The organism is Microbulbifer maximicatervae (SeqCode) (genome assembly GCF_052467815.1).
In genome coordinates, this window is record NZ_CP174326.1 from 411,200 (window position 1) to 468,870 (window position 57,671).

Genomic DNA, 57,671 nt, shown 5'->3' on the forward strand with positions numbered 1-57,671 from the left:
GGATTCCATAAATACTTAAAAGATAATGGCGAAGTTGTTTCTGTAGTAGGATTTCAGGCAGGACATGAAAATTTTTGGGATACCGTTGATGACTTCCAGAACAGCAATGAATGGAAGCCTTACTTCACTGATTTCCATGACCCATACAATCATTTTTCACTGCAGGAAATGCGCAACTTCATTGAAAATGCGGGCTTCTACCTTTCAAGGATAGATGAAATATACAAGGTAGAATATTTCGAAACCAAAAAGAACTTGACTGATTTTTTTCTTTCCTGGGTCCCCCAATTTCGACACATCCCCAGCCCACACAGAGAAAAGTTTGCAAACCAAGTAATAGAGGAATACCTTCGCAAGATCCACATCAAAATGAAAAACAGGGCCGGAATCCGAATTAAACGGTATATTATCGAGGTTGAAAAATAACGATATTGATTTCCAGTATTAAAACAAAATACCCCCCCTACCCTTTCGACACTTGGGTTTGGGCATCTGCAACAAAGATCAAACCCACACTTAAAAAGGATAAACAATTTATTACCACGACAAAAAGCAGGTCGATAGTACCAGATCAATTAACCCAGATCTTATGCCGACACCCCACCACCTTTACTATCTACTACAGAAATATCCGGTATGTTTTTATAAATAATAGTCGCACCAATTATTAACATTATCAATTCAAGTAAGTAATGAGCACTACTTAAAGCTAAATACGCAATAGAGTCTTCAGGGAATACTGCATAGATAGACACACACAAATAAGATACAACCAAGCCGACACACAACCAGCGCTTTAAGCCCACCACTATCAACCGAGTCAACAAAAAGAATGCATAGGCAAAAGCAATAGATACCAATGTGAAGTAGGGGTAGATAACATCTATAAAGTTAGGTGCAAACCCTCCGGAAGATTCATCATAACTCAACGCCATCAAGAAAGGCTTTAAAAAGCTCAAAACATTGCTTAATACAGGCCAAGCAAGCAAACCCAAAATAAACACCCTTAGGGATTCCCTAATTACAAACATACTCTTCTTCTAAAAATTTATAATCCATAATCAAAAACCACATTAACAAATAACTTACATCGAAATTGACTACTCAATAGCAAGCAATGAAAGCCTAAAATCTAGGCATCTCATCCAAGTTAACCTGTAAGCATGAAGCAATCAAATTTCTCTTGCAGAAGTTATAACCAGTCAAAGCGCTGAACAGTCCTTCTTTGCCCAATAAACGCAAAGTAGTCTCTTCTAAGGTCAGTCCCTGTTGTTTCAACTTCTGCGCCTCTCCAGATAAATTAAGCAGATACTCATATTTTTTATTCAACTGCTGCCAGCCATCCTCTACCACACCTCTATGAGGGCAGAGGATAACGTCAAATGAATGATCCAGGGCCCCCTTTATACTTTTCATTAATGTAGGAACATCTTCATCAATACGCAGGAATTTTAAGTAGTTGGCAATAAATAAATCAGCACTAAACAGCCAACCGCGCTCAGGCAGTAAATAACAGGTCATATCCTTTGCATGCCCGGGACTAAATACTGGAACCACTTTTTCTTCACCAATGTAGACTTCCTCTGGAAGAGGTGCCACCTCCGCTTTTCCCGCAGTTCCCCAGAAAAACTTCTGCATCGGGGGAATTCGGAAGCCTTTTTTTAATATACCAATAGTCAGATCCGGGGCCACCGCCTGCACACCGGTAAGTTTCTGGATAGCGCCGGCATTGCCACTATGGTCTTCATGGTGATGAGTCAGCAATAACTGCTTTAGCGGTGCGCTTTGTATAAACGGCTTGACATACTTCCACTGATTGCTGGGACCCGTATCAATTACGGTTCCATTAAGGCGATAAACAACAAAGGTTGTATTAACACCCATATTGACTCGGCCGACGCGAATAGCATCTAAGCCTTGATAATTAAAGGTTTCACGTACTGGCATAGCTGTGCCCTTGGATAGCTAGGCGTTATTTTTAGGCGAATGCCGTATCTTGGGGAATTGTATTTCCCATGAAAATGAATGACATATCCGTTCCGAACCCTAGACAGTTACGGAGGAGACACATCCTGACTTACTGCAGAATACCGAAATTAGCTGATCGAGGGTTATTCCAGTGCCACCACTTCTATTCCGGCATCGGTATAACGCCAACGCAAATTGAATTCACACAATTGCATGCCATAAATGCGCTGTGGATCGATCTTTTGGTATGCCGGTCTTGGATCCTGGGATAACACCTGTTCAATTAAACGGGGGAGATCTGTACCCCAGTCATCGCGGTAGGCTTTGGCTTTATTCAGAACTGGCTCGGGGATAGCAACGGGAATTTGCACTGGAGCTGCGTCGGCAAATTCACTTTGCGCATGCGTTAATGCATCCGCATAGGGAACATAGGGTTTAATATCCAATACTGGCGTACCATCGACTAAATCTGCCCCAGCAACTATCAACTCTACTTTAGGAGAGGTGCGCACCTCCAAAAGACGAACTACTGACAGCCCGATATTATTGGGACGAAAAGGCGAGCGAGTGGCGAGGACACCCAGTTTCTTATTGCCGCCCAAACGGGGCGGGCGCACTTTAGCTGACCACTGCCCAGCGGCTTGGTGAAATTGGAACACTACCCAGATATGGCTATTTTGCTCCAGACCAGCAACTGCATCTGGCGTATCCAGGGGAGGTAACAACGCAATACTGGCGCGACTGGCATCCGCCAATAGTGGCTGGCGGGGCACTCCAAACTTTTCACCAAAGCAGGAATACACCCGCGCAATAGGCTCTACAACCATTTAAAATCCAAACACTTTATAAGGAAGCCTCTGAATAACTCCGTAATACCTCTGCGGGTCTTGAAGGCCCGCCCTTCGGGGCTTGCAGAGCGATTCACACTCCGCGTTGCGACTTCTTGAAAGGTCTAGACATTCCTGCGAAGCCGCGCCTTGATTGTGAGCCGCTCTGTAAGCCAGAGACATCACTGAGTTATTCCGAGGCTCCTAAACTACTTATCAATACCACCGACACACAAGTATTTTATTTCCAGGTAATCCTCAATACCGTACTTTGAGCCCTCGCGTCCCTGTCCGGATTCTTTTACACCGCCAAAGGGTGCCATTTCATTGGAAATAATACCCTCATTGATACCGACCATACCGTATTCAAGTCCCTCTGCAACACGCCAAATACGACCGATATCCCTGGAGTAAAAATAAGAAGCCAGACCAAATTCCGTATCGTTGGCCATTTTAATGACTTCCTCTTCAGAGGAGAATTTATATAGCGGAGCTACCGGACCGAAGATCTCTTCTTTGAACAAGTTCATTTGATCGGTGGCCCCACCCAATACTACGGGAGAATAAAAGCATTCCCCCATAGTACTGGGACCACCAGCAACTAGGGTTTGCGCGCCTTTTTGCAGCGCATCTTCCACCAGAGATTCCGTTTTCTTCACTGCTTTGGTGGTAATCATAGGGCCCATGTCGACACCGCTATCAAAACCACTGCCCATGGAAAGCTGGTTTACCGCAGCGGAAAATTTCTGTGCAAACTCTTCGTAAACACCTTCTTGCACGAAAATGCGATTGGCGCATACACAGGTTTGACCGGCATTGCGATATTTACAAACAATTGCGCCCTTTACGGCTTCGCCAATGTCAGCATCATCAAAAACAATAAATGGGGCATTACCCCCCAATTCCATAGAGGTTTTTTTCATGGTTGCTGCACACTGGGCTTGCAGCAATTTTCCGACAGCAGTAGAACCGGTAAAAGTAAATTTCCGCACTAAGGGATTGGCCGTCATTTCTGCGCCAATCTCCGGTGCCTTATCCCCTGCGACAATATTAAAAACACCAGGGGGAATTCCCGCTTCTTCAGCGAGAACTGCGAGTGCCAGTGCGGATAGAGGTGTTTCGGAGGCGGGCTTGGCAATAAAAGGACAGCCTGCGGCAATAGCGGGAGCCATTTTGCGTGCGATCATAGCGCTGGGGAAATTCCATGGCGTTACAGAACAGGTCACACCAATCGACTGCTTGATAACCAAGAGCCGTTTATCACTGGAAGGCGGGCTAATAACATCCCCGTAGACGCGCTTGGCTTCTTCCGCAAACCATTCGACATAATTAGCACCATACACAATTTCAGTACGGGCCTCCGTCATCGGCTTGCCTTGCTCTGCGGTCAAAATAATGGCTAGATCATCGGCGTTAGCAATTATCAGCTCATACCAGCGCCTGAGTATTTTCGCTCTTTCTTTTACCGGAGTATCGCGCCAGGCAGGCCAGGCTTTATCAGCAGCTTCTATAGCACGGCGAGTCTCATCTGCCCCCAAATTGGCGATACTGGCAACCGCCTTGCCAGTTGCCGGGTCCAACACATCGAAGGTATCGCCAGAATCAGCGTCAATCCACTGGCCATTGATATAGGACTGGTTGCGCAGCAATGCAGGATTCTTCAGCTTCAACATCGTATTCTCCTTGTGGTTTCTTCCCTGGCCCCGTCAAAAACGGGATCACTGGTACGATAGAAATCCCACAATGCCATTCCACTGTGGGTTAAGGCTGTAGAAGCTGGAGTGGTGCGCAAACCGGCAGTATCCCTTGCCGGCTTACAGGTAACCTAAGTTACCGCCTCTTATTTTTTCTTCTTTTTAACAAACTTCATCAGGCGGCGTTTCTTGGCCTTCTGGCGGTCACTCAGCTTGTTCTTTTTGTCCGCGTAGGGGTTGGCGCTGGTGCGGAACTCAATTTTTACCGGAGTACCGTGCAAATCCAGAGCCTTGCGGAAAGTCTTCTCCAGGTAGCGCACATAATGTGCCGGTACCTGCTCAGTCTGGTTACCGTGGATCACAATAACCGGCGGATTTTGTCCACCGGCGTGAGCGTAGCGCAATTTGATACGATGTCCGTGCACCAAAGGTGGTTGGTGCTCACTTACCGCCCACTCCAGAATACGAGTGAGGTGATTAGTGGACAGTTTGTCTGTAGCGCTCTGGTAAGCACCCTCAATGGACTCGTACAGATGCCCAACACCGGTGCCATGCAGTGCAGAAATAAAGTGCACATCAGCAAAGTCCACAAAGCGCAGGCGGCGCTCCAACTCGGCTTTCACATAGTCGCGATGATCCGCTTCCAGCCCATCCCATTTGTTCAGGGCAACTACCAGCGCGCGTCCCGCCTGTACTACGCTGCCCATCAGGTGCATATCCTGGTCCACCAGGCCTTCGCGGGCATCGATCACCAGAACCACTACGTTGGCATCTTCCACCGCCTGCAAGGTTTTGACGATAGAGAACTTCTCCACCGACTCCTTGATATTTTTCCGGCGGCGAATGCCCGCAGTATCGATCAGGGTGTAAGGCTTTTCGTCGCGTTCATAATTGATATAGACGCTATCGCGGGTTGTGCCGGGCTGATCGTAGACAACAACCCGGTCCTCACCCAAGAGGCGGTTAACCAGGGTGGATTTACCCACATTGGGGCGGCCCACAATGGCAATCTTGATTCCGGTCGCTTCCTCGGCTTCCTCTTCAATCTCCTGCTCGGGCAGGTCCTCGATTACCCGCTGCATCAGGGAGCGAACACCGCGTCCGTGGGTAGCAGTCGTCGGGAAAAGCTCACCAATACCCAACTCATAGAAAGGTGCCAGGGCAATATCCGGGTTTACCCCATCAACTTTGTTGGCCACCAGGAAAGTGGGCTTGGAGCGGGTGCGCAAGCGCTCGGCAATCATCTCGTCGGCTGGGGTCAGGCCGGCGCGGCTGTCCACCAAAAAGAGTACGAAGTCTGCTTCTTCAATGGCCTGCATAGATTGTTCGGCCATAGCCGCATCGATGCCTTCTTCGCCACCGGAAATACCACCGGTATCAACCAGTAACAGCTTGCGCCCGTCGATCTCCGCCTCACCGTACTTGCGATCGCGGGTAAGCCCGGCGTAGTTGGCCACCAAAGCGTCGCGAGACTTGGTCAACCGGTTAAAAAGTGTGGATTTGCCCACATTGGGGCGCCCGACCAGGGCAATTACTGGCAGCATACAAATTCTGGTTTTAGCCGAATAAAAAAATACAAAAGCCCGCGCGAGGCGGGCGATTTCAACTTGCCTGCGCAGCAGGCTCCATTTGCGGGCTCTAAGCCCTAAGGCGGACAGCCTGTCCGCCTCTCGTCAGTTGGCTGCGATTATCAGGAATCAGCGAGGCGTAGAGCTGATAACTTGCCATCATCCGACAGCACAAATATCAGATCGCCATCAACCAGAATGGGGATGCGAATCGCATCACCGTCCACCTGCTCGCGGCCAATAAATTGTCCGGAATTAGGGTCCAGCACATGCAGGTAGCCTTCCAGATCTCCCACAACGACCACGTCCTGGAAGAAAGCCGGTCCGCTCAATTCGCGGCGCAATAGTTCGTTATTACTCCACTCGATCTGGCCGCTGCCCACATTGTAGGCATAGACGCTACCGGAGGCATCACTGAGGTAGACATGGCCACCACCTACTGCCACTTCGTGGTGGGTAGAGGCATCGCGAGCCCAGAGGCCGCGGCCATTATCTTTGGACAGGGCGACAACACGGCCCTGGTAGCTGGCGGCAAACACCAAATCACCGCGCACTACTGGAGCACCGTCGATATCAACTACCCGCTCCAGCTCCGCAGAGCCCTGGGGAATAGCGACTCGCTGTTCCCAGCGCTGAATGCCATCGCGGGCGTCCAGGGCCAGCAGTTTGCCGTTATCCAGGCCGGCAATCACCATACCACCGCTAATAACAGGTGCTGCAGTACCGCGCAGGGTCAGTACTGGCAAATTGGTATTGTGGCTCCACAACTCTTCACCGCTGGTAGCGTCGAGGCCAACCAGCTTGCCATCTACGGTCTGCAGGACAACCACGCCAGCACCGATCGCTGGAGCGGCAACTACTTCGCCGGAGACCTGGTAATTCCATAGCTCAGCGCCGTTTTCGAGATCCAGAGCCACAGCGCGGCCGCGGTAGTCGGAGACTACCGCCATGCCCAGGCCAGTACCCACACCACCGCTCAGATCTACATCCAGATCTGTCTCCCAGAGCTTGCGCCCGGAGCTGCGATCAAAAGCACTGATTTCACCATCGCTGCTGGCAGCTATCAGGCGACCATCGATAAGGCTCGGCTGCAGCATCGCGTAACGCTTTTGGTCAATACCGCCAATATCGGCAGACCACACCTCTTGCAGGGCAACAGTGGAGTTAATATCCACCAGTTCGACGGGGTCGACATCTTCCTTCTCGTCATTAGAGGCACAGGCGGCCAGGGCCACCGCTAGCGCCACCGCTGCAGTGCGACCCGCAGCGCGATTCAGAAATCCCATTACTCGTCTCCCTCAGATACAGGCTCGGTTTGGTTCTGAGCGTCACTGCTCTCGGTTACCGCCAGGCTTTCAGCCTTCAGGCGCAGAAGTTGGGTGTTGCCCGCTTGCTCTGGCAGAAGCTCTGTCAGTGCTTGCTCGTACGCGGCACGCGCACCGGCGATGTCACCCTTTTGCTTCAGGATATCACCACGAGTCTCAGAATAAAGGGCCGCGAATGCCGGGGGTATGGTGCCCTCGAGCAATTTCAGGCCTTCATCGGACTCACCACGGGCCGCCAAAACAGCGGCCAGGCGGCGTTTAGCGAGCAACTCCAGGCTTGCTTCACTGGTGTTGTCGAGTACCCACTGCAGCTGCTGCTCGGCAGCTTCCAGGTCATTGCTCTCCGCTGAAATAGCCGCGAGACGCAGTGCAGCCTGGCTGGCGTAGATACGCTTGGCAAAATCATCTTTCAGCTGCTCGGCCACATTCTTGGCAGTGGTAAGCTGCTTGTTGTCCGGTTGATTGTTGTTGGCGGAGACCGCTTCAACGAAAGTCTGGTACAAGTCAGAGGCCGCTTCAGCCTTGGTGCGCTGATCTCCCTGCCACCACTGATAACCGAAGTAACCGGCCAGGGCCAGCACAATGCCAGTCACAATTCCCTTGCCATTTTCCGCCCACCAGCGCTTCAGCGTTTCTATTTGTTCTTGTTCGGTAAGATGCTCAGCCATTGGGTAATTTGCCTTTCCTGTAGATTACTAACTTTCCCGGCGGGGGCCTCCGCCTCCCTCAGTGTTTCTTTCAGCCTTGCAGCAGTGCTGCCAGCTCTTTCGGTGCCAGCGTTTGCTGCGGTTGGTCAGCGCGAAGGTACTTCACAGTTATCTGACCACTTGCAGCCTCATCTTCGCCGATAATCAGCGCATAATCGGCGCCGCTCTTATCAGCTTTCTTCATCTGGCTTTTAAAGCTTCCTCCACCACAGTGCAACTGCAGTCGCAACCAGGGCAGCTCGTCGCGCAATTGCTCGGCGGCTGTCATGGCAGCTGATTGTACATCACCAACGGCAACCAGGTAGGCATCTACCTGTTGCGAAAGGGACTCAGGCAACACTTCTAGGGTTTCCAGCATCAATACAAGACGCTCAACACCCAGGCCAAAACCCACTCCCGGAGTGGCTTTGCCACCCATCTGTTCTACCAGGCCGTCATAGCGGCCACCGGCACACACAGTGCCCTGGGCACCGAGGCTGTCGGTCACCCACTCAAATACGGTTTTTCCGTAGTAGTCGAGACCGCGCACCAACTTGGGATTGATCTCATACTTAACGCCAGCCCCGTCCAAAAGCGCCTTTAGCTGACTAAAGTGGGCGGCGGATTCCTCATCGAGGAAGTCCAGTAGACAGGGCGCATCCGCCAGCAGTTCCTGAGTTTGCGCATTTTTACTGTCGAGAATTCGCAGCGGATTGCGCTCCAGACGGCGCTGGCTGTCCTCATCCAGCTGGTCACGACGCTCACTTAAATAAGTGACCAGCGCATCCCGATAAGCAGCGCGGCTCTCAGCGTTACCCAGGGAATTGAGCTGCAGGGTCACATGCTCGCTGATACCCAGCTGACGCCACAGTCGCGCAGTCATGATCAGGATTTCTGCATCGATATCCGGCCCTTGAATGCCAAACACCTCGACACCAAACTGGTGGAACTGACGCAGGCGCCCCTTCTGTGGGCGCTCATAGCGGAACATAGGGCCGAAATACCACAGGCGCTGTGGCTGGTTCAGCAAGTTGCTCTGGATTGCTGCACGCACAGTGCCCGCTGTGCCCTCAGGGCGCAGGGTAACGCTGTCACCGCTCTTGTCATCAAAGGTGTACATTTCCTTCTCGACAATATCGGTAGCCTCGCCCACCGCACGGCAAAATAACTGGGTCGACTCCAGGTAGGGAGTGCGAATTTCGGTGTAGCCGTAGCGACTAGTAAGTTCACTCAGTGTGGCTTCCACGTACTGCCATACCGGGGACTGTTCCGGTAGCAGATCGTTCATGCCGCGAATTGCGCGAAGCTGTTTCAACGCTGTTCCTTAATTTTTCACTCAATTAATTGGGGCTTGCGCAGGGAGCTGTTGCCCTCTACGCCTTGGCGATGATATCCGCTTCGCGCTCGGCCTTGGCGGCCGCCTTCTCGCGAATCAAACGCTCTAAATCATCCACCAGATTTTCATTCTTAAACTTGCGGTCTGGCTGCCCATCCACATAGATGGCATGGCTCGGGGTACCACCTGTCAGGCCTACATCGGCTTCTTTCGCTTCGCCGGGGCCGTTGACGATACAGCCAATTACTGCCACATCCAGCGGTGTGGTCACATCTTCCAGGCGCGTCTCCAGCTCATTCATGGTTTTCACCACATCGAAGTTCTGGCGCGAGCAACTGGGACAGGCAATAAAGTTAATACCTTTACTGCGCAGACGCAGGCTTTTGAGCAGATCCCAGCCCACTTTGACCTCTTCCACCGGGTCTGCAGCCAGGGAAACCCGCAGGGTGTCACCAATACCGTCGAGCAGGAGGGCACCGAGACCAATCGCCGACTTCACTGTGCCGGCACGCAAGCCACCAGCTTCGGTAATACCCAAGTGCAGCGGTTGCTCAATCTGCTGGGCCAGCTTGCGATAGGCAGCCGTGGCCATAAAGATATCGGATGCTTTTACACTGACTTTGAAGTCCTGGAAGTCCAGGCTGTCGAGGATCGCTACATGGCGCAGCGCCGACTCTACCAGAGCATCCGGCGTGGGCTCGCCATACTTTTTCTGCAGGTCTTTTTCCAGGGAGCCCGCATTGACACCGATACGAATCGGGATATTCAGATCGCGCGCTTTATCCACTACGGCCCGAATACGCTTCTCTCGGCCAATATTACCGGGGTTAATACGCAGGCAATCCACCCCCAGGTCTGCGACCCGCAAGGCGATACGGTAATCGAAGTGAATGTCTGCGACCAACGGGACATTCACCTGTTTTTTAATTTCTCCAAACGCCTCTGCGGCATCCATGCTGGGCACAGAAACCCGCACTATATCGGCTCCAGCCTGTTCCAGGCGCTGGATCTGGCCAACAGTAGCTGCTACGTCGCAGGTTTCGGTGTTGGTCATACTTTGCACCGAGATCGGGGCATCCCCTCCGACCGGTACATCACCCACCATAATCTGGCGCGACTTGCGGCGGACAATGGGAGATTCAAATTGCATAGGCTGACCTGGTGGTATTACTGATAAAAATCGAGGGGAGATTATAGAGAGATTGGGCGCAAACCTACAGGGTTCGCGCCCAAACGGGGAAGATCATCTTAATCGCCGACAATCAGACGACGAGTGCGGCGGTCGCCAATAGGCTGGCTGTCGATAGTTTCATCGCGGTAAACCACATGGGTTGCACGGGCATTTCCCAACATCAGCTCAAATGGAGCATCTCCATCTATAGATTTGGCACTGCCAGCAGCTTGGACCCCGGCCAGTAAAATCACACCTTGTGCGTCTTTCACCTCAACCCAGGCATCTTCATCAAAGCGAAGCCGCAATGCGCCTTTCAGGGCCTGGTCCAACTGGGCTACTTGGGTGGGTACAGGCTCAGTCACTGTTGCTACAGAAGAAGTGGGTTGAACTTCCACCAAATCAACGCTGGCAACCTCAGGTCGGATATTCACAGAATCATTGGCTGCGGACTCTGAGCCAAGGTTTCCAGCTGCTACCGTCATCTCTTGCTGCTGGATTTCAACTTGCTCACCATTAGCGACTGAATTATCTATAACTGCATTGGCAACCGGGGACTCAGCTACTTGCTCAGCACCATCTTCGCCAAGGGGCATACCGGGAATATTGACCGGGGTACCGTATTTCCACCAAAAGACACCAGCGGCAAGCAGCAGAGGTATTAGAGCCAAAGCCCCATGCCCTCTTCTGCGTTCGGGCCTGAATGCTTCAGCCTTGGTGATTCGCCGGGATTCGCTACGCTGTTCCGGCTGTGGCCGGTCTCTATCATAGGCTTCCAAAACAGGTTCAACGGGAATACTCAATTCACGGCAAATATTGCGAATATAGCCTCGTGCATAGACAGCTTCCGGCTGCCGCACGTAATTGTCACTTTCCAGCCACTCAACAGTGTTGTCGATAATACAGAGGCGCTGCGACAGCTCCGCACGGGAGAGCCCCGCCGCTTCTCTAGCCGCCAGCAAGAGACGGCCGGCAGAGTCTTTAGAAGTTTGCGTACTGGATACGAGTTCACCACCATCGCAGTGCTCGGGACTACTATCCGTCATTACCACTCAACTCCTGATATTTCAGTGTCTCCGCAGAGTACGGGTACAAATTTTTCAAAGCAAGGGCGTAACTGCGCTCCTTGTCACGATTGCCAAATACTTTTTCTATTCGAATTCCAAGCCATAGTGACTGTGGAGTCTGGCGGTTTTTTTCACTAAACTGATCCAGGTAAACTTTGGATTTAGCATAATCACCGGCATCGAATTTCAGTTCGGCCATTTCAATCAGAGCCAATGGCAAATCGGGGTTCAACGCCAACGCCCTGGCATAAGCCCCTTCCGCCTTGTCTTCAAGTCCAAGACGTGCAGCCGTGCGACCATAGTTGACCAAGGCAAAAGAGCGGCGGTTGTAAGTGAGATCGGTGGAGGCATGCTCAAACTGCTTGAGGGCTTCTTTATAGCGCTCTTGCTTATAGAGAAAAACGCCATAGTTGGTATGAGCCATGGAAAACCCATCGCTATAGCGTAGAGCTTTCTTGAAATGAGACTCGGCAATATCCAACTCACCATCCACTTGATAGAGCAACGCCAGGCCATGATGTGCCAATGGATTCTTTTTACCCAATTCCAAAGCACGGTTTAAATGGCGACGGGACTGCTCTCTGTTATCAGGATCTCTCAAGTAGCGAAGCCCCAACTGGACATGGGTTTCCAAAGCTTTATCCAGATTAACTGCCTTGCGCTCCGCCCCTCCAGAGGTTACACAGCCTCCCAAAAGGGTACCGAGTAGCACTAGGAGCGGCAGACTCTTAAATTTCGCGGACACTACACCACCTGTATCTTTATTTTTCACTTATAGGCCCAGCGAGATTATGCGGATGACAGTGCTACACCAGTCAATGCCGCCGCCAATCCCTGGACAAAGCAAGCCCGCAAAACAAAGAAAAACCGTCTACAGCCACCAGCATCCTTTGATAGTGATTCGGTTTTTCTGTTAGAAAACTGTTTCCGCCTCAACTGGCGCTTCCCAAGCCCCTATACTGCCGGAAAGCCTTACCAGTTGCAGCCCTAAAACCCAATCAATTCCATTTAGTGACGACTTTGTCCAACATTGCCATCACACCAGCCACAGGGGTCTATCAGTGTTTAGAGTTGGTTACCCTCCTGGTCTTCTGCATCCAACTGCATCCCATCTGGACCACTGTCTCTAGGTGGAATCAGCGATTGAACTGCATTAGAGCCAATATTTGCCGCATCTGGGTCAGTTAGAGCTTCAAGGAATGCCACAAGTAAATCAACCTCATCATCGTCCAAATTAACAGCGCCATCACCATTTTCAGCCAGCAATGCTTCAGTGAGAGCTTGGCCATTAGGCGCAACTTTTGCCGCGCACTCGTCCACTCCTACAAATTGATCCAAATCACACATTTCACTATTGGTGAAGTACTGGGAAACAGAATCGGCACGACCTGTATAATGCTCCACATTTCTCTTCAAACTGCCGAACTGGCCGGCATGTCCCCAGGGGCCAGTAAGCGCTACGTTAAGCAGGGTTGGAGTTCGGAAACTACCACTTCCATTCCCGCCGAGGTCAGCTCCGTTGCCACTCTCGTCCTTGCCAACACCAATTTGCGGATAGCTGACTGCTCTCAACCCCTGATTAGAGAAAAAGGCACCTGAGTGGCAATTAGTACACCCTGAATTGCGTGTCATAAAGGTGATAGCCCCACGCTTTTCATCGTTATCAAGGGCTGCTAGATCACCGTCGACATAGTCGAAAAAGGGGTTGTCGATAAAAATTTGTACCGCCTCGTAGGAGGCAATAGCCTGCGCAATCCTGCTAAAATTAATTGCCGAGTCACCGAAAGCTGCGGTAAACATCGCGCCCCAAGAGTCCTGGGTTAATTTTTCAGCAAGAATATCCTCACGGTAATCCGTAAACCCGTCATCGCTGGTATCATCGTAACCAAACTGGGTTATATCTCCCATCTCCGCAGCTTCAGTGACCGGAAAATGAGCCTGGGCCATCATAAGTGCCAGAGTGCCGGTGCCCACCGCGTCTTCAGTATTATTCGTAACATCCCGGGAGTCTGTTCTAAGTCCTCCATTACCATTTATTGCGACCCGATTATCCCAGAATAAGCCGCTATCCCAGAGCGCCACATTACAGATAGGTTGGGCATTGCGCGGCACAAGTGGAACCTCATTCTGACCGTCAGAGCGACCCGGACCTAACAAATTAGCATCAATGGGGTCGACACCAACCGGCATCGACAAATTATCACCACCACAGCCCATTGCCGGGTGATGACAAGAGGAACATGAAACGTCGTTATCAGCGCTCAGGCTTTTGTTGTGAAATAAACGCATCCCCAACTCCACCATAGCTGGGTCCTGCTCGCTCCTAACCCGAGCTGCAAAGGCACGCATATCCTCCAACTGCTCAGCCATGCCAACGTCATCCAGCACCGCCTGTAAACAGCTGTCCAGACTGCCAGCAGCAATATCTACCGCTGAGCGTGCATTTTGACATTCATCAAAATCAGATACCCGGTTATCTGCACCATCGGCATCGGAGCCATTATTTAGGCCCGCATTCGAGTTATTAACTAATGTTCTAGCAGTAACACTGGAAGTTTCATCGCCGTTATCAATATCACCAGTAGTGACCCAGTATGTGTACTCAGTATCTACCGAAAGGCCTTCATCGACATAGTATCCTTCGGTGGTCTCCGCAATTCTCACACTGCCACGATAAATCACATAGGTATCACCAGTACTCTCCCAGGATAGGCCGATACTGGTGCCTGAAAATGCATTGCCAATCAATTCTGCAGGGATGATTCCCTGCCCTGAGCCTGTACCAGAATCATCACCTGTACCAGAATCATCACCGCTCCCCGTGTCGCCAGTCTCCGTTGATGAATCACTATCGCTGCTGGAGGAACCACCGCCTCCACAGCCAGTCATCACAAGAATTAAAGATAGAAATAACGACTTTATCAGCGCCGTTTGCTGTTGAGTTAATTTATTATTAACAGAGTTCATAGTTCTTGACCTGCCCGTCAATGACCTTTTCTTGTTCCGAGTTCTTGACAGCAAATACAGATCTAAGTGCCAGTACTGACACCAAAGGGTAAGGAAACACTTGCTGTAAAACTAAAAATAAAACGGTGAATTAAAACTCACTCAAATTGAAGCGAAGGAAATTTCGGCCTTACTATAGATAAGGGCCAAATACCCAGGAAGCCCCTGAACAGCTCCGTAATATCTCTGCAGATCCTGGGAACTACAGATTTTGAGCGCAGCTCGCCACGAATGGCCTTATTGCAAGTGCTGCAACACAGCCAAGGCCCGCCCTACTGGCTTTCAGGGGCTCCTTGGATCTACTCTAACCATCAAACGCAGGAATAACTGCTAAGAAAGTCGCAGTAATCTATTACACCTGTTCTCATTGCGTGGAAATTAAAGAAACTAGCCACCAAAGTGGAATTTAATGAAATCGAAAAATTTAATTCCTTGGTATTAACGGGTGGTGGTCCTGCTTGAATATTTTGATTGGCTTTAACCTAAAGATGAAAAAGCAAAAAGAATTTGAAGCAACCCAGTTCTTATTCAAACTATTACATATAAACAAAAAATGGCCTGCAAGGACTGACAGCTTGAACAAGAAAAGCAAGGAAGAAATGTATAAGAACCAGAACAGAGTAGAGTAGAGAAGTAATTAATAGGGCTTTATGAGTACAAACCAAAAACTTGGGAAGGGGGATAGATAGAAAATCGATCCCCGAATAAAAGGTTCGAATATAAAAACATTTCTTCGGAGAACGGCGCCTCGGTGATAGTCGGCTATAAAATGAGGCGCCAAAATTTATTACAGGGAGTGCTTAGAGTTCATTGCCGTCCTCATCCCAAGCATCCAACTGCATCCCATCAGGACCACCATCACGAGGTGGGATTAGGGACTGGGTTGCGCTTGAATTCACATTCTCTGCATCCGGATCGGTAAGTGCTTCAAGAAATGCTGCAATAAACCCCACTTCATCGTCATCTATGGGGAGCGCTGCATCACCATCTATCTCCAGAATAGCCTCCGTCAGTTCCAGGCCGTCTGGCGCAACTTTCTCCGCACAATCTTCAAGCTCGGCAAACTGATCCAGATCGCACATTTCGCTATCGGCGAAATACCGGGATACCGAATCCGCTTGACCAGCGTAGTGCTCGATATTTCTCTCTAAAGTACCGAACTGCCCCGCATGGCCCCAGGGACCAGTAATTCCCGCATTGAGCAGTGTTGGAACACGGAAGCCACCCAGTACGGCCCCGCCCCAATCCGCGCCATCATCCTCTTTACCAATACCAATTTGTGGATAGTTAACGACTCTCAACCCCTGATTGGTAAAGAAGGCACCCGTGTGGCAAGCAGTACAACCAGAACCTGGCGTAAAATAAGTAATAGCTCCACGCTTCGCATCGTTATCAATTGCAGTCAGGTCACCATCGACATAATCAAAGAAGGGGTTATCGATAAAGATATAGACCGCTTCATAGGCAGCGATTGCCTCTGCGATCCTGCTGAAATCAATTTCAGAATCGCCATAAGCAGCAGTAAATAAAGCTCCCCAGGAGTCTTGATTGAGCTTTGGTATGAGATACTCTTCACGGTAATCTGTGAGATCACCGTCGCTACTTTCATCATAGCCAAATTCAGAAATATCCCCCATCTCAGCGGCATCAGTTACTGGAAAGTGTGCTTGGGCCATCATCAGTGCCAAGGTGCCAGTACCAACCGCCGCTTCGGTATTATTAGTTACATCCCTGGAATCCGTTTTAAGGCTACCATCATCGGTAAACAGGACCCGGTTATCCCAAAACAATCCGTTATCCCAGAGCGCCACATTACAAATAGGCTGGGCATTACGTGCTACCAACGGCACTTCATTTTCACCATCGGAGCGCCCAGGGCCAAGCAAATCGGGATCAACGGCATTAACCCCAACAGACATAGAGAGGTCATCACCAGCACAGCCTATTGTCGGGTGGTGGCAAGAAGAGCAGGCTGTATCGCCGTTAGCACTTAGACTTTTACTGTGGAACAGGCGCATGCCCAACTCAACCATCGCAGGGTCTTGCTCACTTCTAACTCGTGCAGCAAAGGCGCGCATATCTTCGAGCTGCTCTGCCATGCCTACCTCATCCAGTACAGCTTGCAAGCAACTATCGAGGCTGTCATCGTCCACATCGATCGCTGAACGCTCATTTTGGCATTCATCAAAATCAACTATTCGCTTATCAATAGCCTCTGCATCCGTACCATTACTGAAACCATCATTAGTGTTATTAACCAGCGTCTTTGCAGTAACGCTACCTGATTCACTGTCAAAGCCTCCGACACCAACCCAATAGCTATATTCGGTATTGACTGAAAGACTTTCATCCACGAAATAGTTATCAGTGGTTTCTGCAACCAATTCACCATCTCGATAAATGGAGTAAGTCTCTTCAGAGTCTTCCCAGGAAAGCCCTATGCTGGTACCTGAGTAGGCGTTCGCGATCAACTCAGAAACCACGATCCCCTGCTCTGAGTCCGAGCTAGTATCATCATCCGAATCAGAACTACCTTCCGAGCTACCATCACTTTCAGTGGTCTCTGTAGATGAGTCGTCATCGCTACTGGAGGAACCGCCCCCGCCACAGCCCACCATAAAAAGAAATATAGAGATGACCAACAGCTTCATTAGTGCCGCTGGCAATCGAGTTAATTGGTTTTTTTCAACGTTCATAATAATTGAACAGTCCCGTCGATGATTTTTCTTAATCTTGGCCAGGGTGATAAATAAAGTGCCGCGTGCTCCAGTCTCCCATGTACATGGAAAAACACCTTAATAAATTGTTATTCCTGAACCCAAGCCCACTGCAACTACTCCAGATCAAACGAAAAATGACTGGGCAGTACGCTCTAACGGCATGTTGTTTTGATAAACAGTGGAAATTACAAGCGCGGCCACTCTATAGTTTCAGTGCCACAATATCTGTTGAAGGTGTCGCACCAGTGGATATCCACTGTACTTACGGTTGAATTATTACAGGCAAACTGCAGATTAAAAAAATATGATCGTTCTAACTTAGCGATATACATATATTTAACACTCCCTTCCCGGGTAAATTTTCCTCGAGCGTTAAACGTTAGATAAAGCAATTTCGTTGACACGAAAAATAGAATAGAAAGGAAATTTCAGGCTGAACAAAGTTTTTTTGAGAAGGGGAAAATCGAAGCCAATAGGCTGCCAACAATTTGGCAACCTATACAAAAAATTACCAGCGACTAGTTAACAATACGAACGGGGCGCTCTGCGTTGCGGTAGCGCTCGGAGCGGCGGGTGCGGTCGTTAACACTGCCGGCCAACTGGCCACAGGCCGCATCAATATCATCGCCGCGTGTAGTGCGCACAGTCACGGTATAACCTTTGTCGAGCAAAATCTGCTGGAAGCGACGCAGTGCGTTATTACTCACTCGCTGGTAGTCGGACAACTCAAACGGGTTAAAGGGAATCAGGTTAATTTTCACCGGAATCTCTTTAAGCAGCTCCGCCAATTGCTCAGCGTGCTCCGGGCGGTCGTTAACCTCGCGCATCAGCGTGTATTCAATGGTCATTTTACGGTGCGTATCCGGCATGCGGTCGATGTAGCGCTTGGCGGAATCCAGTAGCACCGCAATAGGGTATTTTTTATTGATCGGCACCAACTCGTTACGCAATTCATCGTTGGGCGCATGCAGGGAAATCGCCAGGCTCACATCGGTAACATCAGCGAGGCGGTCCAGTGCGGGCACTACACCGGAAGTCGACAGGGTAACGCGGCGCTTGGAAATTCCGTAGGCGTTGTCTTCCATCATCAGGTTCATGGAATCGACCACATTGTCGAAATTGAGCAGCGGCTCACCCATGCCCATCATCACCACGTTGGTAACCTTACGCGGTCCTTTCGGGTCCAATTGACCGAAAGATTTACAGGCAATCCAGACCTGCCCGATAATTTCTGCCGCCGTTAAATCGCGGTTAAAGCCCTGTTTGCCAGTTGCACAAAAACTGCAATCCAGGGAACAGCCCACCTGGGAGGAGACACACAGGGTGCCGCGATCGCCATCGGGGATATAGACAGTCTCGATAGCATTGCCACCGGAGACTTTAATTAACCATTTCCGTGTGCCATCGGCGGAATCCCACTGATTCAATACTTCTGGGGCACGGACTTCGGCCACTTCCGCCAGCTTTTGACGCAGGGCCTTGCTGACATTGGTCATCTCAGCAAAGTCATCTACCCCGTTCTGGTGAATCCACTTTAAAACCTGAACAGCGCGGAAGCGCTTCTCGCCCAATGATTCAAAAAAGGCGGCCAGCTTTTCTACCGAAAGGCCGAGCAGGTTGGTTTTCTCTGTGGTCATTCATTTCACCTCGGGGGAAGAATTGCACCGGTCCGGACAGACCGGTGCGATTTGTGGCGCGGATTAAGCGCGCGCGCAGATTTCGTCGTCGGCGAAGAAGTAGCTTACTTCGCGAGCAGCGGACTCTGCGGAGTCAGAACCGTGTACAGCGTTGGCGTCGATGCTGTCAGCGAAGTCAGCGCGGATGGTGCCAGCAGCAGCTTCTTTAGGGTTGGTAGCACCCATCAGATCGCGGTTTGCCAGGATAGCGTTCTCGCCTTCCAGAACCTGTACAACAACTGGACCGGAAGTCATGAAGTCAACCAGGTCTTTAAAGAAAGGACGCTCTTTGTGCTCAGCGTAGAAACCTTCAGCTTTTTCGCGGGACAGTTGAACCATCTTCATGGCAACAATGCTCAGGCCAGCTTTCTCAAAACGGCTCTCGATTTCACCGATTACATTCTTGGCTACTGCGTCCGGCTTGATGATAGAAAGGGTACGCTCCAGGGCCATGGTTATCTCCAAATTGATTTTTTGTAACTTAACTTAGGAGTCTCCAAACAACTCTGTAAGCCCCACAGGGCGGGCCTTCACGGCTCGCAGAGGTGTTGCGGGATTGTTCAGAGGCTCCCTACATAAAGAAAGAGCAACCTACTCAGTTGCTCTTCCCTGATATTCCTTTCATACCCACCGGGGGTACTCAATTTTTGATCACCGCATTTCGCGGCCGGCGGATTATACGGGGTATTGATCGACTTTTGTACTCTCTTGCCAATACTGCCCCGAAGGCCGGTTACTCCTGCTCTTCGATCCAGGCAGCCTGGATCGCTTCGAGGATTTTCTCTCCGCAGCGATCGGGATCGTCATCAAATCCGGGTAGCGCCATCACCCAGTTGCGCAGGTCGACAAAGTTGACCGTCAGTGGGTCCACATCCTCGTGAGCTTCGCTCAACTCTATGGCAATATCGTGAATATCAGTCCACTTCATGATTCAGCTTCCTCAGCGTGCAGGTCAGTGCTTTTCCGACACCTGGTTGATGGTGTACTTGGGAATCTCGACCACCAGGTCTTCATCCTCCACAATCGCCTGACAGGACAGGCGAGACTCCGGCTCCAGGCCCCAGGCTTTATCCAGCAGGTCCTCTTCAAGCTCGTCCGGCTCTTCCAGGGAATCGAAGCCCTCGCGCACAATGACGTGGCAGGTGGTACAAGCACAGGCTTTTTCACAGGCGTGCTCAATTTCGATATCGTTGGCCAGGGCCGCATCGATCACGCTGACACCGCTCTCCGCTTCCACCACTTTGCCCTCGGGGCACATTTCTGGATGGGGTAAAAATACTATCTTCGGCATGGGGTACTGAACCTCTGTGGTCTCAATCCGACGGGGAGAAAGTAACGACTCCCCGGCCGCCGGCAGCGCAGAGTCTGCGCCTGATCATGGTTATTTATCAAATTCATCCAAGCTGTGGCCCTGCATAGCCCGCTTAATGGAGGCATCCATACGCTTGGCAGCAAAAGGCTCAGACAGCTTATTCAAGGCTTCGATACGTCGACGAATTTCCTCTGCGTCGCCGCCGTTATGGGCCAGGCGCAAAGCTTCCATCGCGTGCTCAAGCTCGTTTAACTCACCTTCGTCCAGCAGCTGGGCGCCGTTCTCACGCAGGGCCACCAACATGCTTTCCAGGGTTCTCTCCGCTTCCACCTGAGCCTCGCGCAGGGCGCGCAGGGCGATATCCTCAGCGGCGTGGGTGTAGGATTCCTGCAACATGCGCGCAATATCCTTGTCTTCCAGACCGTAGGAAGGTTTAACCGTAATATCGGCACTGACACCACTGCTTTTTTCCATGGCTGTCACCGACAGAAGACCGTCAGCATCCACCTGGAAAGTCACACGGATATGGGCGGCACCGGCCACCATCGGCGGTATGCCGCGCAATTCAAAGCGCGCCAGTGAGCGACAGTCACTCACCAGCTCCCGCTCGCCCTGCACGACATGGATCGCCATGGCAGTCTGGCCATCTTTAAAAGTGGTGAACTCCTGGGCTTTGGAGACGGGGATGGTCGTGTTGCGATCAATCAGTTTTTCCGCGAGGCCGCCCATGGTTTCAATCCCGAGGGAAAGGGGAATAACATCCAACAGCAGCAGTTCTTCGCTGGACTTATTGCCCACCAGTACATCAGCCTGAATCGCGGCGCCGATTGCTACCACTTGGTCGGGGTCAATTTCCGCATGGGGGGGACGGCCAAAATAACCCTCAACCCGCTCGCGCACGCGCAGAGTACGGGTGGAGCCACCCACCAGAACCACTTCCTGCACCTCATCGGCACTGATACCGGCGTCGCGCAGGGCGCGCTTGCAGGCGCGTAGGGTTTTGTCGATCAGGGGGTCCAGCAGTGAAGCCATGGTGTCGCGGTCAAGCACACCGGACCAGTCGCCGTATTGCACTTCCACTTGCTCGACACTGGACAGGGATTCTTTCGCAGCACAGGCGCTGTCTAACAGGACTCGCTGGGTCGCGGCGTCGAGATCGGTACCCAATCCCACTTGCTCGGCGATCCAGGAAGCGATAGTGCGATCGAAATCGTCGCCACCAAGGGCTGTATCGCCGCCGGTAGACATGACTTCAAACACACCCCGGGACAGGCGCAGAATAGAGATATCGAAGGTGCCGCCACCGAGATCATAGACCGCGATCACACCCTCTTCGCCTTTATCCAGGCCGTAGGCAACAGCCGCTGCTGTGGGCTCGTTGAGCAGGCGCAGGACTTTCAGGCCCGCCAGTTGGGCGGCGTCTTTGGTCGCTTGGCGCTGGGCATCATCGAAGTAGGCAGGCACGGTGATCACCGCACCATCCAGCTCACCGCCCGCCTTGCCGTAGAGCGCTTCGCGGCCGCGCGCGGCCAGTTTTTTCAGGATTTCTGCCGATACCTGCACCGGGTTTACCGGTCCGGCTGCAGTTTCAATCGAAGGCATACCGCCGCTGCTCTCAGCCAGGCGATAGGGCAGCTGCTCACCAAAACTTTTGATATCTGCAACACCTCGCCCCATCAGGCGCTTGATAGAAATCATGGTGTTGTAGGGATCTTCTGCAGCGCACGCGCGGGCTTCAGCACCCACGGTAATCGCCTCGGCCCCGTAGTGCACCGCTGATGGCAGGATCACTTCGCCCTGCTCATCGGCAATGGCCTCTGCCGATCCACTGCGCACGGTCGCTACCAGTGAGTTAGTGGTCCCCAAATCGATACCCACTGCGTGCTTGCGCTGGTGGGGAGCTGGGCTCTGGCCCGGTTCAGAAATCTGCAGTAATGCCATTAGTTATCTCTTCTTAAAGCGGGGCGCGGTACCGTCTGGCCCTCTCAGTCAGTGCTCTCGCAACTAGTCGTTGAAAAGGTCTTCTTCCAGCTCGTCAATTTGTTTCTCAAGCTTGGCCAGGAACTGAAGCTTGCGCAGCGAGTCCTCTGCTGCGCCCAGATCGCCCCCGTCATAAGTTTCGGCAAAGCGCTGTTCCTCATTGGAGATCAGCCCCCGCGCCTCAGCACTGAGCTCATCCAGCGCAGCTGCCGGATCGGGCTGCTCACGCACTTCTTCCAGGCGCTCGCGCAACATCATCTGCTGCATCAGAAATTCAGTATCTTTGGTGGTCTGCTCAGGTGGCACATCTACCCCGGCCAACTTGAGTAGGTAGGCGGCGCGCTGTACCGGGTCGCGCAAAACGGTGTGCGCCTCATTGATCTGAGCCGCCATTTTGATGGCCAACAATTGTTCGCCCTCGGAATGGGAAGCGTATTTGTCCGGGTGGAATTCCCGCTGTAATTCCCGGTAGCGGGTCGCAAGGGCACTGCGATCGACCGCGAACGCGGGTTGCAGACCAAAAACTTCGAAATGGTTCAGGTTGGTTGCCATCTGAATATACCTACTGGGGCACAGCCTGGGACGCGGCTGAAGTTGCCGCTTACTGCTGCACGGCCCCCAACTGTCCGAGGAGCCAATAAAAAGGCCGGTATGCGCAGCGCACCCGGCCTTGTGGGGCGAGAGCGAATCAGACGTGGAAACTCTCGCCGCAGCCACACTCATTTTTTACATTGGGATTCGAGAAGGTGAAGCCTTCGTTCAGGCCTTCCTTGACGAAATCCAGCTGGGTGCCGTCGAGGTAAACCAGACTCTTGGGGTCCACCACCAACTTAACGCCGTTTTGCTCAAATACCGTATCTTCGGCTTCGAACGAATCGACAAACTCCAGCACATAGGCGAGACCGGAACAGCCGGCCGTTTTGACACCGACACGAATGCCGATTCCCTTGCCTCGCTTGGCCAATTGACTTTGAATGTGGGCCTCAGCGGCCTCGGTCATACTAATAGCCAAAATAACACCTTCGCTATGTTTGGACGCTACATTTGGACGAGAAGTTAACCCGCCGCAGATTCCTTGGCTTCTACAGCGTCATCGGACTCACCGCGCTTTTCGCGGATATCGCGAACCGCAGCTTTAATCGCGTCTTCGGCGAGAACCGAGCAGTGGATTTTTACCGGCGGCAGCGCCAGCTCCTCTGCAATGGCAGTGTTCTTGATCTGCTCCGCTTCGTCGATCGTCTTGCCTTTCACCCACTCGGTCAGGAGGGAGCTGGAGGCAATGGCGGAACCACAGCCGTAGGTCTTGAACTTGGCGTCTTCGATAACGCCCTCGTCGCTTACCTGAATCTGTAGGCGCATCACGTCACCACAGGCGGGCGCGCCCACCATACCGGTACCTACATTGTCCGCCTTGTCGTCCATACGTCCAACATTGCGGGGGTGCTCGTAGTGGTCAATTACTTTATCGCTATAGGCCATGACTTTTCTCCTAACTCTTGCGCGCGCTTAGTGAGCGGCCCATTCAATCTTGTTCAGGTCTACGCCGTCTTTGTACATATCCCAAAGCGGTGACAATTCACGTAGTTTCTCCACTGCCTTGCGCACTTCTGCGGCAGCGGTGTCGACATCACTCTCGCTGGTAAAGCGACCAAAGCTGAAGCGCAGTGAGCTGTGCGCCAGTTCGTCGTTAACACCCAGGGCTCGCAGTACGTAACTGGGCTCCAGGCTCGCAGAGGTACAGGCGGAACCGGAGGAGATCGCCAGGTCGCGCAGCGACATGATCAGGCTCTCACCTTCTACAAACGCAAAGCTCACGTTCAGGTTGCCCGGAATTCGTTGCTCGGCGGAACCGTTGATATGGACCTCTTCCATATCCTTGATCTGATCCCAGAAGCGGTCGCGCAGAGAGCGCAGACGCTCGGCTTCCTGAGCCATTTCTTCTTTAGCAATACCAAAGGCTTCGCCCATACCGACAATCTGGTGAGTCGGCAGGGTACCGGAGCGCATACCGCGCTCGTGGCCGCCACCGTGCATCTGGGCTTCCAGACGGACGCGGGGCTTGCGGCGTACGTAAAGGGCACCGATACCTTTGGGGCCGTAAATTTTGTGGCCGGAGAAGGACATCAGGTCAACTTTCATTTCCTGAAGGTCGATCGGCAACTTGCCGGCGCTCTGGGCCGCGTCCACATGGAAAATAACTTTGCGAGAGCGACACAGTTCGCCGATCGCAGCGATATCGTTGATCACCCCGATCTCGTTGTTAACGTGCATCAGGCTCACCACAGTGGTGTCCTCACGCATGGCTTCCTCAACCTGCTCCGGATAGACGATGCCGTCTTCGCGGGGATTCAGGTAGGTCACTTCAAAACCTTCCCGCTCCAGCTGGCGACAGGTATCCAAAACTGCTTTGTGCTCAATTTTGGAGGTAATGATGTGCTTGCCGCGACTCTGGTAAAAGTGGGCCGCACCCTTGATACCCAGGTTGTCGGACTCGGTGGCACCGCTGGTCCAGACAATTTCCCGCGGATCGGCGTTGATCAGCTCCGCCACTTGGCGTCGGGCATTCTCCACTGCTTCTTCCGCTTTCCATCCAAACAGGTGGGAACGAGAGGCCGGATTGCCGAAATTGCCTTCCATCGTCAGCTGCTCTGCCATTTTCTTGGCGACGCGTGGGTCAACCGGACAGGTAGCCGAATAGTCCAGATAGATGGGAAGCTTCATAGTCATACCGTTTCCGCTTAGTAAATCTCTAATATCTGTCTGCTGGCCCGTTTGGGCCCCAATCACAGGCCGCCGAGTACAGCGACCCTCTCTTCCGGCGCCTCGCGCATATCTTGCCGACGCGCAACTTCCTGCACCTCAGCTCGGGAAACCAGGTTGGCCAAGCTGATACTGCTGAGGAAGCTATGAATCTGATCGCTCAAGTCTGACCAGAGGTAGTGGGTCAGGCACTGTTCGCCATTGGCGCAATCCGCATTGCCGCCGCAGCTGGTGGCATCTACAGACTCATTGACCGCATCAATGATCTGCGCCACAAAAATCTCTTCACCATCCCGCGCCAGGCGATAACCACCGCCGGGCCCGCGCACACTGGACACCAGCCCAGAATGCCGCAACCGGGAGAACAGCTGCTCCAGGTAGGACAGCGATATACCCTGGCGCTTGGATATGTCTGCCAGACTGATCGGTCCGCGATCAGCGTGCAACGCCAGGTCCAGCATGGCAGTCACCGCGTAGCGGCCTTTGGTTGTCAAACGCATATCAGCTCCCAACTGATGTACAGCCCTTTTCCGATCGGGGCGCGAGTATGGAATAACCCACTACTGTAGTCAAGTATATAACCCAGCGGGACACTCGGGTACTCAACTAGTCGGGTCGCCCCTTACCACCAGAGCGATGAATGTAATTCTGGATTGAGGTCAACATACCGCGCAGGATACCCAGCTCCATATCATCGGGGCGCACCCGACTATACAGTCGGCGCAGGCGGGTCATTGTTTGGCGGGGGTTATCCGGGTCAATAAAGCCCAGCTCGCCCAGCGCCTGCTGCAGGTGATCGAAGTACAACTCCATATCGCTGGCCTTGGCCGGTGGACGATCCCAATCGGTGTAATTCACTGGCTCGCCCTTTTCCGCTTCCAGGGCCGCCATACGCACTTCGTAGGCAAGTACCTGAACAGCAGTCGCCAGGTTCAGGGAGCTGTATTCCGGGTTGGCAGGAATATGCACATGGTAGTTACAGGCCTGTAACTCTTCGTTGGTAAGCCCTCGATCCTCGCGGCCAAACACCAAAGCAACCGGATGAGACGTGGCCTCGGCGACGGTACGCTCTCCACACTGGCGCGGGGTCAGCAGGGGCCAAGGGATTCGGCGCTCGCGAGCGCTGGTGGCCACAACAAGGCCACAATCAGCCACGGCTTCTTCCAGGGTATCCACCACAACGGCACTATCGAGCAGCTCAGCTGCCCCGGCTGCACGCCAAACAGCATTGGCTGCAGGAAATTCCCGAGGCGCTACCAGGTACAGCTGACTCAGGCCCATATTCTTGAGCGCGCGCGCCGCACCACCAATATTTCCGGGGTGTGCGCTGTTAACCAGAACCACGCGCACATTGTCGAGTGCAGCAAGTGGAGTCGTGTCTAAAGGTGACTTGGCCATACTGAAAGTAATAAATCGGTGTCATGGGGGCGCGCGAGTGTAGCAAAAACCAATCGGAATCCCTACAATCGCGTCCGTCGCAGTTAACCTGCGGCCTGCTTTTTAACCCCTTTAACCACTTTGTGCGGAATAGTTATGGAACCCATGCTAAATATTGCCCTGCGCGCGGCGCGTAAGGCAGGAGAACTGATCGAACGGGCCTGGGAGCGCGGCGACCTGATGAAATTCGAAGAAAAGACGCGCAACGATTTCGTTACTGAAGTGGATAAGGCCAGCGAACAGGAGATTATCTATCACCTGCGCAAGGCCTACCCCAAGCACAGCATCCGCGCTGAAGAGAGCGGCCTGCAAGAGGGCGCAGAGCCCGACTACGAGTGGATTATCGACCCCCTCGATGGCACCACCAATTTTATCCACGGCGTCCCACAGTTCGCTGTTTCTATCGCCTGTCGCTATCGCGGCCGCATTGAGCACGCAGTCGTACTGGACCCCATCAAACGCGAAGAATTTACCGCAAGTCGCGGTCGCGGCGCTGCCCTGAATGGCCGCCGTATCCGCGTCTCTTCACGCCAGGGCATGCGCGGCTCTCTGATTGGCACCGGCATTCCCTTCAACGGCCTGCCGCTGGATAACATCGACGCCTACCTGGCCGCCCTAAAAGATATCGCTGGGCAAACTGCGGGAATCCGCCGCCCCGGCGCTGCAGCGCTGGATCTTGCCTATGTTGCTGCCGGGCGATTCGACGGCTTCTGGGAAATGTACCTGAACACCTGGGATATCGCAGCGGGCTCCCTGCTAGTCAAAGAGGCCGGCGGCCTGATCAGCGACTTCCGCGGCGGTGAAGACTACCTGGATTCCGGCCACCTGGTCTGCGCCACTCCAAAAGTATTTAAGCCCCTGGTGAAAATCGTGGGCAAACATATGGGGCACATACGCTAAGAGCCTGAACGGCACTCCGGCAAATAAGATGCCGGGGTGCTGATTCCAAAAGTCCAGTTCACCTCTTCCCCGTCAAACACTCCACCAAAACTCGCGCAAGCTGCGCTCGATCAAAGTTATCTGGCAAAGCGGTTGTCACCCCCGAGGAAGCCTCTCCTCCCATAACCACCAAACAGGTTTTTTGAGTGACTTGACCCTGCTTGAGGATACTTACCAAATCCCCAACTGACATTCCCCGCAAGGCATTGGGAAACAACAGTACATCCGGCGCTTGGGTACGCGCCATAAATATGGCTTCAACAACATCTGCGGCCACAGAAAGCTGTACTTGCGGTGCTCCCTGCAATAGTTTTTCCACCCTGGCCACACTTTCAGGACGGTTATCGACTAGCAGCAAACTACAATCGGGCAATGTTGATGGGGCGTCAACAGCATTTCCAAATGACAAGAAAGATTCCGCTGCATCGACCATCGGGAATTCAACCCAAAATACTGAGCCCTGCCCTTCCTGACTGTCAAAATCGATCCGCCCCCCCATCGCCTCAGCCAGACGCTTGGCAATTGCAAGACCGACGCCCGTACCCTCGATATGCCCTTTTTCCTCCCCCAAACGGTTAAAGGGCTCAAAAACTTCTTTGCGTCTCTCTGCGGCAATCCCCTTGCCGGTATCCAAAATATTCAGCCTCAACCAACCATCGGCCTGCGGCGTAAAATTAATGATGACACGGCCATTTTCGCGATTGTATTTCACTGCGTTGCCCGCCAGGTTCAATACGACTTGCTTATAGCGCACCGGGTCCGCACAAATATAAGCGGACTCCCAGCCAAGAGGTTCAAACATCAAACTTACGCGACGGGTTTCAGCTAGGGGCTCGAGTAAACGTTTACATTCTGCAACCAAATCGGCCGGACGAATCAATTCCATCGAGGGGCCCAAACGCCTACTGTCAATTCTGGCCAGCTCCAATACATCGCCGACCAAATGCAATAAATGCTGCCCCGCGCGACGAATTTCTGATAAGCGCTGACGCTGGTCTGCGTTGAGGCTCTGATCTAACTCGACAATTTGGCTGTAACCTAAAATTGCATTAAGTGGTGTGCGTAATTCATGACTCAGGCTAAATAATAAATCTGCCCGATGCGCATTTTCCTCCCGCTGCAACTCCAGCTCCCGCTCCATTTGCGAAAGTCTTTCCCGGCTGCGGCTGACATCTTGTAAAACTCCCAACACCCGCACCGGCTGACCGCGACTATTTAATTGGGCCTTGCCGCGGCAGCGAACCCAAACCACACTGTTATCCGAACGCCAGATGCGAAATTCCACATCGAGCGGCAACCCCTCGCGCACATGATCCCGCATGGACTGCTCAACCCGAGGGAAGTCCTCCGCTAAAATTCGAGCCTTCCACTGCTCCGCAGCTGAAATACCGATACTGCGTATCGGGCTCACTTCGTAACCCAGAATCCCCCAGCAGGCATCATCAAGTACCATTTCATCTGCGCGTAGATCCCACTCCCATAAACCATCGCCAACTCCAGACAGTGTTTGTAAGGGGCGCTCGCCAGGCAGGTTGGATAGGTAGCGCTGGGCCAAGGTTTCAGTGAAGTCAGCGCAACTTCCAATCACAACAAACCCACTGTCATCCTCGAGGTTTATTGCGCGTCCCCGCAATCGCAGCCAGCGCAATTGACCGAGACTATCGTAGGCCCGAAAAGTAGTATCGAAGTGTCCACCTTTGTTGGTAAGACGACGCCGCACAGTGATAATTCGATCCCGCTCATCAGAGTGAACCGAACGCAATTCATCACCCGTCCACAGGGAAGTCAAAGAGAGTTCTGCAGTTTCTGCAAACAGGAGCCAAATTTCACCCTGAGCACGCTGGGCACCGGAATCCGGATGCCACTCCCACAATCCGTAATCTGAATCTAAAAACAAATCTTGCAAAGAAGCGGTATGACGAGACAGACGAGATGCATCCAAAGAAGAGAGCTCATCGCTGGTTGCCAAGTGGAACACTGCGCTGGACGGATTTGGGGTTAGTGACTCTGACACACAGGGCTCGACTATCGAAATTAGCTCATTAATTACCTGGCTCATGCATCCTTGCCATAAAAGAGAGCCTCTCTCCCGGGGCCGTCAAATTTGGGAACGCCTTGGGAGACCCTAAACTAAAGCATTATGAGCTTTGCGCAAAGTGCGGGCAAAAAAAAGGCCCCGCAATGCGGGGCCGTAATCAGCGATGATGAGAGAAAACGGGAAGTCACCCAGTGTTAATGGTTTGCCATAACCCTAAGAAACTCTCCCGAAATGCGGGTCCTTTGCCCCGCACATTTACCAATGCAACCCTTATGCCAACTTTTAAAACAGCGTTTTTTAAGGCCTTAGCTTTCATACTCCAGCGCTTCTGTGGAATAGCGAACCAATGCGATCCTTCAGATGGCCAAAATGCACCAAAACAATGCATTCAAGTGAAAAGCTACGAAGAAAAAGTAAAATCTGGCCAAAGGAAATACTTCCACCCCTACCTCAAAATAGTCATGGGCAATCCTCAATAAAGGGGGCCTGCTATGAACGCAACTCCTCTAAGTTCCAGCAATCAGCGAAAACGTTTTTGGATTCCCACAATTTTATTTGCCAGCACAGGTTTGTTAGCACTTACCGCAGTACCGATTTATGGATTTGTCTACGGGTACCACTGGTATCAATGGCTTGCATTTGCCATTTTTGGTGCACTTTGCAGCTTTTCTATAGCAGCAGGAAATCACAGGTTGTGGTCACACAAAAGCTACGAAGCCCACTGGTCAATTCGACTTTTATTTATTTTATTCAGTGCGGCAGCCATGCAAAACACCACTTTAAATTGGTGTGCAAGCCATAGATACCATCACCAATTTATCGACGATAACAATCGAGACCCCTATTCAGCAGGGCGCGGCTTCTGGTTCTCCCATATGGACTGGATGATGCACGAATATCCCAGCAGTTATCTCGATTACAAAAATGTTAAGGATCTTCAAAGGGACAAGTTGGTAATGTGGCAACACAATAACTATGTTCCCATCATTATCGCCATGAACCTTGGCCTACCTATAATCTTGGGGATCATTACTGGAGACGTTCTCGGTATGGTTTTGCTGGCCGGAGTATTGCGCCTTGTGGTTAATCATCACACTACTTTTATGATTAACTCATTTGGGCATTTATGGGGCCGGCGCCCCTATAAGGGATCAATCAGCGCAAGAGATAACGCTTTCCTCAACCTATTTGTATTTGGCGAGGGTTATCACAATTATCACCACACCTTTCAGATAGATTATCGAAGTGGTATTCGCTGGTTCCAGTATGACCCTACCAAATGGTTGATCAAATCATTGAGCCTTATTGGACTCACCTATAATTTAAGGGTTGCTCCACCTATTCAGATCCAAAAAGTAAAGGTAGAGCAGCTTTTCAAACAAGCCAGGGAGAAAATTGAAAAGATTAAAGATAAAGAGAGCTGGCAAGAGATTCTGGAAAGTGAGGCTCGTGGATTCGCCAAGTTATTGAAGAAGTGGAAATCCCTTCAATTTTTACGCCATGGAGAAAAACATGGTCAGCCACCCAGCGAGTGGGAACTCACTTCGATCCAAACGAAAATCCAAGAACTTGAATATGGACTCAAAATGCAAGGAAAGCGGCTAAAAACTCTAATTGAAAAAATTCGACTAACCGAAGGGGCGACCACCCCCTAACCAGGCAATAAGTATTGCTTTGCAAGATAATAAAATCGATAAACTATTAGCGGACTTTCCTAGTCGCTGGCAAATTTGCGCATGGAAAATGCCACCCGTTCATCCACATTTTTCCTGAACATTTCTTCATCAAATTTTTCGATAAAGCCCAAGCGCTCGCGCAAGCCAACACCATTGGCGATTTGGATTGCCAATCCCGGGCGCGCATTAGCCTCCAATAAGAGGGGGCCACGTTCACGATCCAGGACAATGTCACAGCCTAAATAACCCAGCCCAGTCATTTCGTAACAGCTTGCCGCCAAGCGGACCAACTCGTACCAACCTGGTACCTGCAATGCATCGAAAGGCACTTCAGTATCCGGGTGCTGGTCAATTCGCAACCCGCGCATTACCGCATGGCAACTTTTGCCCGTGGCCAGGTCGATACCAACACCTACAGCGCCCTGGTGCAAATTGGCTTTACCATCTGAGGCGTGGGTTGAGCAGCGCAGCATGGCCATCACCGGATAACCGCGAAAAACAATAACCCGCACATCAGGCACACCCTCAACAGAGTAGCGATCGAAGACCGGGTCAAAGTCCACCAGGGCCTCTACCATCACCCTGTCGGGTTTGCCACCGAGACTGTATAGGCCGCTGTGAATATTGCTCACGTGCCGCAAGATATCCAGCGCATCAATTTCAGCACCGGATATCTTTTTATATTTGTCGCCATTGCGACCGGCAATAACGAGAATACCTTTACCACCCGAGCCTCGTGCTGGCTTGATTACAAACTGCCATAGAGGGTCAATCACCTCCATAACTCGCTTGCGGCTGGCAGGGCTTTCAAATGCCTCGATCAACTCAGGCACAGGAATTCCCGCTTTTTTAGCCGCGCGCTTAGTGTTTAACTTGTCGTCGACGATGGGATATTTTTTGCGATCGTTATAGCGCGCAATATAGTCAATATTACGCGCATTCATCCCCAACACCCCCATGCGGCGCAGGGTCAGCGGAGATACCACTCCGCCGCGAACTTTATTGAAGATATGCTTAACTGAAAATTGCAGCATAACGCCCCCTAGCGAACCAGCGGACGGAAACGCATCAACTCACTGAGTCGATATCCGGTGTAGTTGCCAACCACCAGAATAAAGGCCAGCAATACCAACAGTAACTCGGGGAAGTTGAACGTCCAATGCTCAATATAGCGGTTGGTCATTACCCACCAAGCCAGTATCGCCACTAATAAGCTACCCCCGGACTGCACCACCACTTCGTAGGGGCCATCCTCCTCCCACACAATCGACATACGCTCGATAGTCCAGGCAAGGATAATCATTGGGAAGAATGTCACTGTGAGAGCCTGCTCAATGCCCAGCTTATAGCTGACCACACTGATTGCCCCCATTATTATCACCACCGTCACCACGACGGCGGCGATCCTCGACACCAATAGCAAATTGAGCCTACTGAGATAGAACCTCACCCAAAGGCCGAGGATCAGGATCAAAGTAAAAATGGCTAAACCGGTAATCAGCTGGGTTTCGATAAAGGCAATTGCCAGAAGTACCGGCATAAAGGTACCGGAGGTGCGCAGGCCCACAAATACACGCAGCAGCACCACCACCAGGGCCCCCACAGGCACCAGCAGGATCAGCTTGAAAATACTCTGCTGCTCAATGGGCAAACTGTAGATCGAGAAATCCACCAGCGCATCTTTCTCATCCTTGGTACTGCGCATAGAGACATCGCGAGCTGGGACATCATTGGCAATCACAGAGAAAGTCACTTGAGAGTTACGACCGCCCTCAAGATCCAAAAGACTCTTGCCGCCGCGCTGCCAAATAAAGAAATTTTCCGGCACACCAGGCTGGCCACTACTGGGCTCAAACACGATCCAACGCTTGCCATCATAGACCTCAAGCAGATCTTCTGGAGATAGTCGACGTCGATCATCCTCCAGGTAGAGGCCGCGAATACGGTGGGCGGGGATATCGGCTGTCGCCAGTACAAGCAAAGCAACATCCACAAAAGAGCGGTCGGCGTAATGGCGGAAGATCAGGTTGCGATCCTGATTCTCATCGTCATTCAGTTCGAATAGTAACTGGGTAGTTAGAGATTCCACATCGGAAGAGCGCTCACGGGCCTGCTCAACCAGGGAGTAAATCGCCAAGCGCACCGCTTCTTGCTCACGGGCCCCAAGGAAGGGTTTTTGTATCTCAGTGCTCAGATCCAGAGGCTGCGCCAGCGCGGCACCGGGACGCTGGTAAACATCCAGCTGATAGAAGAGAGATTGGGGGCCTCTTGCAGCCCGGCGAGACCAAATGGCCCTATAGGCATCATCTTCTCTCGCGATATAGAAACCAAAACCGGAGGAGCTGAAGGTCTCTCCCAGTATTTCCATATTGCGCTGCTCACGCGGGAGGGTCAGTGCGGCCTTTACTGGACCACCATCGGCATCGAAACCCACTTTTGCTTCGATGGTCCACACGGTGCGGTACTCACCCGGCAATAGCGGAAAACCCAGCTCGAGGTTTTTATAGGCGGTCAGGCCTGCTCCTACCAATGCGAGTAACGCCGCAATTACATAAACTTGGACACGCGGCGACATTCGCCATTCCCCGTAACTCTGAGGTCCCAATTAGGAACCCAATTGGATAACTGGCCTATTTAACCCCGTCTATTTGGGGTTGGCCCTGGACATTGCGCCGGCTCACATCGACAACAGCGGCATCTTTGAGGAAGTTGCGTCCCAGCAGCATCAATAAATCAGAGCCGCCCTCATCGGTCAGGTTAACTTCGACTTGGTGGGTTATACGCCCAACAGTCAGGTTAAGCTCCACTACCGGCCTGCGCTGATTATCAAAACCCAGGCGCTCCACTCGGACATGGCGTTTTATCGGCAGCTCTACTGAGACCGGGTCCATTTTGCTCGACTGAACAATCTGGAACCTGACCCAGTCCCTGCCATCCCGCTCGAACGGAGTCAGCTTCCTGACCCGCAGTGTGGAGGTTGGTGAACCTGTATCGACAACGGATTCCAGAATCAAGCCGGGAGGCTCTATGGCCACTTCTTCTACCGATCCCAAAACCAACTTATCTTTGGCAACGGGCACTTCGACTACTTTTTCTACAGTTCGTTCGATTACCCGCTCAACAACCTTCACTTCCGGTTCCGCACAAATCACTTCCGCAGGCTCTGGGCACTGCATTGCAGAATCTGGTGATTCTACCGGTGGTGCAACTTCCGCTGGTTGAGCGGCCCTGTCCCGCCCCGGATACATCAGTGACTCACAACCGGCGAGCACCGAAAGCGTCAACATTAACCACAGAAGGGAAAATCTCTGCATACCAACCAATTACCTCAAGCCCCATTAGCAATGCCATTCGGACCGCTACAAACGCGCGGTGTTCGCTTATCTGACGGAGAAATTGCTCCCCGCCTCAGGCAAAAGGTCGATATTAGCTCATGAGCGCGGCCACTGCACAGCGATGTCCGCCGAGTCGCGGGACTCAACACTAACAATGTGACATGCCGCCCAGAGTGATTGGGAGCACTGGGCTCATGGAATCAGAAGCCGGTTAGCCCTGCTGCAGGCGCTGGTCGATAGTTTCCAAAATAGCCAGCAGTGCCGCAGCATCATCCCGCCCCTTGAAGAACTCCTCGGCAACCGGAGCAATACCACACTGGCCCGGTAGGGGCATCTCCCCTTCAATCAGGACCTGCATACGCGGCAAAAAAATAAATTGAAGCCACTGGGGCAAGGTCAATGTATCCACACAGAATGGCTCAGTGCTGGCCAGGGCTTCTGCGGGCGGCGCATTATCCTGCCAAACCTGCAGGCTGCGCAGTTCGGATTCAAGGAACAGGAGCTGATCAGCGATTTCAGAATAAATAGGTTGCATAACTCATAGAACCTTCACATTTACAGCCGTGATAATACGCAATAGCCACCTGCCCAATCTGAGTAACAGCGCAAATACGACCAAAGATTTTCTAAATTTTTCGATTAAAGGGCGGCAGTGAGTTCAGTATTGCCTGACCATAGCGACGGGTAACCACCCGGCGATCCAGCAAGGTGACTGTGCCGCTGTCCCCTTCTGCCCGCAGTAAGCGCCCGCAGGCCTGCACCAATTTTAGGGCTGCATCTGGCACTGTGATTTGCATAAATGGATTGCCGCCCTTAGCTTCAATCCACTCCGCCAGCGCCGCCTCAATCGGGTCATCGGGCACCGCGAAAGGCAGTTTCGCAATCACCACGTGGCGGCAGTAGTCACCAGGCAAATCCAACCCTTCGGCAAAACTCGCAAGCCCGAACAGGATACTGCTGCCGCCGCCATCGATAATCTCACGGTGGCTATCCAGCAACTGCTGGCGGGATTGCTGCCCCTGCATCAGAATTCGGTTGCGCCAGGTACCAGGGAGCGCCTCGTAAACCGTCTCCATCTGGCGCCGGGAGGAAAACAGTACCAGAGCGCCACCCTCCCCTTTCAGCAGGTCTGGCAACGCATCGATAATGGCGTCTGTGTGTTGCTCTGCATTGCCCGCATCCACAGCTTCCGGGGGCACTTGCAGTGTTGCACGGGAAAAGTCGAAAGGACTCGGCACCACCTGATAGCTGGCATTGTCTGGAGTACCGGCACGCATTTGCAAACGATCAAATTTCCCCAGTGCTGTGAGTGTGGCCGAAGTCAGTACCGCGCCGTAACAGCGGCGCCACAAGCTGTACTCCAGGGTTTTGCCTGCGAGTATCGGTGAGCTGCAAACCTCAAAATCTGTGGAGCCGCCCCAGTCCACCAGGGTGACCCAGCGCGCCTGGGGCAATGCGCCATCAGCATCGGCACGGGCGTAATTCGCCCACAACAGAAGATTGGCCTCAGCGCGCCCATGCCAACTGCCCAACTGGGGGTACCAGCGCTCCAGATCTGCCAGGGGTACCGGCGAGTGGCCGTCCTCCATCATGCGTTGGGCGGTCTGCAACATCTTACTGAGCAGGCTTTCCAACTCATCAAAGTCTTCCCGCAGCTTTTCCGCCAGCTGCGACATGGAATCGGGGATTACCCCACCTTCAAAGCGATGGCGGATGGTATTGCCCCGCTCATCTTCAAATTCACACAGCTCTTCAATCAGCGGCCACATCTGCTCCAACCCCTGCTTGGCAGAGGTGAGAACCGCCGGCAGCTGCTCGCCGCAGCGGTCGATCTGGGCGCCGTCACCAATCTCACCCAGCATCTGCCCCAGGGCCTTATTGGTTTGATCCAACCAACCGGTGGAAGCCCCTACGCGACTGTGGTGAGAGAAATGATTGAGAGCCTTTTCCGGTAGATGGTGGGCTTCATCAAGTACATAGATAGTCTCTTCCGGGGGCGGAAGAATTGCACCACCACCCAGGGCCAGGTCCGCCAGCAACAGGTCGTGGTTAGCAACGATCACCTGGGTCTTGCCCAGGCTCTCTCGCGCTCGGAAGAAACTGCAATTGGTGACATGGGGGCAGCGGCGGCCACTGCACTGGCGATGGTCAGTGGTAACCCGACTCCAATCATCCGTCTCGATCGTATCCGGCCAGTTATCCCGATCGCCATCCCAGGTACCCGATGTCAGGCTATCCGTCATCTTCTGGTAGAGAGCGACACTCTCCGCTTCCACCTGCGGGAGCTCATCTTCATAGAGACCAAGGGAAAGGCCAGTGCCGGAGGCAGAAAAGCTGGACAAGAGTTGATCCAACTTGGATAGGCAGAGATAGCGGCCACGGCCCTTCGCCAGGGCAAACTCAAATTTGAGCCCGCTGTGACGAGCAACTTCTGGCAGGTCCTTGTGGATAATCTGTTCCTGCAGGGCCACCGTGGCGGTGGATATCACCAGGGTCTTGTCCTGGGCCTGGGCCAGGGGAATAGAGGCGAGAAGGTAAGCAACGGTTTTACCGGTACCCGTACCCGCTTCAACTACACAGATATGCTCGCCATCAGTCTTGTCGCTATCGCGCTCACCACTGGCATTCTGGGTGATGGAACCCAGTGAGCGGGCAATGGCGGCTACCATCAGCTTCTGCCCATAGCGGGCTTTCAGCCCTCGGCCGGACAGAAATTGGCTATAGGCGCCCTGAATGGCGCTTTTGTGTTTTTCGTTGAGCACGGGGGTGAGGTCTATTCGCTAAGTGGCTGGCGCAGGGGGCGCTATTATCTACTAAGCGCCCTCTCCCCACCAGCTTCTGAACTCAGCGGGCCTTACTCATAGGCGAGGCGAGATACCACAGGATTGGCGTAGGCCTGAATAGCCTTGTCGCGCCAGCGCTCATCGACCCGAGCCATGCGCGCTTCAAACTTCTCCCGCTCTTCTTTATGTGCAGCGGGGTCCCAGGCTTTAGCCGGATATCCCACCGGTAATTGCGGAACCTCACCGTAAACCATCTCGTAGGCAATCATATTGGATGGATGCAATGTGTAGTTGCCGATAACCTGGCGATCTATTTCTTCAGCCAGGCTGTTTACATCGTTAAAATCACCTTCAATCGGCGTGCCGAAGGCGGCATGTACACGGCCTTTGTGACCGACAATGCCCTTACCAATCGAGGCCAAGTCCTCGTTTTTACCCTTCTTGTACTCGTCCTTGTGCTCGGTAACGTAAATTTCCTTGGCCTTCTGTGCATCACAGGGGTCCCATTCGTAGGAAATAGACACCGGAACAATGTGCAACTTGCGCCAAAAATCGGCAAAGGGAGTTTTCCGGTCCTTAGTCATGGCGAACATGGCACAGAGCGCAGGATTGGTGCGATCCAGACCATCTTTGGCGCGCCCGGAACGCTGTGCGATCCACACATGCTCGTTATCGTTGACGATGGAGTGATAGATGTAATTGGACAACTGGGTTGCTGCCTGCAGCTTTTCCCGACGACTGCCAGAGCTGCGCACCACGGTGAAGCACTTGTTCAACTTCATCAGGTCGCTGGCAAACTGCTTGCTGAGCAGGTTGTCTCCAATCGCAATGCGGGAGGTCTCATGCCCTTCGCGGAACATCGCCTGAATCATCAGCGCCGGGTCCATAGCGATGTCACGGTGATTGCTGACAAACAGGCAGGCGCGATCCCTGGGCAGGGTGTCCAGACCAGAAATGCTCAGGCCGGAGGTGGTGCGCTTGATCACCTTCTCCATATATTTGCCGACAATCTCTTGAAGATCCCGCACGTTGCGAACATTGCGGAGTTCAAAGCGCAGAAACTGACGCACCAGCCAGGCGACGGCGCCCTCCAGCTGAGCCAGTTTGGGGACAAGGAAATGCGCAGCTGCATGGGACATTTCCGGGTCGGCAATTAGCCTTTTGATAACCTCGCGCACTTCATCATCGCGATAGGGGCGCATATCCTCGAATTGAGAGGGGTCTAACTCACTTGCTCTCATGAAATACTACCTGTCGGGCCTGCCTCAGACGGCCCGCACTTATTTATTTTGCGGCTGGATCAGCCGGGACTACTGGGCGCAGAACATACCGGAAGCGTCGACGAACTGCCAGCACTGGACCCGACCAGATAGTTGACCGCAGTGATAAATCCGGTTTCGACGACCAGGTCAACGCCAAAATGCATGGATAGTGCGATGATACAAAGTGGACTTCACCGCCCCAAGCTATGAGAATAAGGCTATTAACCGCCGCCGACGGCAAAACAACGATAACGAATACGGCGCTAGCCACGCAGTCAAGCAGGAGTTCACCTTGTCTCAATCTACCCCCAGCTCAGAGCCGCGCGCTCCCAGCTTAACGGACGCCCTGATCCCTCTCGGGATTCTCGTCGCCCTGTTGTCACTATCCGTATATTTCTACGGTGCAGACTCCTCCTACGGTCCCAATCAAATAGCGCTACTGCTCTGTGCCTGCGTTGTGGCCCTAATGGGGATGAAGAACGGACACAGCTGGAACGACATGGAAGGTGGGATGCTCCATGGCATTGGCCTGGTATTTGGCGCTATTCTGATCCTACTGTCTGTAGGTGCACTTATCGGTAGCTGGATTCTGGCCGGCACAGTGCCTTCAATGATCTATTACGGCGTGCAGATTCTGTCGCCACAGTGGTTCTACGCCGCCAGCTGTATTATTTGTGCCGTAGTAGGACTGAGTATTGGCTCCAGCTGGACCACAGCGGGCACCTTGGGTGTGGCACTGATGGGAATTGCCGGCGCGCTGGGCCTATCCCTTGAGGTCACTGCCGGAGCCGTAATCTCTGGCGCCTACTTCGGCGATAAGATGTCTCCGCTATCTGACACTACCAACGTGGCCGCAGCGGTAACATCCAATGACCTGTTCCAGCATATTCGTCATATGATGTCCACAGCGATCCCGGCCTTCGTGATCGCCCTGGCGGTTTTCGCTTTCCTGGGTTTTACCTCTGAAGCCAGTTCTGCCTCCGCAACTGATATCGAATCATTGCTCACCGCGCTTAGCAGTGAGTTCAAAATTTCCCTGGTTAGCCTGCTGCCTTTGATCTTGTTGCTAGCAATGGCTTGGCGCAAAGTCCCCGCTTTCCCAACATTGATCATCGGCTCCCTGGTTGGCTGTGCCATCGCACTGATTTTCGAACCGGAAGCCGCCCGTCGACTCGGTGGTGGTGAAGGTGCTTTAGCCCCCCTGAAGGGCGCTTGGTACAGTCTGTTCGACGGCTATAAGTCCACTTCCACCAACGAGAACGTGGCTGCATTGCTGTCCAAAGGTGGTATGAGCAGCATGCTCAACACCGTATGGCTGATCACCTCCGCCATGGCCTTCGGCGGCGCTATGGAGCGGGCCGGATTCCTACAGGTCATCGTCCAGGGAGTTTTGTCACTGGTTAAAACAGTGGGCGGCCTGGTAACTGCCACCGTCTTCACCTGCTTTGGAATGAACCTGGCCGCAGGCGATCAGTACATGGCGATTATTATTCCGGGCCGTATGTTCCGCGAAGCCTTCAAGGAAAAGGGCCTACACGGGCTTAACTTGTCTCGCACCCTCGAGGATTCCGGCACCATCACCTCTGTGCTGATTCCCTGGAATACTTGTGGTGCCTTTATGGCGGCAACGCTGGGTATTGCTACCTGGGAGTATTTACCTTTTGCCCTATTCAATATTATCTGCCCTCTGTTGGCGATCGCCTATGGCTGGCTGCACTTTAAACAGAAGCCCATTTCTGTAGCGGCTACGGCATCTTAAGGAAATAGACAAAACCCCTATGAGTGAAAGCGGTACCCTAAGCGCCCTGATCGAGCAGGCTGATTTCAAATTGCGCTGGTTCGATCTGGGCCGGCGCTTGCAGTCGGTTTCGAAATCCACTGCGGCATCCTTCGAAGCAGGCCTGACTCCCTGGCCACACCCATACTTGCGCCAGGCCTGGACGGGCCTGCTGCTGCAACCAGCCGAAGGCGGTGAACCCATCGTCTGGTTCCTGCGATTTCCGCTGGACGAGCAGGGCAAGCTGCAACTTCAAGCCCGAGATGGATTGCTTCGCGCTCTGGCACAGGAACTCAAGCAGGGACCCGCTTCTGAATCTGCAGCGCAGCTAGACCAGCTACTGCAGCAAAGTGGCTTGCTGTTTACCCCGTCAACTGAGCGGCAGGCAGCATTCCACTCCCAAACAGCGCTTCTGCTGGGCCGCCAGCCCAGCGAACATTACGAGCCTGTCCTGCGCTATTTTGGCGACCCGGAAAATCACCGCTGGGACAACCTCGCGCTGCAAGGGATCGCCGACTTGGCCGTGCGCTGGGAAAAAGAAAGCACTTTGTTAATGCGCCAGATTGGCAAAGTCGCAGCTCCGGTTTTTATTAACCTTTGCCATTGCCTGGAAAACCAGCCGGTCGACCACCGTCTTGCGACAGCCATTATTGAGCGAGCAGAGCAAGAACTGGCGGCAAGCACACCGGATATATCAGTGGTCGCTGCTGCTATCAGGGGGATCTCTCACTCACCAGCCAAAGGATTGCAACAGGCATTTATACAGTCACTTTTGGCTGAAGATGCCAGCAACCAGAATAAAGAAGTCCTGGCCGCAATAGGCAGTCGCTGCATCCAAGATTTGGAAGAGCAGGAACTGGCCGCACAGTGGGTTGGCAAACTAGCCGATGCCGCTGACCAGCAGACTTTTAACTTACTGCTTTCCGACTTAATGTTCATTCCGAAAGTGCGAATCGCCCTATTGAGTGCTATGCGTGACCCGGCAAGAAAGGAAAGTCTCGCAATAGCCTTTGGCAATTTTTTGCATGGCCCCAAACCGACACACTGACGACTAATTGATAACGCCTCTGCTGGTGCTCCCCCCATCCATTAAAGCTACTTTCACGAGTAAGAATTTTTAATAGAAAAAACCCTTACTCGTGAAACCATTTTCTTTGCATCGCAAAAAAATCCCCAACCCATAAAACGACATTATCAGCCACAATAATAATTTTTAAGGCCCACCTCAAAATTGGCGCGATCGGTTTCAGCGCGTAGATTAAATAACCGAAATTCACCATAAAAAATGGTCGGCACAAACCACATTTTTTAAAAACCCCCTTATTTAAGTAGTTTTTTAAAATAAATTGGCGCACCTCTTTTCATAACTTGATCATTGACAGACATTTAAACCCAACGCCTATTACACTCAAATAGGCGGTACCTTTGTAGAACAGATTTTACAAAGCTGACCAACAGGTGACGTTTTATTGGCTATGCTAATGGCTAACATCAACGGAAAGGAGTTAGGGGATGAATTTCACTCCAGCCAAGTACTTAATTGGAATTATCAGTGCACTGGTTCTTGCAGGTTGCTGTAGCCCTCCGGCACCTCCAGCTTACTGCCCACCCGGCGCTGAACAAATTCCTCTATCCATGGCTTGTCCTGCAGATGCCGACTGCTGGATGGCTTCCGACAGAGTGCGCTGCATGAAGGTGGTCAAGTAAAATCTTTTTCTTGCCCGACAGCGTGGTGATTCATACTAAATGAAGGTTTGACCCAATCACTGCTGACAGACACCCGATTTACAAAGCCTTATTTAGTATGGATCACCACAAAATGCCGCTCTAACGAGCGGCATTTGTCTTTCCCCACACAGTTCCTTATCTCGAAACACTCCCTGTAATAGACTGTGATGTCTGCGGCGCTGGCCCGGCAAAGAAAATGCCGTTAGCATTGCCGCCCAGAAATAATAAATAAAATTTGATTTGTGTACGTTTTAGCCAAGTGGCAATAAAAAGGCTCAGAAGAGAACAAACCGAATACCATGACTAGTGAAACCCTGGCTTTAAGCCGTGTAGCGGCAATCTCACGGTTGAAGTCCCATTTTGACCAACATAAGTGGTCCTTGAGAGAGCTGTTTGCAACGGATCCCCAAAGGACAGATAAGTTCAGCTCAGACGCAGCCGGAATCTATCTGGATTACAGTAAGAACCACTTGCGTGAAGACACCATTAAGTTGCTGTTGGAATATGCAGAAGAGCAGGGTCTAAACAACCAAATTACTGCGCTAGTGAACGGGGCCATTGTCAACAATACCGAACACCGCCCTGCCCTACACACCGCACTGCGATTTCAGGGGCAACCGAAAACTGAACAAGAGCGCGCGGTAAAAGATTGCCGCGAGCAAATGAAACAGTTTGCCGAGTCGGTACACAACCATAGCTGGCGCAGCTTCTCAGATAAACCGATCCGCCATATCGTGAATATCGGTATCGGTGGTTCCGACCTGGGTCCGCGCATGGCGGTAGAGGCCCTCAGCCCTTGGCACAAAGACTCTATCGATGTGCACTTTGTATCAAATATCGATGGTGCAGACCTTAGTGATACCCTGGCAGGTATCGATGCGGAAGAAACCCTTTTTGTGATTGCTTCCAAATCCTTTTCTACTTTGGAAACCCGTGAAAATGCGCTGTCTGCACGTCGCTGGATATTGTCTGCCGGTTGCGATGAGTCACAGTTGGCCAAACACTTTGTTGCGGTGAGCAGTAATATTACTGCTGCTCAGGATTTCGGAATTGCTCCTGAGAATATTTTCCCAATGTGGGATTGGGTGGGTGGTCGCTACTCACTCTGGTCTGCAATCGGCCTGCCCATAGTTCTCGCTTGTGGCTATGAAGTTTTTGAACAGCTTCTGCAAGGCGCCAATGCAATGGACCAGCACTTCGCCACTGCTCCACTGGAATCCAATCTACCCCTACTGATGGCGTTGACCCAGTTCTGGTACCGCCAGTGCTGGAATACGACAAGCCACGTCGTGCTGCCCTACGCGCAGCGCCTGGCCCGATTCCCAGCCTGGTTACAGCAGCTGGATATGGAGAGCCTGGGTAAAAGTGTCGACAAGGACGGGCAGGCGCTGGGCTACCCCAGCGGCAGCGTTATCTGGGGCAGTGAAGGTACAAACGGCCAACACTCTTTCCACCAATTATTGCATCAGGGAACCGACCTTATTCCAGCAGACTTTATCGCGGTCAAGGAACCGACGTCTGAACTTCTTGAACAGCACCGCTGGCTGCAGGCCTGTTGTATTAGCCAGAGCCAGGCGCTACTGCGAGGCAAAAGCCTGCATGAGGCCCGCCAGGAGCTGGAAGAAGCTGGTCACACTCATCGTGAGGCCCACGCCCTGGCCCCACATAAAGTGATTCCTGGTAATCGCTCCAGCAACACCCTGATTCTGGAAAAGTTAGATCCTTTCCACCTGGGCTCGCTCCTGGCACTGTACGAGCACAAGGTCTACGTTGGCGGCTGTCTGCTGGGGATCAACCCCTTTGATCAGTGGGGCGTCGAACTTGGTAAGCAGTTGAGTTCAAAAATTCATAAGGCTGCCAAGGGTGAGATTCCTCAGGATGACTGGGATAGTTCAACCCGCAGCCTGATGAAAAAGCTGCTCTAAACTCTACAAAAAAGGCCGCACTAATTAGTGCGGCCTTTTTTTTATCTTTGTTAAGGGCATCGTTAACTGGATGCAGAGCCCCGCTTCAGCATTGGCTCAATTAGATCCAGAGGCAACGGAAATACAATTGTAGAGCTGTTATTTGCGCCGGCAATATCAATCATGGTTTGCATATAGCGCAAAGTAATCGCGTTGGCATTTTGCGATAATTGATTTGCTGCTTCAGTCAGCTTTAAAGCCGCCTGCGCCTCCCCCTCTGCGTGTATAACTTTAGCCCGCCGCGCGCGCTCCGCCTCTGCCTGCTGTGCGATAGCACGCACCATACTTTCATCAAGATCGATATGTTTAATCTCTACATTAGTAACTTTTACACCCCAGGCATCTGTTTGCTCATCGAGTATTTTTTGGATATCCACATTAAGCTTGTCTCGCTCACATAACATCTCATCCAGCTCGTGCTTACCCAGTACCGACCGCAATGTGGTTTGCGCTAACTGACTTACAGCCTCGTGATAAAATTCCACATTAATAATTGCAGACTGTGGATTAATCACCCGGTAATAAACCACTGCGTTGACTTTAACTGAGACATTATCCCTGCTGATAACATCCTGGGTGGGCACGTCCATAACCACAGTGCGCAGATCCACGCGCTCCATAGTTTGAACAATGGGAATGATTATAATCAGTCCTGGCCCTTTCACTGTTTGGAAACGCCCCAGGAAAAATACCACCGCGCGCTCATACTCCCGCAAAATACGAATGGCATACATCAGTAGCAGTATGAGTGCGACTACCAGTATCCCAAAAAAATAACTGAGCATCATTGGACTCTCCTTAATCCCACCTTAACTGTTGAGCGCTGTCATTAGCTCAATTGATTGCCCTACCTATTCCACCTCTACCCGTAAAACCATACCGTGTTGGGCCACTACTCTAACTTTCTGACCCACCTTCAGAGGCTGGTTACAGGTCGCCTGCCAAATCTCTCCATCGAGATGTACCAAGATCTCTGCACCCTTAACTTCACTTACCACTGCAGAGCGTCCAACAAAAGCCTGGTCTGCCGGGACTTTCGGCTGGCGTAAACTGCGTCCAACAGCGGTCAACAACATCAATAAAAAGACACCACTTACACCGGCAATAGCCCCAATCAGCTGTTTGGAAACCTGCATTCCCGGCACATCACTATCAATAAGCATTACAGAGCCAATCACCAATGCAATAATTCCGCCGATCCCCAAGGCGCCGAAACTCGGCATAAAAACCTCTGCCACAATCAGCAATGCGCCAACAATAATTAATGCAAGACCAGCGTAATTAATCGGTAAAACTTGTAAGGCATAAAATGCCAGAAGCAGGCAGATAACACCAACAATCCCGGGAACAAAAGCACCGGGGCTATAACCCTCAAAAATAAGCCCATAAATACCCACCAATAACAAAATATAGGCCACTTGAGGATTGGTAATCAGGGCCAGTAATTCATTGCGCCAATCCGGCTCGTAACTTTCACTTTGCAACTCGGCAATATTTTCCGGAATCGTATAATCACCGGTATCGAGCAATACTTTTCGACCGGCAACCTGGCGCAATAAATCGTCATCATTATCCGCAACAATATCGATAACATTCATTTTTAACGCTTCCGGAGCTGTCAGGGTCGCTGCTTCGCGTACAGCTTTTTCCGCCCAGTCTGCATTGCGCCCATGGCGCTGTGCCAACCCTCGGATAAACGCGACAGAGTCATTAACGACTTTGCGCTCCATGGCCGTTCCCGCAAGCGGTTTTTCTTTTTCTTCATCCTCACCGTCTTCCGCCTTTTCTTTTTTCTCTTCCTCCTGCTTTCCTCCCGGCATAGGTGTGCCCTGAGGTCCGCCAATCTGCACTGGAGTAGCCGCTCCCAAGGTGGTAGCAGGAGCCATAGCGGCGATCTGGCTGGCATAGAGAATATAAGTTCCCGCACTTGCGGCGCGCGCACCAGAGGGGTAAACGTAGGTGGCAATAGGGATTGGAGACGCAAGGATATGCTGGATAATATCCCGTGAGGCAGCATCCAACCCCCCAGGAGTATCCAGGTGCAGAATCACCAACTCAGCGCCCTGGTCCACAGCCTCCTGCGTGGCCCGCTTGAAATAATCAGTCGTCGCGGGACCTATGGCGCCATCAATTTTGAGTATGGCTACATGGGGAAAGGGCTCTTCCTGGGCGGCACTTTTGCACACAAAAAGGCTGAGCAGCAGCGCCAGGAAAACCAGGCTGCGAAAGAACAAAACGGGCGAATTCTGCTTCGACATGCATCCATCCCTGATGCGACATCTGGCTCAACGCCAATATTTGGATATTGAGTGCCACAGCGAACAAGCAAAATCACTTTAGCATTCACGACACCCTAAACCGGAAACAAAAAACCCCGGCTAATTCCATCAGATTAACAGAATTAGCCGGGGCCTTGTTTATTTCCACCGGGATTTACGCCCAGTTGAGTAGCTTTATACCCGATTGCGTCGGCTATACCAGTTCACATCGCGGGAATATTTATCTACCTGATCCTCAACACCCAGCAACATGGCAAACAGAGCCATACGCACCAGTAAGCCATTGTCGGTCTGGCGGAAAATCGCCAGGCTCGGATGTTCATTCAGATCGGTATCCAATTCATTCGCCTCTGCCCGTGAATCCCGTGGCAAGGGGTGCATGATTACCGTGTTAGGCTCTGCGTGGCGGGTAAAAATAGCCTTATTCAGGCGGAAGCGCCCACGGTAGCGGTTGGCCTCTTCCTGAGAGGCAAAACGCTCTTCCTGGATACGGGTGGAGTAAACAATATCCACATGGGAGATAGAGGATTCCAGCTGATCGGTAACCGTCACCTCGTGCCCCGCCCCGCGCAGCATCTCCACAATCATTTCCGGCATCGCCAGTTCCGGTGGAGAAACCAGGGTAATCTGCACCTTGCCAAACAAACACAGCAGTTTGCACAGGGAGTGCACCGTGCGGCCGTGCTTGAGGTCGCCGATCATGGCGATACGAAAATCATCCAGGGTGCGGCCGTGCGCAGCCAGTTCCTTGCGAATGGTGTAGAGGTCCAACAGTGCCTGGGTGGGGTGTTCATTGGCGCCGTCGCCGCCGTTGACCACCGGCACACGACTCGCTTCAGCAAACTCAGCCACCGACCCTTCTTTTGGGTGGCGCATACAAATCACGTCGCTATAGCCCGATAGCACTCGGGCGGTGTCGTAAAGGGATTCGCCCTTTGCCATAGCGCTGGCAGTAATTCCTACCGTTTCACGTACAGTACCGCCCAACAGATTAAAGGCGGCTCCAAAACTCAGGCGAGTACGGGTGCTCGGCTCCATAAACATATTGCCGAGAATCGCCCCTTCCAATACACGCGTTACCTTTTCACGCTGTGCATAGGGGGTCATGGCGTCAGCTACATCAAATACGCGCTCTATGTCGGCGCGCTCAAATTGGCTGACCGACAGTATATTGGCTCCGATAAAGTCCATGGTTACTCCAGTGGTTGCGCCTTGTGGGCGCCGGGTATTCGCGAGCGGCATTCTACTCGGGCACCAGGAAAGAGCCCAGAGGAAGAACGGCCGCTGACGTGATTCGACACATTAGGCGAGTAAGCTATCGCCCCAGTTCTCCAGCTCTGTAATCAGGGAAATGCGCTCCGGGTGCTGCACCCGCAGCTCAGACAGCTGGCGGAAGTAATCTTCCAGGGTGATTGAGGCCCCGGCAGTAGCGTCAGTTAAGCGCTGGAAACACCAGATCTGCCAGCGCTGGTGCTCTTCTTCAGACAGGGTCTCGGGGAAATTGCGCGCCCGCATACGGAATAGCAGCTCGGGTAGGCGCTTATCGGTGAAAGGCACTTCACCCGCCAAAGCTTCCGGACCTCGGGCCGCCAGTCCACGGTGCAGTTCACGGCAGATATCGCGGTCAGAGTCATTGAGGAATCCACCGTAAAGGTCCGCTTCCACATCTCTCTCAGGGAATTCCCGATCCAGGAATACGTTGTGCAGCTTTTCCGTCAAATCGATATCTTTGAGCTTCTGCCAGTTCGCCTCACAGGTTGTGCGATCGATACCCAGCTCTGCGGCGCGCTTGTCATCCAGCATATTTGCGGGCGCCAATACCGGGCACTTGTTCAAATGCACCAGTTTCAGCCCTACCGGCAACTCACCCTCACCCAGCTTGTCGCGAGAGGTGTACAGGCGCTCTCGCAGAGTGTCTGCATCCAGGCTCAGTAATGGCTCGGGGTCCATCGCCAGGTTGGCAACAATAACCGCATTGCGGTTAACCGGGTGACTGGCCAAGGGCATCACATAGGTCAAGTGACCATGGTTAGCAGAGACCTTGCCGGAAATATGCAATAGCGGACGGCGCTCGCGCATATCGATCATCTTGGCGGCCTCCTGCTTGCGGCGCAGGCGGAACACATAATCGTACAGCTTTGGGTGCTGTTTGCGGATCAGCCTCGCCATATCAATGGTGGCGTGCACATCCGACAGCGCATCGTGGGCGCCCTCGTGGGAGATCCCATTGGCAGCGGTCAATTCTTCGAGGCGGAAGGACGGCGCACCGTCCTCACGGGTGGGCCACTGGATTCCCTCTGGGCGCAGGGCGTAGGTGAGGCGCACCATGTCAATAATGTCCCAACGGCTGTTGCCGGAGCGCCATTCCCGCTCATAGGGATCGAGCAGATTGCGATAAAGGGTGTAGCGAGTTACCTCGTCATCAAAACGCAAACTGTTGTAGCCCACCCCACAGGTGCCCGGCGCACCCAGTTCGGCGAGGATGCGCTGGATAAACTCTATTTCCGGCACTCCATTGGCCAGGGCTTTCTGCGGGCTAATGCCAGTCACCAGGCTCGCCATCGGCTGTGGCAGGCAATCCACTGAAGGGCGACAGTAAATCATCAATGGCTCGCCGACGATATTCAGTTCTTCGTCGGTCCTGATACCGGCAAACTGCGCCGGCTTGTCGGCACCCGGGTCTGTACCCCAGGTTTCATAATCGTGCCAATAAAGTGTGGTAGAACTCACGGTACCTCCATAATTTGGCGGCATCATACCACCGAGAACCTCTTCGTCTGGACACCCAAGTCGAGATTTAGGCCACTCCGGACCAACTCCTTTGCCAACGCTGGTTGCAAAGCCGCCACCGCCCATTAAAATTCGGCGTTTCCACGAATTTAAGACAGCACTTCACTCTATGAATATTCGCCAGCTCCTCACCGACAAATTCCAGGCCGCCATGCTCGCCGCCGGTATCCCCGAAGAATGCGGCCCGATTGTGGCACCTGCGAAGAAAGCCGGGTTTGGCGACTACCAGGCCAATGGCGCTATGGGCGCTGCCAAGCGTATGGGCACCAACCCGCGCGAACTGGCTGGCAAGATCCTTGAGCAGCTGGATAAGGGCGGTATGATCGAAAAGGTCGAGATCGCTGGCCCTGGCTTCTTAAACATCCACCTGAGTGAACAGTGGCTGAGCCAGCAACTATTGGCCGCCCAAGGCGATAAGCGCCTGAATATCGCCTCGGTTGAAGAGCCCAAGACCGTAGTCATCGACTATTCCCACCCCAACCTGGCCAAGGAAATGCACGTAGGCCACCTGCGCACCACCATTATCGGTGATGCCCTGGCACGACTGTTGGAGTTCCAAGGTCACAAAGTAGTTCGCCAAAATCATATGGGCGACTGGGGCACCCAATTCGGCATGTTGCTGGCACACCTTTCCGACAAGCTGGCAGACAGTGATGCAGAAGTGGCACTGGCCGATCTGGAAGTCTTCTACCGCGAAGCCAAGGTTCGCTTTGATGACGAAGAAGGCTTTGCCGATCGCGCCCGTGAATACGTTGTAAAACTGCAAGGCGGAGATGAGCAGTGCCTGAAACTATGGAAGCAGTTTATTGATATCTCTATCAGCCACTGCGAAGAAATCTACTCCAAGCTGAATGTCACCCTCAAACAGGAAGACGTTTACGCTGAAAGCCAGTACAACGATGATCTGCCGGTGCTGGTAAAAGAGCTGTTGGATAATGGAATCGCTGTTGAAGACCAGGGCGCGATCGTTGTTTTCCTGGAAGAGATGGCCGATAAGGAAGGCAACCCCAGCCCGATGATTATCCAGAAGAAAGGCGGCGGCTACCTGTATGCCACCACCGACCTGGCCGCTATCCGCTACCGTGCCAACCAACTCAGTGCCGACCGTATCCTATATGTTGTTGATGCTCGCCAATCCCTGCACCTACAGCAGGCCTTTGTCGCCTCACGCAAAGCGAGCTTCCTGCCGGAGTCGGTTTCTCTAGAGCATTGCGCTTTTGGCACTATGATGGGCGATGACGGTAAGCCATTTAAAACCCGCACCGGCGGCACCGTAAAACTGGCAGCCCTCCTGGATGAAGCAGTAGAGCGTGCAGAGAAGCTGGTGGCTGAGAAAAACCCAGAGCTGGATGCAAAAACCTGTGCAGAAATCGCGCGCAAGGTGGGCATCGGCGCGGTGAAATATGCGGACCTAAGTAAGACCCGCACTAACGATTACATCTTCAGCTGGGAATCCATGCTGAGCTTTGAGGGCAATACCGCCCCCTACCTGCAGTATGCTTACACCCGCGTACGCAGTATTTTCCGCAAAGCCGGTATTGAGCCGAACGAGCTCAAGGGCGATATCCAACTGGAAAGCCCACAGGAACGCGCCCTGGCAATTAAACTAAGCCAATTTGGCGAAGTACTGGACCAGGTAGCCAAAGATACCTTCCCGCACGTACTCTGCACCTACTTGTACGAACTGGCCAGCGCCTATATGAGCTTCTACGAAGCCTGCCCAGTATTGAAAGAAGGCGTAAGTGAACAGCAGAAGCACAGCCGCCTGCAATTATGTAATCTAGTGGCCAGCACTATCGCTACTGGCCTCGATCTGCTTGGCATTGAAGTGATGGAGCAGATGTAAATTGCTCCAGCCCGGTATCACCTTCTGTAACTTTTCAGATAGGCAAACCGGGCAGCACCCGGGTAGGCGGCCTTCAGTTGTGGCCTACCCAACCATCCTGCACCATCTTTTATCCCACTCAGGCCACACGTTTCCCGCCAGCCTGACAAAAGGAAATCACCCGTGAAAATACTGATTACCGGCGCCTCCGGCCTATTGGGGCGCAGTGTATTTAAACAGCTTTCCAGCAATCCGATTTTTTCTGTTACCGGTACCGCCTTTTCCCGCGCGGGAGATAATTTAATTCGCCTGGACTTGTCCGATAGCGAAGCAGTGAAGACCTGCCTGCAACAGGTTAATCCCGATATTGTCATTCACTGCGCCGCCGAGCGCTGGCCTGATCGCTGCGCCGACAGCCCCGACACCGCCTGGCAGCTCAATGTCAGCAGCACGGAATTCCTGGCGAAATACTGTAACGAAAATGATACACAATTAGTGTATATCAGCACCGACTATGTTTTTGATGGCAGCACTCCGCCCTACAAAGCTGATGACAATCCCAACCCGGTTAACTTCTATGGCCGCAGTAAATTGGCAGGGGAAGAGGCGGTACTGAATAACGGAAGTCACTGGGTATTGAGGTTGCCCTGGTTATTCGGGCCCGTTGCCTATCTGGAGGAATCCGGTATCACCGCCCTACTGGATACTTTGCGCAAGCAAAAGCCAGTCACGCTGGATCACTGGGCTATTCGTTTTCCCACCAGTGTGGAGGAAGTGGCCGAAGTATTGGAGCAATGCCTACTAAAAATCCGTAGAGGCATCAATTTTGAAGGCATTTACCAGTGGAGTGGCGATACGGCCTGCACACGCTACGAACTCGCACACATTATTGCCAAGGCTTGTAACCTAAATGCCGAACACCTGAGCGCTGAAAGTGAACCCAATTTTACAGTGCCACGCCCTTACAATTGCCAGCTGGATAAATCAAAACTGACAGATATGGGAATTAACGGTAGTGAACCCCTGGAGCAACAGCTATTACGAAATTTAAAGCCATTTATTGAAGGCTGATTTAAACAGCTTTCAGACAAAGCGCTACAGGGAAGTATCGCTGCCGGCCATGTTCCGGCTCACACCTGTGTAATACCGTTAACTCATACAACAAACGGTGCTACAAGGTGGCAATCGAGTAGATCAGGGAGGAGCTATTGGATTGCCGAGTAAAACCACTCGAATATTTAGGGAAGGATAAATGAAATTAAAACACTGGTTCTCTGTAGGAGCTCTGGTACTGGGCAGCCTAACCACATTGGCTTCTTGCAATGCGGATAGCGGACCTCACAGCAAGAAACCACACCAGGCCATCAAGATCGAGAACGCCCAACCCATTATCTGGATTGGCGACTTCAATAACTTTGACGATGCCGTAGCACTGATGCTAATCGCCAAAGACCCACGCTATACCCTGGAGCTGGCTGTCGTTGAGGACTCTTTCAATACCGTAGCGCACGGGGCCAACACTGTTTACAACATCCTCGAATGGCTGGGAAATAATGATACCCAGGTTATTCGCGGAGCCTATTTTGCCACAGAAGAAGTCGCCTACGGCGCAAACGGCAAAGCTTCAGTATCTCCGGTAAATGACGATAAGGCCGTTCTCGGCAGAGAAGACTATCAACTACCCAACTCCTCCGATTTCTCCACCGGTACCTGGAACCTGGAGCGCCGCAACGCCATGGGTATCAATCTCTACGGCCAGTATGTACCCGGCCCCTGGCGTGACAACGGCTCTACCTTATATGGAACTGACCACTTAATCCCGCGCGCAAAACAGGAGCACTACCGCTACCAAGGTAACAACGGTGTCTCCTTCAGCTTTGAGCTAGCCGAAGACATTATCCTGGAAACGATGGATAACCTGGAGCAACGCCCAGTAGTTTTCAATACCGGCAAACTCACCACCCTGGCCCGGGTACTTGGCAAAGCCAACGAAGAGCAGCTGGCTAAAATTGACCGCGTTATTATGATGGGTGGTGGCTTTGAGAATTATGAGCCGTTTACCGAGAATCACGAAGCAGCCTGCTTTGGCGATAAATCTAGAAATCTGGGCGGCAATATTTTCTCCCACCCCAGCTTCGGCTGTGACAGCGACTTCAGTACCCATCAGGAATTCAATATTCTGCTCGACCCACTGAGCGCACAATGGGCCTTCGACGCCCTGAGTAAAAATAGTATTGAAACCTATCTGGTTCCGACCAACTCAACCGATATGGCCAAAGTACAGGGCAGCACCATCGAAGCCCTCGCAGAGCGCCGCGCAACTCCGGAAGCCTGCTACACCTCCCAACTCCTCAGTTCCATTCGTGAATTTGAGGGTGGGGATTTCCAGGGTAATGGTGACTTCGCCATGGATGCCGTTATTCGCCTCTGGGATATTATCGCTGCGATGGTACTACTGGAACCTGAAACCCTGGAAATGGAATTAGTGCCCGGCTATATCACCGTCGATCAACTAGATGCAGGCCTAGCCGACAGCACAACTCCCTATGATCCGATTACCTTTGACCCAACAGTGGGAAAGACTACTTTTGCTGAGGCCGGTGAGGGCTTGGCAGTAAATGTCGTTATGGGTATAAACCACGATGCTGCGCGCTCAGCAATGATTGAACGCTTGCGTGATCGTTTTAATGCGGCGCGGAAGGGGCCCAGATGCATGAATAAATTAGACTAACTACTACTACGACTAGCAAAAGGGGACCTCTTAAATCATTTCTTCCGAAATTGAAATATAAGAAGGTTCTCTTTTTAAAAAATATCGACAAACACACAAGCTTACAACAACTTAATTCAACGAACTTATATTGATATCGGGTATTGAATATCTCCCTCATACGCCCCTCAACATATAATCAAACAATTTCTCTTAAATCCTTATACATATCGTTGGAACTAGCTCTATATCTCTATCTTTGAGTATCTGATTACGCTCAATTTGAGCATATATTATATCGCTGACACTCCCTATGCCATCGAGATAGAAAACCGTTTATACAGCGCCAAGACTTCATTACCGAACAACCCAAAATACATACCCCAAAAATCTTGACTTTATTCCACACAGAAACGACTGCAAACCTTATTTAAAGTAAATATTTCATATATTTAGAAAAACACCAACAAAACAAGATCAATTTTCTTAATCAGCATTACCAAGCTACACAACCAGCGCGTTCATAAAAGTAAAACCAACCAAAACAATTCTTAGCCACACCCACTTAAGAGTCCTAAAAATCAGAACACCAAAACCTCACCCAAAAACAATGTAAAAACATCCAACATACCGATAATCACTTCAATCCTACAAACTTAAAACCCGAGAAAAAACGAATTACCCGCACATTTTCGAACTTAAAAAACCACACACCAAAAACGCCTACTCGCCCCAACAAAACCCTTACCAAATAAATAATCGCCAGAAAATCCAATATAAATATTGCAAGCACCTTTTTGTTGATGCACAAAATTATTTTTGATAACGTCCCTGCGCAGTATTGTAGTGACAGATAATCATGGAAGTTGGCACTATGAAAAATGCACATTATTCCAATAACTTAGCCACATTTATTACCCCACCTTTATTTCAATATTGGCAGGCGGTGTATAAGCAATTTCAATCCAAACAATACACATCCCACCAACCCACTCATTATAAGCCAACCGTAAAAAGTCATTTTTCACGGCTGAAAATTTTCGGCCCTCATTATGCGATATTAATTTACTTGCTCGATCCAGCCTTCTCAAAAGATCTGATTTATTAGCTTGAACATCTAAAAGCAACCACCCAGCCAAGGCGCCACGCAGTTAAAGAACAAATAACAAAATTGTCATATTTGCAACATATGAAACGTCACCAAAGAGAAGTATAAACCAGGCAACACTCAAAACTATCACTTTCAATACTGACCATTAACGACAAATCAAAAAAATAAAAATGGATAACTGATGATGGAAATCAATGAAATCGTTAACTCACCGAACATCAAAAGTGAGAATTTCAACTCAAAAGCACTATCCGTCTATAGCTGCTTAGAAAAGCAAATCAATATAAATCCAAATAAAACAGCTCTTGTATATCAAGGAATTAGTATTAGCTATCAAGAGCTTGATGAGCGCTCAAAATCACTTTCAGCCCTAATCAGCCAGGCGCTAGCTAAAGAAGAAAATTCAGAAGAAAATTTAGTTGCACTGTATTTAGATAGAGGCTTAGACATGGTAATAGCCATGCTGGCAGTAATAAAAGCTGGTGCTGCCTATGTTCCAATCTCTACAAAGTATCCACGGGAGAGAGCTTTATATATTTTCAAGGACACCAAAACCAAAGTGGTTGTAACTCAGACTCATCATAAATTTCAACTGACGAGCTGGCTAAACTCAAATCGTAACCCGCCAATCTTACTATTTTCTGACAATACAGATACTAGAGAAAGCAGCCCTTCACTGGATGAAGTAAATCAAAACTCTCTTAATGATCTTGCCTACGTACTCTACACATCAGGAACAACGGGCAACCCTAAGGGGGTCATGATCACTCATCAGAATATCCTTCACCTCGCTTCGGCGCAAATTGAAAGATTTTCACTAGAAAATTTTCAACGCACTTTACAGTTTGCATCATATGTTTTTGATGCCAGTGTATTCGAGATATTTGCCAGTCTATTTTTAGGCCAAACGATTTATATTGCTAGTGATGAAGAACGTAAAGACCACAATAAACTTGCAAATCTAATCAGAGACAATCAAATACAGTTTGCCACTTTACCTCCATCATTATTAGCGTTATTACCCGAAGACAAACTTCACTCCTTGCAAAGCATTGTTGTTGCCGGTGAAGCACCATCCCTAAATATGATGCAAAAGCTCAACAAGCAAAGCAAGATTTTCAATGCCTATGGACCAACAGAGACTACTGTGTGCGCTACCGCACACCTTTTTAAGCATGGAGATTCGGCAAACAATATTGGCACGGCATTAAATAATACTAAAGCTTGGGTGTTAAATAATAATTTACAGCAGGTGGCAATCGGAGATATCGGAGAGCTGTATCTTGGCGGCGCCGGCATTGCCGCTGGCTACTGGAAAAAACCAGACTTAACGGCCGAAAAATTCATCAGTAGCAGTTTATTGCCACCAGACATTATTGATGACGATTATAAATCCATATACCAAACAGGAGATTTAGTTCGGCGCCTCCACGGAGACGAATTTGAGTTTATAGGAAGGAATGACTCACAAGTAAAAATTCGAGGTCACCGAATAGAGCTTTCAGAAATTGAAAATTGCCTAAAAACTCTAAATGGCATTGCCTTGGCATGTGTACTTGTAAGCGATACTGGACATAAACAATCGCTGCATGCATATGCAGTACTCAAGCAAGAAGTCTCGTTGGAAATACAACAGCTCGTATCACACCTAAAGGCACACCTACCATCTCACATGGTACCTGAGCATTATCTAATTTTGCCTGAGCTCCCACTGACAGAGAATGGAAAAGTAGATAAGTCGACTTTATTATCAATGGCAAAAGACAATACGTCCGCTATCGTGGACGAGAATCTTGATTCTGAACAATCAGCTTTTCTAGCCTTAATGAATGAATATACAGCATTACCTTTGGCATGGAAAGAAGACTTCTTTGCCGCTGGTGGCGACTCAATCTCAGCCATTAGATTATCCTCCAAACTCGCCAGAGAAGTATCTATAAGCATTCCAGTTGAACTAATTTATACAGAGCGTACACCTGAAAATATCTGGCAGGAATTACCTCGCTGCCAACCGACTTTTAGTATCAATGCCAGGGATGAAAAATATCGAATCGTTTCACCTTTATCCTCACAGCAACGAGCTATATGGTTTTTAACGAAGTCCAATCCAGGAAATAGAGCATACCATGCAAAAAGCAAATTAATCCTAAAAGGTGAAATCAATCCAGACATTCTTACTCTCTCTATCCAGGATGTAGTCGATGCACATGAGATTTACCGAAGCTCCTATTCTTTGGAGGAGCCCTGTCAATATATCCATGAAGGCTACCAGGTAAAGTTAGCCAGATATGATTTTAGCTCCATGAATTATCAACAGGCTCAGCAGCAGGTTGATTATTTATTGGCAGAAGAACTGAATCAGGTATTCGATATTACCCAATTACCTTTGGTACGCTGGGGATTAGTAAAATTAACAGACAAAGAACATGTTCTTATTCACATTGAATACCACCTTGTTCATGATGGCTGGTCCTCGAATATATTTCTTGAACATTTATTCTTCTGCTACCAGCAAAGGCTTGAGGGTAGAAAAAATATAACTCTAAATCATGTTGGGCAGTACGCAGATTTTGCTGTTTTTCAAAATAACTGGCTAACGAGCGAAGCGGCTGAAAAACAGAAACTATTTTGGTATAAAAAACTAAAAGATGCCCCGACCAAAATTAATTTACCTCAGACCGCCACAGGGGACTTAAGGGGAGGAGACACTAAAAAAATGAAGATCTCTCGGAATTTTTGGCATGAGATACAAACGTATTGCCAGAAACAGGGAGTGACGCCATTTTCCTTTATGCTGGCGGCCGTCAACTTAGTATTATCTCAATATTCCGGAGATACTGATATTTGCGTCGGCACTGGTACTGCGAACCGTAATTACCAAGGAGTAGAAAACACTATTGGAATGATGGTCGCAACCAATG

General features: G+C 51.5%; 47 protein-coding genes (2 of these 47 running past the window's edge). 11 read left to right on the forward strand and 36 right to left on the reverse strand.

Annotated features, from left to right (window positions below; all coding sequences use genetic code 11):
• A protein-coding gene (locus tag ACJJIW_RS01800) for a class I SAM-dependent methyltransferase (RefSeq protein ID WP_444936574.1) crosses the window boundary here: on the forward strand, positions 1-426 show its 3' portion. It extends 369 nt beyond the left edge of the window; 426 of the gene's 795 nt are visible here — the last part of the coding sequence; the start codon falls outside the window, past its left edge; its stop codon occupies positions 424-426.
• A gap of 161 nt (positions 427-587) precedes the next feature.
• On the opposite strand, the gene ACJJIW_RS01805 is transcribed toward ACJJIW_RS01800, so the two are convergent.
• The 24 genes from ACJJIW_RS01805 to trmJ form a co-directional block, all read right to left on the reverse strand.
• On the reverse strand, positions 588-1,004 hold the full coding sequence (locus ACJJIW_RS01805) for a hypothetical protein (RefSeq protein ID WP_444936575.1): 417 nt from the start codon (positions 1,002-1,004) through the stop codon (positions 588-590).
• Between the two features lie 121 nt (positions 1,005-1,125).
• Entirely contained in the window at positions 1,126-1,947 is an 822-nt protein-coding gene (locus ACJJIW_RS01810) for an MBL fold metallo-hydrolase (RefSeq protein WP_444936576.1), read from the reverse strand.
• Between the two features lie 164 nt (positions 1,948-2,111).
• A complete protein-coding gene (gene tsaA / locus ACJJIW_RS01815) occupies positions 2,112-2,795 on the reverse strand; it encodes a tRNA (N6-threonylcarbamoyladenosine(37)-N6)-methyltransferase TrmO (protein ID WP_444936577.1) in 684 nt (227 codons plus the stop codon).
• 209 nt (positions 2,796-3,004) lie between these two features.
• The gene (locus ACJJIW_RS01820; RefSeq protein WP_444936578.1) at positions 3,005-4,468 is read right to left on the reverse strand and encodes an NAD-dependent succinate-semialdehyde dehydrogenase; all 1,464 of its coding nucleotides are present in this window, start codon (positions 4,466-4,468) and stop codon (positions 3,005-3,007) included.
• A 167-nt stretch (positions 4,469-4,635) separates the two neighbouring features.
• The gene (der, locus tag ACJJIW_RS01825) at positions 4,636-6,033 is read right to left on the reverse strand and encodes a ribosome biogenesis GTPase Der (RefSeq protein WP_413664566.1); all 1,398 of its coding nucleotides are present in this window, start codon (positions 6,031-6,033) and stop codon (positions 4,636-4,638) included.
• 146 nt (positions 6,034-6,179) lie between these two features.
• The gene (bamB, locus tag ACJJIW_RS01830) at positions 6,180-7,343 is read right to left on the reverse strand and encodes an outer membrane protein assembly factor BamB (protein WP_282934067.1); all 1,164 of its coding nucleotides are present in this window, start codon (positions 7,341-7,343) and stop codon (positions 6,180-6,182) included.
• Entirely contained in the window at positions 7,343-8,050 is a 708-nt protein-coding gene (locus tag ACJJIW_RS01835) for a YfgM family protein (protein WP_282934068.1), read from the reverse strand. The genes bamB and ACJJIW_RS01835 overlap by 1 nt, the downstream gene beginning before the upstream one ends.
• Before the next feature lie 70 nt (positions 8,051-8,120).
• On the reverse strand, positions 8,121-9,383 hold the full coding sequence (gene hisS, locus ACJJIW_RS01840; protein WP_282934069.1) for a histidine--tRNA ligase: 1,263 nt from the start codon (positions 9,381-9,383) through the stop codon (positions 8,121-8,123).
• 58 nt (positions 9,384-9,441) lie between these two features.
• Positions 9,442-10,554, reverse strand: coding sequence for a flavodoxin-dependent (E)-4-hydroxy-3-methylbut-2-enyl-diphosphate synthase (ispG, locus tag ACJJIW_RS01845; protein WP_444936579.1), 1,113 nt, complete (start codon positions 10,552-10,554; stop codon positions 9,442-9,444).
• A gap of 98 nt (positions 10,555-10,652) precedes the next feature.
• Entirely contained in the window at positions 10,653-11,621 is a 969-nt protein-coding gene (locus ACJJIW_RS01850) for a RodZ domain-containing protein (protein ID WP_444936580.1), read from the reverse strand.
• Positions 11,611-12,387: a type IV pilus biogenesis/stability protein PilW gene (gene pilW, locus ACJJIW_RS01855; protein ID WP_282934072.1), complete on the reverse strand. Its 777-nt coding sequence runs from the start codon at positions 12,385-12,387 to the stop codon at positions 11,611-11,613. Before pilW ends, ACJJIW_RS01850 begins: the two co-directional genes overlap by 11 nt.
• Positions 12,388-12,707: 320 nt before the next feature.
• Positions 12,708-14,609, reverse strand: coding sequence for a cytochrome-c peroxidase (locus ACJJIW_RS01860; RefSeq protein ID WP_444936581.1), 1,902 nt, complete (start codon positions 14,607-14,609; stop codon positions 12,708-12,710).
• Between the two features lie 839 nt (positions 14,610-15,448).
• Entirely contained in the window at positions 15,449-17,344 is a 1,896-nt protein-coding gene (locus ACJJIW_RS01865) for a cytochrome-c peroxidase (RefSeq protein ID WP_444936582.1), read from the reverse strand.
• A gap of 542 nt (positions 17,345-17,886) precedes the next feature.
• On the reverse strand, positions 17,887-19,005 hold the full coding sequence (gene rlmN, locus ACJJIW_RS01870) for a dual-specificity RNA methyltransferase RlmN (protein ID WP_444892905.1): 1,119 nt from the start codon (positions 19,003-19,005) through the stop codon (positions 17,887-17,889).
• 63 nt (positions 19,006-19,068) lie between these two features.
• Positions 19,069-19,497, reverse strand: coding sequence for a nucleoside-diphosphate kinase (gene ndk / locus ACJJIW_RS01875; protein ID WP_108731991.1), 429 nt, complete (start codon positions 19,495-19,497; stop codon positions 19,069-19,071).
• A 280-nt stretch (positions 19,498-19,777) separates the two neighbouring features.
• Entirely contained in the window at positions 19,778-19,972 is a 195-nt protein-coding gene (gene iscX / locus ACJJIW_RS01880) for a Fe-S cluster assembly protein IscX (protein ID WP_282934076.1), read from the reverse strand.
• A 24-nt stretch (positions 19,973-19,996) separates the two neighbouring features.
• Positions 19,997-20,335, reverse strand: a complete 339-nt coding sequence (gene fdx / locus ACJJIW_RS01885; RefSeq protein WP_108731989.1) for an ISC system 2Fe-2S type ferredoxin — start codon at positions 20,333-20,335, stop codon at positions 19,997-19,999.
• A gap of 90 nt (positions 20,336-20,425) precedes the next feature.
• Positions 20,426-22,297, reverse strand: a complete 1,872-nt coding sequence (gene hscA, locus ACJJIW_RS01890) for a Fe-S protein assembly chaperone HscA (protein ID WP_444895048.1) — start codon at positions 22,295-22,297, stop codon at positions 20,426-20,428.
• Between the two features lie 63 nt (positions 22,298-22,360).
• Positions 22,361-22,888, reverse strand: coding sequence for a co-chaperone HscB (hscB, locus tag ACJJIW_RS01895; RefSeq protein ID WP_413664557.1), 528 nt, complete (start codon positions 22,886-22,888; stop codon positions 22,361-22,363).
• A 136-nt stretch (positions 22,889-23,024) separates the two neighbouring features.
• Positions 23,025-23,336: an iron-sulfur cluster assembly protein IscA gene (gene iscA / locus ACJJIW_RS01900; RefSeq protein ID WP_444895049.1), complete on the reverse strand. Its 312-nt coding sequence runs from the start codon at positions 23,334-23,336 to the stop codon at positions 23,025-23,027.
• Positions 23,337-23,392: 56 nt separating this feature from the next.
• Positions 23,393-23,815: a Fe-S cluster assembly scaffold IscU gene (gene iscU, locus ACJJIW_RS01905; RefSeq protein ID WP_108731985.1), complete on the reverse strand. Its 423-nt coding sequence runs from the start codon at positions 23,813-23,815 to the stop codon at positions 23,393-23,395.
• 27 nt (positions 23,816-23,842) lie between these two features.
• Positions 23,843-25,057 carry an IscS subfamily cysteine desulfurase gene (locus tag ACJJIW_RS01910; protein ID WP_444908430.1) on the reverse strand — a complete coding sequence of 405 codons (1,215 nt, stop codon included), beginning with the start codon at positions 25,055-25,057 and terminating at the stop codon, positions 23,843-23,845.
• A 62-nt stretch (positions 25,058-25,119) separates the two neighbouring features.
• Positions 25,120-25,596: a Fe-S cluster assembly transcriptional regulator IscR gene (gene iscR / locus ACJJIW_RS01915; RefSeq protein ID WP_282934079.1), complete on the reverse strand. Its 477-nt coding sequence runs from the start codon at positions 25,594-25,596 to the stop codon at positions 25,120-25,122.
• 106 nt (positions 25,597-25,702) lie between these two features.
• The gene (gene trmJ / locus ACJJIW_RS01920; RefSeq protein ID WP_282934080.1) at positions 25,703-26,494 is read right to left on the reverse strand and encodes a tRNA (cytosine(32)/uridine(32)-2'-O)-methyltransferase TrmJ; all 792 of its coding nucleotides are present in this window, start codon (positions 26,492-26,494) and stop codon (positions 25,703-25,705) included.
• Positions 26,495-26,629: 135 nt separating this feature from the next.
• On the opposite strand from trmJ, the gene ACJJIW_RS01925 reads away from it, so the two are divergent.
• A complete protein-coding gene (locus tag ACJJIW_RS01925) occupies positions 26,630-27,433 on the forward strand; it encodes an inositol monophosphatase family protein (protein ID WP_282934081.1) in 804 nt (267 codons plus the stop codon).
• A 58-nt stretch (positions 27,434-27,491) separates the two neighbouring features.
• On the opposite strand, the gene ACJJIW_RS01930 is transcribed toward ACJJIW_RS01925, so the two are convergent.
• Positions 27,492-29,531, reverse strand: a complete 2,040-nt coding sequence (locus ACJJIW_RS01930) for a sensor histidine kinase (protein WP_444892901.1) — start codon at positions 29,529-29,531, stop codon at positions 27,492-27,494.
• Positions 29,532-30,001: 470 nt separating this feature from the next.
• Here ACJJIW_RS01930 and ACJJIW_RS01935 point away from each other — a divergent pair, with 470 nt between their 5' ends.
• Complete coding sequence (locus ACJJIW_RS01935) at positions 30,002-31,165, forward strand: acyl-CoA desaturase (protein ID WP_444892900.1); 1,164 nt, start codon at positions 30,002-30,004, stop codon at positions 31,163-31,165.
• Between the two features lie 59 nt (positions 31,166-31,224).
• Here the strand turns inward: ACJJIW_RS01935 and ACJJIW_RS01940 are convergent, their stop codons facing one another.
• The 6 genes from ACJJIW_RS01940 to ACJJIW_RS01965 all read right to left on the reverse strand — a co-directional run bounded on the left by ACJJIW_RS01940 (position 31,225) and on the right by ACJJIW_RS01965 (position 38,545).
• Positions 31,225-32,220, reverse strand: coding sequence for an alpha-L-glutamate ligase-like protein (locus tag ACJJIW_RS01940; protein WP_444892899.1), 996 nt, complete (start codon positions 32,218-32,220; stop codon positions 31,225-31,227).
• A gap of 8 nt (positions 32,221-32,228) precedes the next feature.
• The gene (locus ACJJIW_RS01945; protein ID WP_108731979.1) at positions 32,229-33,761 is read right to left on the reverse strand and encodes an inactive transglutaminase family protein; all 1,533 of its coding nucleotides are present in this window, start codon (positions 33,759-33,761) and stop codon (positions 32,229-32,231) included.
• Between the two features lie 55 nt (positions 33,762-33,816).
• On the reverse strand, positions 33,817-34,500 hold the full coding sequence (locus ACJJIW_RS01950; protein ID WP_282934087.1) for an ATP-dependent zinc protease family protein: 684 nt from the start codon (positions 34,498-34,500) through the stop codon (positions 33,817-33,819).
• 232 nt (positions 34,501-34,732) lie between these two features.
• Positions 34,733-35,056, reverse strand: coding sequence for a YqcC family protein (locus tag ACJJIW_RS01955; protein WP_282934088.1), 324 nt, complete (start codon positions 35,054-35,056; stop codon positions 34,733-34,735).
• Positions 35,057-35,147: 91 nt separating this feature from the next.
• The gene (dinG, locus tag ACJJIW_RS01960; protein ID WP_282934089.1) at positions 35,148-37,283 is read right to left on the reverse strand and encodes an ATP-dependent DNA helicase DinG; all 2,136 of its coding nucleotides are present in this window, start codon (positions 37,281-37,283) and stop codon (positions 35,148-35,150) included.
• A 92-nt stretch (positions 37,284-37,375) separates the two neighbouring features.
• A complete protein-coding gene (locus tag ACJJIW_RS01965; RefSeq protein WP_444936583.1) occupies positions 37,376-38,545 on the reverse strand; it encodes a 1-acyl-sn-glycerol-3-phosphate acyltransferase in 1,170 nt (389 codons plus the stop codon).
• A 313-nt stretch (positions 38,546-38,858) separates the two neighbouring features.
• Here ACJJIW_RS01965 and nhaC point away from each other — a divergent pair, with 313 nt between their 5' ends.
• The 4 genes from nhaC to pgi all read left to right on the forward strand — a co-directional run bounded on the left by nhaC (position 38,859) and on the right by pgi (position 43,996).
• On the forward strand, positions 38,859-40,325 hold the full coding sequence (gene nhaC / locus ACJJIW_RS01970) for a Na+/H+ antiporter NhaC (RefSeq protein WP_444937341.1): 1,467 nt from the start codon (positions 38,859-38,861) through the stop codon (positions 40,323-40,325).
• A gap of 19 nt (positions 40,326-40,344) precedes the next feature.
• Positions 40,345-41,391: a DUF3549 family protein gene (locus tag ACJJIW_RS01975; protein WP_444936584.1), complete on the forward strand. Its 1,047-nt coding sequence runs from the start codon at positions 40,345-40,347 to the stop codon at positions 41,389-41,391.
• Positions 41,392-41,855: 464 nt separating this feature from the next.
• Positions 41,856-42,050, forward strand: coding sequence for a hypothetical protein (locus ACJJIW_RS01980; RefSeq protein WP_157533369.1), 195 nt, complete (start codon positions 41,856-41,858; stop codon positions 42,048-42,050).
• Between the two features lie 320 nt (positions 42,051-42,370).
• On the forward strand, positions 42,371-43,996 hold the full coding sequence (pgi, locus tag ACJJIW_RS01985; protein ID WP_444936585.1) for a glucose-6-phosphate isomerase: 1,626 nt from the start codon (positions 42,371-42,373) through the stop codon (positions 43,994-43,996).
• Between the two features lie 62 nt (positions 43,997-44,058).
• Here the strand turns inward: pgi and ACJJIW_RS01990 are convergent, their stop codons facing one another.
• From ACJJIW_RS01990 to sbcB, 4 genes are all read right to left on the reverse strand, one after another.
• Positions 44,059-44,823, reverse strand: coding sequence for a slipin family protein (locus ACJJIW_RS01990; RefSeq protein WP_444892894.1), 765 nt, complete (start codon positions 44,821-44,823; stop codon positions 44,059-44,061).
• Positions 44,824-44,886: 63 nt separating this feature from the next.
• The gene (locus tag ACJJIW_RS01995; protein ID WP_444936586.1) at positions 44,887-46,293 is read right to left on the reverse strand and encodes an NfeD family protein; all 1,407 of its coding nucleotides are present in this window, start codon (positions 46,291-46,293) and stop codon (positions 44,887-44,889) included.
• A gap of 195 nt (positions 46,294-46,488) precedes the next feature.
• Positions 46,489-47,505, reverse strand: a complete 1,017-nt coding sequence (locus ACJJIW_RS02000; RefSeq protein WP_282934096.1) for an aspartate carbamoyltransferase — start codon at positions 47,503-47,505, stop codon at positions 46,489-46,491.
• A 111-nt stretch (positions 47,506-47,616) separates the two neighbouring features.
• Complete coding sequence (gene sbcB / locus ACJJIW_RS02005) at positions 47,617-49,068, reverse strand: exodeoxyribonuclease I (RefSeq protein ID WP_282934576.1); 1,452 nt, start codon at positions 49,066-49,068, stop codon at positions 47,617-47,619.
• A gap of 145 nt (positions 49,069-49,213) precedes the next feature.
• Between sbcB and argS the strand changes: the two genes are divergently transcribed.
• The 3 genes from argS (at position 49,214) to ACJJIW_RS02020 (ending at position 53,660) form a co-directional block, all read left to right on the forward strand.
• On the forward strand, positions 49,214-50,950 hold the full coding sequence (gene argS / locus ACJJIW_RS02010) for an arginine--tRNA ligase (RefSeq protein WP_282934097.1): 1,737 nt from the start codon (positions 49,214-49,216) through the stop codon (positions 50,948-50,950).
• Between the two features lie 162 nt (positions 50,951-51,112).
• Complete coding sequence (locus tag ACJJIW_RS02015; RefSeq protein ID WP_282934098.1) at positions 51,113-52,000, forward strand: dTDP-4-dehydrorhamnose reductase family protein; 888 nt, start codon at positions 51,113-51,115, stop codon at positions 51,998-52,000.
• A gap of 181 nt (positions 52,001-52,181) precedes the next feature.
• On the forward strand, positions 52,182-53,660 hold the full coding sequence (locus tag ACJJIW_RS02020) for a nucleoside hydrolase (protein WP_444892889.1): 1,479 nt from the start codon (positions 52,182-52,184) through the stop codon (positions 53,658-53,660).
• A gap of 893 nt (positions 53,661-54,553) precedes the next feature.
• Here the strand turns inward: ACJJIW_RS02020 and ACJJIW_RS02025 are convergent.
• Positions 54,554-54,778, reverse strand: coding sequence for a hypothetical protein (locus ACJJIW_RS02025; RefSeq protein ID WP_444936587.1), 225 nt, complete (start codon positions 54,776-54,778; stop codon positions 54,554-54,556).
• A 153-nt stretch (positions 54,779-54,931) separates the two neighbouring features.
• Here ACJJIW_RS02025 and ACJJIW_RS02030 point away from each other — a divergent pair, with 153 nt between their 5' ends.
• Positions 54,932-57,671, forward strand: partial view of a non-ribosomal peptide synthetase gene (locus tag ACJJIW_RS02030; protein ID WP_444936588.1) — the 5' portion only. It continues 2,345 nt past the right edge of the window; only the first 2,740 of its 5,085 coding nucleotides appear in the window; the start codon lies at positions 54,932-54,934; the stop codon falls past the right edge of the window.

Coding starts and splice junctions, on each gene's coding strand:
- ACJJIW_RS01995 (WP_444936586.1), bottom strand. CDS start 46,293: ATGTCGAAGCAGAATTCGCCCGTTTTGTTCTTTCGCAGCCTGGTTTTC.
- ACJJIW_RS01975 (WP_444936584.1), top strand. CDS start 40,345: ATGAGTGAAAGCGGTACCCTAAGCGCCCTGATCGAGCAGGCTGATTTC.
- ispG (WP_444936579.1), bottom strand. CDS start 10,554: ATGCAATTTGAATCTCCCATTGTCCGCCGCAAGTCGCGCCAGATTATG.
- iscX (WP_282934076.1), bottom strand. CDS start 19,972: ATGAAGTGGACTGATATTCACGATATTGCCATAGAGTTGAGCGAAGCT.
- hscA (WP_444895048.1), bottom strand. CDS start 22,297: ATGGCATTACTGCAGATTTCTGAACCGGGCCAGAGCCCAGCTCCCCAC.
- rlmN (WP_444892905.1), bottom strand. CDS start 19,005: ATGACCACAGAGAAAACCAACCTGCTCGGCCTTTCGGTAGAAAAGCTG.
- iscA (WP_444895049.1), bottom strand. CDS start 23,336: ATGACCGAGGCCGCTGAGGCCCACATTCAAAGTCAATTGGCCAAGCGA.
- ACJJIW_RS01945 (WP_108731979.1), bottom strand. CDS start 33,761: ATGTCGCCGCGTGTCCAAGTTTATGTAATTGCGGCGTTACTCGCATTG.
- iscR (WP_282934079.1), bottom strand. CDS start 25,596: ATGCGTTTGACAACCAAAGGCCGCTACGCGGTGACTGCCATGCTGGAC.
- ACJJIW_RS01835 (WP_282934068.1), bottom strand. CDS start 8,050: ATGGCTGAGCATCTTACCGAACAAGAACAAATAGAAACGCTGAAGCGC.
- der (WP_413664566.1), bottom strand. CDS start 6,033: ATGCTGCCAGTAATTGCCCTGGTCGGGCGCCCCAATGTGGGCAAATCC.
- ACJJIW_RS01950 (WP_282934087.1), bottom strand. CDS start 34,500: ATGCAGAGATTTTCCCTTCTGTGGTTAATGTTGACGCTTTCGGTGCTC.
- ACJJIW_RS01810 (WP_444936576.1), bottom strand. CDS start 1,947: ATGCCAGTACGTGAAACCTTTAATTATCAAGGCTTAGATGCTATTCGC.
- ACJJIW_RS01965 (WP_444936583.1), bottom strand. CDS start 38,545: ATGAGAGCAAGTGAGTTAGACCCCTCTCAATTCGAGGATATGCGCCCC.
- sbcB (WP_282934576.1), bottom strand. CDS start 49,068: ATGCCGCCAAATTATGGAGGTACCGTGAGTTCTACCACACTTTATTGG.
- ACJJIW_RS01990 (WP_444892894.1), bottom strand. CDS start 44,823: ATGATGCTCAGTTATTTTTTTGGGATACTGGTAGTCGCACTCATACTG.
- ACJJIW_RS01865 (WP_444936582.1), bottom strand. CDS start 17,344: ATGAACGTTGAAAAAAACCAATTAACTCGATTGCCAGCGGCACTAATG.
- ACJJIW_RS01955 (WP_282934088.1), bottom strand. CDS start 35,056: ATGCAACCTATTTATTCTGAAATCGCTGATCAGCTCCTGTTCCTTGAA.
- ACJJIW_RS01910 (WP_444908430.1), bottom strand. CDS start 25,057: ATGAAGCTTCCCATCTATCTGGACTATTCGGCTACCTGTCCGGTTGAC.
- ACJJIW_RS01925 (WP_282934081.1), top strand. CDS start 26,630: ATGGAACCCATGCTAAATATTGCCCTGCGCGCGGCGCGTAAGGCAGGA.
- ACJJIW_RS01930 (WP_444892901.1), bottom strand. CDS start 29,531: ATGAGCCAGGTAATTAATGAGCTAATTTCGATAGTCGAGCCCTGTGTG.
- ACJJIW_RS01850 (WP_444936580.1), bottom strand. CDS start 11,621: ATGACGGATAGTAGTCCCGAGCACTGCGATGGTGGTGAACTCGTATCC.
- trmJ (WP_282934080.1), bottom strand. CDS start 26,494: ATGGCCAAGTCACCTTTAGACACGACTCCACTTGCTGCACTCGACAAT.
- fdx (WP_108731989.1), bottom strand. CDS start 20,335: ATGCCGAAGATAGTATTTTTACCCCATCCAGAAATGTGCCCCGAGGGC.
- ACJJIW_RS01940 (WP_444892899.1), bottom strand. CDS start 32,220: ATGCTGCAATTTTCAGTTAAGCATATCTTCAATAAAGTTCGCGGCGGA.
- ACJJIW_RS02020 (WP_444892889.1), top strand. CDS start 52,182: ATGAAATTAAAACACTGGTTCTCTGTAGGAGCTCTGGTACTGGGCAGC.
- argS (WP_282934097.1), top strand. CDS start 49,214: ATGAATATTCGCCAGCTCCTCACCGACAAATTCCAGGCCGCCATGCTC.
- hscB (WP_413664557.1), bottom strand. CDS start 22,888: ATGGCAACCAACCTGAACCATTTCGAAGTTTTTGGTCTGCAACCCGCG.
- ACJJIW_RS01935 (WP_444892900.1), top strand. CDS start 30,002: ATGAACGCAACTCCTCTAAGTTCCAGCAATCAGCGAAAACGTTTTTGG.
- iscU (WP_108731985.1), bottom strand. CDS start 23,815: ATGGCCTATAGCGATAAAGTAATTGACCACTACGAGCACCCCCGCAAT.
- ACJJIW_RS01980 (WP_157533369.1), top strand. CDS start 41,856: ATGAATTTCACTCCAGCCAAGTACTTAATTGGAATTATCAGTGCACTG.
- ndk (WP_108731991.1), bottom strand. CDS start 19,497: ATGGCCCTGGAGCGTACCCTTTCTATCATCAAGCCGGACGCAGTAGCC.
- tsaA (WP_444936577.1), bottom strand. CDS start 2,795: ATGGTTGTAGAGCCTATTGCGCGGGTGTATTCCTGCTTTGGTGAAAAG.
- ACJJIW_RS01820 (WP_444936578.1), bottom strand. CDS start 4,468: ATGTTGAAGCTGAAGAATCCTGCATTGCTGCGCAACCAGTCCTATATC.
- ACJJIW_RS02000 (WP_282934096.1), bottom strand. CDS start 47,505: ATGGACTTTATCGGAGCCAATATACTGTCGGTCAGCCAATTTGAGCGC.
- pgi (WP_444936585.1), top strand. CDS start 42,371: ATGACTAGTGAAACCCTGGCTTTAAGCCGTGTAGCGGCAATCTCACGG.
- bamB (WP_282934067.1), bottom strand. CDS start 7,343: ATGGGATTTCTGAATCGCGCTGCGGGTCGCACTGCAGCGGTGGCGCTA.
- ACJJIW_RS01860 (WP_444936581.1), bottom strand. CDS start 14,609: ATGAACTCTGTTAATAATAAATTAACTCAACAGCAAACGGCGCTGATA.